Below are 57,671 nucleotides of genomic sequence, written 5' to 3' on the forward strand. Positions count from 1 at the left end.
CTTTCTTGGTCATACCGATCATCCCCCCAGTTAGTTAAAATAATTTTAACAAGAAAAAAACTAAACTGCGAAGTAAAAGTCGTACGCTCTTTTACTTACACAGTTTAGTTTACAAGACCGGAAAATAAGCCACTTGGGGGTTGTGAAAAACCATTCGGACAACTTCCCCCTTGGTTCAGACATTTTATTACCTATTTTGGTGGGGGTTCGGACATTTACAGATGGTGTTCGGTCAAAGATTGGGGTCCTTTGGACATTTGAAAAATTCGTTCGGTCAAATCCCTCAAAACTTCGGTCAACTTTGGTAAATCTTTGGACAACTTCGCGAAATCTTCGGTCAACTTTCCCAAAACTTCGGACATTTGATCAAGCCCCCTATCAATTTAAAAAAAAGCTGCCCAAGGGAACTCTCCCCGGACAGCCAGACTTAAACCTACATAAACACACTCTTCTCAATCTCTTTCATCTCATAGAAATATCCCTTCATCTTCATCAACTCATCAAATGTACCTGCCTCCACGACACGGCCATTCTCCATGACAATAATCTGGTCCATCTTCTCAAGACCCGTCAAGCGGTGACTCACCAGCACGAATGTATCCTCAGAGGCCACCTCAAAAAGCCTCTCAAAAATCGCCGCTTCTGTTACGGCATCCACAGAAGAAGTCGGTTCATCCAAGAGCCACAAATTTTCGGCCTTCAACAATGCACGCGCTATAGCAAGCCGCTGCTTCTCCCCGCCGGAAAGGTTCTCCCCTTTTTCTAGCACCTCATCATCTAAGGAAAACCCGTCAAGTTTCACCGCGCCTAAAGCTTCCAACATCTTCTCATCACTCAATCCACCTTTGGCAAGCGCAAGATTCTCCCGAACAGTACCGTAGAAAAAGTGATTTTCCTGCAGGACGACATTCGTCTTACTCCATAAGTCCTCTTGTTCCACTGAAGCATAATCCCACTGATTCAACGAGACCGAACCATCCTCTGCCTCAAATATTTTCAACAGCAACTGCAACAACGTCGATTTTCCTGAACCACTTGGGCCAACAATGGCCGTCTTTGATCCAGCAGGCAAACTGATATTCACCTCATCCAGCGTCAAACGTGATTCTCCCGGATAGCGGAAGCGAACATCCTTCATATCAAAAGAAAACGCCTGCTGTTCAGGTAGCTCCACAATGGTCCCAGCAGACGCGGCACCTACAGCCGGCGCCACATCCACCACATCATCCAACCTAACTGCAGCCCTTCTACTCTCCTCATAATGATTCGGAAAAACAGCCATCGGCGCGGCATTTTCAAACACAGTCAAGGAAATCATCACAAGCATGGCCAGGAACAATCCTTCAAACTGGCCTTCCACGGTCAGGTATGCACCAAGTGCAAGCAATGTCCATGAAACAAGCAGTGTAATAAACGTGTTCACCGATTGATTGAACATCGCCTGTTTTCCTTCTCGCTCCTGCTCCGCCACATAAGAACCCGCAGCTTCGGCAAGCATCTTCTCTTTTACATCCAGTTGCTGATAGATCTTCAAGTCACGGAACCCGTAAAACAGCTCCGTCACCTCTGTTGAAAGCGCCCCTCTCTCTTCTCTGACACGACTTTGCAATCGACGTTGTCCCACTGCAAAAATAGCCGGTACGACAAAGCCTGTCAGAATCAATCCGACGAACATCACCAATGCCAGATAAATAGAGAAAAAGGAAATGAAAAATATTGTGCTTAAAAAGACGAGGACCAACACTACCGGTGGGTAGAACACACGTAGAAAGAAGTTCTGCAGGCTTTCCACATCCCCCACAATCCGTGCAAGCAAATCACCGCTTCGGTATTTTTGGAAAATTTGTGGCGCAAGCGGCTCAATTTTTTTATAAAAAGAAACACGCAGATTACTTAATATCGTAAATGTTGCCCTGTGCGAATATAATCGCTCGCCGTAACGGCTGAAGGCCCGCGCGAAACCGAAGAGCTTCAACACTGCAATCATTACCGTTAAGGTATAGATGGGCGGAGCCAGGGCCGCTTTGGAAATGAGATAACCACTAGAGGCAAACAGCCCAACCGCCGTAATCCCCGCTGAGAACCCGAGCAAAATGGATAGAAATATGTCTTTTTTCTCCAACATGACCAGCTTTACAACATGTGCTAATTCTCTCATCCCGAGCTCCCTCCTTGCTGGACAGACACCATTTCACGATAAGCCGGCACCTTTTCAACCAGCTCCTCATGCTTCCCTAGGGCGACCAATCTCCCAGATTCCAGCAGTAAAATGGTATCTGCCTGTTTAATCGTATGCAATCTGTGGGCAACCGTAATGACCGTCGACGTTTTGGCCAGCTCCTTCATAGAAGCCTGCAAAATCCGCTCCGTCTGTAGGTCCAGTCCTGTTGTCGGTTCGTCAAACAGGATTACCGAAGGCTTTTTCAAAAAGGCCCGCGCCAACGCCAATCGTTGCTTCTCGCCACCAGACAACCCTCTCCCCGCTTCACCAATTTTCGTTTTGAAACCTTCTGGTAACGATTCAATCAACGGTAGGATACCTGCTTTCTCAGCAGCATCTCTTATCTCTTCTTTTGTCGCTTCCGCCTTCCCGCCAATCGCAATGTTATCGGCAATCGTTCCTGAAAAAAGATACGGATTTTGCGAAATATAGCTGACGCGGTCAAACCACGTCTTTTCCTCGTATTCATATAATGGCTTTCCGTCCACCAACACTTCCCCTTCTGAAGCGCGAATCAACCCTGCCATCAGATTGAGCAGTGTCGATTTCCCGGCACCACTTCGCCCAATCAAAGCAAGCTGTGTATATGGTGGGATATCTACTGATATATTTTCTATGGCAAAGCCTTGGTCTCCATACCGGAATCCGAGGTTTTTCAATTGTATTGCAGGAGGATCCAGATCCTTTTGAAAAGAAGCGTCTCCCCATTCAATAGGTGTTTCCTCTTCTGCCAGCTCATCTGTCACTTTTTTCGCAGCTCCCATACTTCCGCGTCCTGTATGAAAGGCGCTTCCAAGCTCCTTTAAGTAAAGGTAGAACTCAGGCGCTAATACCAATACGAAAAAGGCAGTAAAGAACGTAACATTTTCAAAAACAACAAGCTGCAAACCTACTTCAAGCGCAATCAATCCAATGGCAAGCATTGAAATAAATTCCAGCATCAGCGAGGATAGAAATGCGATTCGCAACACTTCCATCGTTGCGTCCCGGAAACTTAAACTACTGTTTTCAATTGTTTCTTGCTGTTTGGCTGAGCGACCGAAAAGCTTTAATGTCGTGAGCCCTTGCAAAGTATCCAGAAACGTTCCAGAAAAAGCATTTAGTTTTTCTATCTGCTCTTCTGATTTTTTCTTTGTTTTCAAACCTACCACAATCATAAAAATAGGAATGAACGGAGCTGTAATCAATATGATCAAACCTGTGTTCACATGTTGGCTGAATGCCGCAATCAAGATCATGATTGGGATGATGCTCGATTGAATGACCTGTGGTACATACCGGCTGAAATACGGATCGATCTCATCCACCGCATCCATCATCACGCTCACCTTTTGACCGGACTGGCCCTTAAGAGAAGCTTGAATCGGACTGTTGGAATATTTCTGAAGCAATGCAATCCGGAAGTCGCGCTTTACTTTTGCAGCAAGCTTCACACCTGTTAGACCGCTCCAATAGGTCAAAGCCGCTCGTGCAGCCAATACTACTAAAAGTCCCCCTAGGAATGGCAAAATTTCTTGAAACGTGTGGTCCCTCAGGAACACGCGATCCACGATAGTCACGAAGAAATACGCCTGCCCGATAACCGTAGCCCCTGTCAGAATGGCGATCAGAATTAGTGTCATCCTTGTGCTTCTATGAGATTTTGCAATCGTTTTTAAATCAGTCATATAGATAAATCCCTCTTTTCTGTTAGTGAAAATCGGATTAAATTAGTAAGTTAGTGAAGAATTTCACATACTTTACAGTTAACATTATATAACATGCCCGGTGGAATTTCCTCTTTTGGGATTGACCATTTTATGACAAAAAATTCTTTTCACTCTTAACTTCTACCCCACTCCTTCACCGCATAAAATTAATTCATCCAGAAAAAAACATTGCATTTCACACTCACCTGTTGTAAATTAATAAAATAATTAAATTGTTCAGATAATTAAATAGTGAACTTTCTTATCCAGAGAGGTTGAGGGAATGGCCCGAAGACACCTCAGCAACCAGCAGCGTCCGTTAGAACGGACGTTGAAAAGGTGCTAATTCCAGCAAGCTGTGATGCTTGCAGAGATGAGAAGAATGAACTTTCGATAGAAAAGTCTTCTTCTTATAGAAGGCTTTTTCTTTTTATCCAATAAAGCATTAAAGCCTCATCTCTCTGGAAGAAACGTTTGTCACTTACCATATAGGAGGCCCTCCCATGTATAAAACGGAAACGAAGCTTGTGCAAATTGGAAATCGCTCAGAAACTGCCACTGGAACTGTCAATCCACCTGTTTATTTTTCCACTGCCTATCGACACGAAGGTATTGGGCAATCAACAGGATATGACTATACAAGAACCGGAAATCCAACGCGACATGTGTTGGAAAAAGCCATTGCGGATTTAGAGAGCGGCGACCAAGGGTATGCCTGCAGCTCCGGCATGGCGGCAATCCTGACCATCCTTTCCCTATTCAAGTCCGGTGACCACCTTATCGTCTGTAAGGACTTGTACGGCGGCACGTACCGCCTTTTTGAAGAAGGCTATAAAAAATGGGGACTGTGTTGTAGCTATGTGGACACAACCGATCTTTCAGAAATTGAAAAAGCCATTACCTCCCAAACACAGGCTATCTTTGTAGAGACTCCCACCAATCCCCTGATGGTAGAAACAGACTTAGAAGCAGTCTCGGAGCTCGCGAAAGCGCACGGACTCCTACTGATCTGTGACAATACGTTTTACACTCCTGTTCTATTAAATCCCATAAAATTAGGCGCAGACATTGTCATTCACAGCGCGACCAAATATCTTGGCGGCCATAATGATGTGCTGGCAGGGCTCGTTGTCGCAAAGGGCAAAGAGCTTTGTGAATCCCTTGCGCTTCACCATAACGCGGCAGGTGCGGTACTCAGTCCGTTTGACTCCTGGTTATTGATCCGAGGCATGAAAACCTTATCCCTTCGCATGGAACGGCATGAAAAGAATGCGCAGCGAATTGCGGATTACTTGAATCAACACGACGCGGTTACCGATGTATTGTATCCAGGAAGGGGCGGCATGCTCTCCTTCCGCATTCAAGACGAAGCATGGGTCAATCCTCTTCTCCAAAACTTGAACCTTATTACTTTTGCCGAAAGCCTTGGCGGCGTGGAAAGCTTCATCACCTATCCTGCCACCCAGACGCATGCGGACATTCCGGAAAAAATCCGCCTGGAAACCGGTGTTTGCAACAGGCTCTTGCGCTTTTCAGTCGGCATTGAAGACGCGGAAGATTTGATTCAAGACTTAGAAGCGGCGCTGAAAGCTGCTTCCATTCAAAAGGAGGTCCTGTCATGAGCCATTCTTTTCAAACAAAGCTGTTACACAACAGCCACAAGTTTGATAAAAGTAACGGAGCGGTGAGCGTGCCCATCCAACATGCCTCCACTTTTCATCAGCCTGATATCGATTCCTTTGGCAAATATGACTATGGACGCTCTGCCAATCCAACCCGGGAAGCACTCGAGGAGACAATCGCACACTTAGAAGAAGGAACGCGAGGCTTTGCTTTCTCATCCGGAATGGCTGCCATCTCCACTGCTTTCCTCCTTCTATCACAAGGAGATCATGTCCTAATTTCAGAAGATGTTTACGGCGGAACCTACCGAATGGTGTCTGAGGTGCTTACCCGCTACGGAGTGGAGCATACGTTTGTGGATATGACCGATTTAGAAAAAGTAAAAGCAGCCATTCAAGCCAACACCAAGCTGTTTTACGTAGAAACACCATCCAATCCGTTGTTAAAAGTAACGGACATCACGGCTGTGTCCACCCTTTCCAAATCAATAGGTGCATGGACATTCGTCGACAACACTTTCCTGACACCAGCCTTGCAAAAGCCGTTGGAGCTTGGCGCCGACCTCGTTCTGCACAGCGCAACGAAATTTCTGTCCGGACACAGCGATGTCGTGGCAGGCCTTGCGGTGGCGAAGGACCCAGTGCTTGCCGACCGTTTAGCCTTTTTGCAAAATTCCTTTGGCGCGGTGCTTGGTGTCCAAGATGCATGGTTGGTCTTAAGAGGGCTCAAAACATTGCATGTAAGGCTGGAGCAGTCCCAAAAATCAGCCTACAAAATTGCCAGTTACCTAGAAAAGCATCCTGCCGTTAAAAAGGTTTATTTTCCAGGATTGACGACACACCCTGGCTTCACCCTTCAACACAGACAGGCGCAGGGACCTGGAGCTGTTCTTTCTTTTGAACTGCACAGCGAGGAGGATTTGCGAAAATTTGTCGGCAAGGTAGAAATTCCGGTTTTTGCGGTGAGTTTAGGAGCGGTAGAGTCCATCCTTTCCTTCCCTGCGAAGATGTCTCACGCGGCAATGCCGGAAGCAGAACGATTAAAACGGGGCATCTCCAACTCTCTGCTCCGCCTGTCGGTAGGACTGGAAAGTGCGGAAGATTTAATAGAAGACTTTGAACAGGCAATTCAACATACCATTACAGAAGCAAGTGGAAACGAAGAACAACGGAGGGTATATCATGGGAATCTTAGATAGTTTACAACAAGACAAAATTTTAATTGCAGACGGTGCGATGGGCACCCTCCTCTATTCTTACGGTTCTGATTGTTGCTTTGAGGAATTGAATCTTTCGCAGCCAAATCAAATCTATAATATACACAAGGCCTATCTGAATGCCGGCGCCAATCTTATCCAGACCAACACGTATGCAGCCAACTACCACAAGCTGGAGCGCTATGGGTTGCAGGATCAAGTGAAGGAAATAAACAGTGCGGCTGTCAGGCTGGCGAAAAAGGCAGTGGCGGATCACCCACGAGCCCATGTGGTCGGTACAATCGGTGGTATCCGCGCCATCAAGCCTGAAGCGATTCCGCTTGAAGAAATCAAACGCACCTTCCGCGAGCAGCTCTACTGCCTGCTGCTTGAAGGGGTCGATGGCATTTTACTAGAAACCTTTTATGACCTGGAGGAATTAGAGACGGTCCTGCAGATTGCTAGAAAAGAAACGGACCTGCCGATAATCGCGCAAGTGTCTTTGCAAGAGGTTGGTTATTTGCAGAACCGCGTGCATATCACGGATGCCTTGAACCGCTTGGAATCGCTTGGTGCTGATATCGTCGGACTGAACTGCCGCCTTGGCCCATATCATATGATTTCTACACTAGAAGAGGTATCGATTCCAAGGACTGCTTATCTTTCGGCTTATCCGAACGCAAGTCTCCCCTCCTATGTGGACGGGAAGCTTGAATATGACAGTGACGCGGATTATTTTAAAGAAACCGCACTTGCCTTTCGCGACCAGGGCGTACGGTTACTCGGCGGTTGCTGCGGGACGACGCCTGCCCATATCCAGGCTTTCTCCCAAGCACTCCAAGACGTGGGTCCTGTTAAAGAAAAACAGGTGAAACGAAAAGAAAGAACCATCGTTATCCCTTCCAAAAAGAAGGAAGTGCCAACACCACTTTTTGAAAAAGCAAAAAAACAACAGTCCATTATCGTGGAGCTCGATCCTCCGCGCAAACTGAACACAGATAAATTCATGGCTGGTGCGAAAGCCTTGAAGGACGCAGGCATTGATGCCCTGACTTTGGCAGACAATTCCCTTGCTTCCCCACGGGTTTGCAACACCGCACTAGGATCGATCGTGAAATCAGATATCGGCTTGCGCCCGCTGATCCATATCACCTGCCGAGACCGAAATCTGATTGGTCTGCAATCACACTTGATGGGACTACACCAGCTCGGCATTCATGACGTATTGGCAGTAACCGGCGACCCAACAAAAGTTGGTGATTTTCCGGGAGCCTCGTCTGTCTATGATGTCACGTCGTTTGGTCTCATCAATATGATCAAACAGTTTAACCAAGGTGTCTCCCTTACCGGAAAAGAACTTGGCGAGCGCACCAGTTTCTCTGTCGGAGCTGCCTTTAATCCGAATGTCCGCGTCATTGATAAGGCAGTTGAACGGTTGGAGAAAAAAATAGAAGCCGGTGCGGATTATTTCATCAGTCAGCCTGTCTTTTCAGAAGAAAAATTACTTGAAGTCCATCAGGCTACCAAACATATTGATGCCCCTATCTATATTGGGATCATGCCGCTCACAAGCAGCCGTAACGCCAACTTCCTTCATCATGAGGTGCCAGGGATCAAGCTGACTCCACAGGTACTTGAGGTGATGAATCGTCATCAAGATGATCCGCAACAGGCAAGTCTTGAGGGGTTGAACATTGCGAAAGGGCTGCTGGATGCCGCACTTGAATTATTTAAGGGCATCTATCTGATTACGCCGTTTATGCGCTATGAACTAACAGTCGAGCTTGCCAACTATGCCAAAAAATACGGTCCGTTCCATTCATCCAGGAGGGTTCAAAATGTCTAAATCTATCACACTGCTAGAACAACAGCTGCAAAAGAAAATACTGATCATGGACGGCGCGATGGGAACGATGCTGCAGCAGGCAAACCTTACGCCAGATGACTTTGGAGGCGAAGAGTATGACGGCTGTAACGAGAACCTGAACATTACCGCACCAGATGTCATTGAACGCATCCATGTAGAATATTTGAACGCCGGTGCCGACATCGTGGAAACGAATACGTTCGGCGGAACAGACCTTGTGCTTGATGAGTACGGGCTTGGCTTTAAGGCCTACGAGATTAATAAACTTGGCGCGGAGATTGCCAAGCGTGCAACCGCTCAAGTTTCCACCCCGGAGTGGCCGCGCTTTGTCGCTGGCTCCATCGGGCCGACCACAAAAACACTTAGTGTTACGGGTGGAACCACTTTTGATGCCCTGACAGATTCCTATGAGGAGCAAGCACGTGGGTTGTTGGACGGAGGTTCCGACTGTCTTTTAGTAGAGACGAGCCAAGACTTATTGAACGTAAAATGCGCCTTCCTTGGGATCCAGCGCGCTTTTGAAAAGACAGGCATTACGGTCCCTGTCATCATTTCCGGAACCATCGAACCGATGGGCACCACCCTTGCCGGTCAGGCAATCGATGCATTTTACGTTTCGGTAGAACACATGAAACCTCTTGCAGTCGGATTGAACTGTGCGACCGGCCCGGAATTCATGCAGGACCATATCCGGACCCTTTCCAACTTGTCCAAAAGTGCGGTCAGCTGCTATCCAAATGCAGGCTTGCCGGATGAGGAAGGACATTACCATGAAACCCCACAGTCCCTTGCGACCAAGCTTGGCGGATTTGCAGAACAAGGCTGGCTGAACATCGTCGGAGGCTGTTGCGGTACAACGCCAGATCATATTCGTGCGATTGCGGAAGTTATGAAGGATTATAAGCCTCGCGCTTCTGCTTCTGTCCCAGACCACCACAGCGTCTCGGGGATTGAGTCATTCATCTATGACGACCCTTCCCTTCGTCCAATCATGGTCGGGGAGCGCACCAATGTCATCGGCTCCCGCAAGTTTAAGAGACTAATTGCAGAGAAAAAATTTGAAGAGGCTGCAGAAGTGGCGCGTGCCCAGGTCAAAGGCGGCGCCCATGTTATCGACATCTGCCTTGCCGACCCGGACCGCGATGAGCTCGAAGACATGAAAGCTTTCGTACAAGAAGTCGTGAAAAAAGTGAAGGTCCCGCTTGTCATCGACTCCACCGACGAACAGGTCATTGAGGCCGCGTTGAAATATTCACAAGGAAAAGCGATCATCAACTCCATCAACCTTGAGGACGGCGAGGAACGCTTTGAGGCAATCATTCCGTTGGTTCATAAATACGGGGCGGCGCTTGTCGTAGGCACCATTGACGAAGAAGGAATGGGCGTCAGCGCTGAACGGAAGCTTGAGATTGCACAGAGGTCCTATGATCTTTTGGTAAACAAGTACAAGATATCCCCCACTGACATCATCTTCGACCCGCTTGTCTTCCCTGTCGGTACAGGTGACGAGCAGTATATTGGTTCGGCGAATGCAACGGTGGAGGGAATTCGGTTGATAAAAGAACACTTCCCTTCCTGCCTGACGATACTTGGCGTCAGCAACGTTTCTTTCGGGCTTCCACCTGTAGGACGCGAAGTGCTTAATGCCGTATACCTCTATCACTGCACACAAGCTGGCCTGGACTATGCAATCGTTAATACAGAAAAACTGGAGCGTTTTGCATCCATCCCACCCGAAGAGGTCGAGATGGCGGAAAAATTGCTGTTTGAAACAACTGATGAATCGTTGGCTGTGTTTACGGATTTTTACCGAGGCAAAAAGAAAGAGGCAAAGTCCAATATTCCTGATATGCCGCTTGATGAGCGACTTGCCTACTATGTGGTGGAAGGGACCAAAGAAGGACTTCTACCAGACCTCGAGCTTGCTCTGACCGCCTACCCTACACCACTCGAAATCATCAACGGCCCATTAATGAACGGGATGAAAGAAGTTGGCCGTTTGTTCAATGACAACCAGCTGATCGTTGCGGAAGTCCTCCAAAGCGCAGAGGTCATGAAAGCCTCCGTCGCATTTTTGGAACCGCATATGGAAGCAAATGATACCTCCTCTTCTAAGGGTAAGGTACTGCTCGCAACCGTAAAAGGCGATGTGCATGACATCGGAAAAAACCTGGTCGACATCATTTTGAGCAACAACGGATATGACGTGGTCGATCTCGGAATCAAAGTGACTTCCACCGACTTGATTCAAGCTATTAAAAAAGAAAAGCCGGATATCGTTGGATTATCCGGACTGCTAGTAAAGTCCGCTCAACAGATGGTGTTGACGGCGCAGGATATGAAGCAGTCCGACATCTCGATTCCTATTTTAGTAGGAGGGGCTGCGTTGTCTCGGAAGTTCACAGACAACAAGATTTCCAAAGAATACGAAGGGCTTGTCTTGTACGCGAAGGATGCGATGAACGGGTTGTCTCTTGCCAACCAGCTGCGTTCACCTGAAGAGTTTGAAGTGTTGGTTCATGAGCAGGCTGAGAAACAGAAGCGGTTGCGTGAGGCAGCGGCGGCTGCAGCGAGCGCGGCTGTTGCTGCTGAGGACAGCAGTGCGGTGGCGACGGCCGTTAAGGTTCGTTCCAATGTTTCAAGGGATGTTCGCGTGTTTACACCAAGTGATACGAAGCGTCATCTGCTGCGTAACATTTCCGTCTCCCATGTGGAACCGTATATTAACATGCAGATGCTGATAGGCCACCACCTTGGAGTAAAAGGGAAGATTGAGAGATTAATTGCTGAGAAGGATGAGCGCACCTTGCAAGTGAAGGGTGTGGTAAATCAGTTGCTGTCAGAAGTTAAGCTGAATAAACTCATCACCCCAGCTGCGGTATATCAATACTTCCCGGCTCAGTCAGAAGGCGACACTCTGTTCATTTATGACCCGGAAGACACCTCTAGAGTGATTGAGCAATTCGATTTTCCAAGACAGGCAAAAGCACCGCACCTCTGCTTGGCCGATTATGTGAAGCCCCGTGATAGTGGCGTCATGGATTATGTGGGACTGTTTGCCGTAACCGCCGGCCGGGGAATTCGCGAACTTGGTGCGGCTTATAAAAAGGAAGGCCGTTTCTTGGAAAGCCATGCATTGCAGGCTTTGGCACTTGAGACTGCGGAAGGTTTGGCCGAACTCGTCCACCAGCAAATGCGCGACCGCTGGGGCTTCCCTGACCCTGTTAGCTTTACGATGAAGGAGCGTTTCTCTGCCAAGTACCAAGGTCAGCGATTCTCGTTTGGATATCCGGCGTGTCCGAACCTGGAGGATCAGCAAAAGCTGTTTAAGTTGATTCAGCCGGAGGATATTGGCGTGGAGCTGACGGACGGCTGCATGATGGAGCCGGAAGCATCGGTGTCAGCGATTGTGTTTGCGCATCCGGAGGCTAGGTATTTTAATGTGTTGTAGGTTGGAATCCCCGCGTGGTGTGGTTTAATTGCGCGGGGGTTTTTTTATTGAACAAACGTTTGATTAAGGCATGACTGAGGTGGTATCACTTTTTATTCTAATTTAAACAAACATTTGATTAAGTGCCGTTTTGACAGGCATACCAACGGATTGCGGATTTAAACAAACGTTTGATGGGTGATTGGGATTCTTTTGGTAGCGGGGATGATTTTTTGAACAAACGTTTGACTAAAGAATTCGGTTCTTTCCCTTGTCAAAAAAGATAAGGACCACCAAAAGTGATCCTTCCCTCCCAAATACTAATATCCAAACTCCTCATTAGCAAACACAAGATCTACTAAAACAGGACTCATTCCCTTTTTATATATAATAGACAATTCAGCTCCTGAGATAATGTCATAATTAGGTGCCGTCCCGTAAGCAACCCTCAGGACAACCGGCTCCTTCTCTCCTTCTATCAGAAACTCCACGGAATTCTTATCTACTACTCCAGTTATGACAGCATTGGCTTTAAACATTCCGTCTGTTTGAATTTTCAATTCCTGCCCTATCAGGACATATTCCGATGACATGTGGTTATCTTTCTTAATTTTATGTGCGGACATATTGAACTTCTTGGCGATACCCCACAGCGTTTCCCCTGCTGCTACGGTGTAAAATGCCTTTGATACTTTTTCCTGAGACTCTACAACACCATGATTAGAAGCAGGGATGATTAACTGCTGCCCTATGCGAATTGTATCTGTTGTGAGGTTATTCTCCTTTTGGATGGAACCAACTGTTACATTGAATTTTTTACTAATGGAGATAAGCGTATCCCCCGCAATTACTTTATATGAAGTGGCTTTCGTACCAACCTTCAGCACCTGTCCCACTTTGATCAAGTCCGTTTTCAGGTTATTTATTTGTTTAAGTTCCGTGACGGAAAGACCATACTTCTTCGCTATTGAAAATAATGTATCTCCAGATGACACTTCATGAATTGATTTCTTGTTTTCCACCACTTCTTTAGAACCAGATCCACTTAACTGCAAAACTTGCCCCACTTTTATGATGTCAGACTTTAGACCATTCAACTCTTTTAACTCTTTGATGGACACCCCATACTTTTGAGCTAGTGAAAATAACGTATCTCCAGGTTTCACTTGGTGTACCGCTTCATTCGCTAGCACCTCACCTCTAGCATTAACTGTGATAAACGCACTAACCGCAAGTGTTCCAGCTAGGACATAACTAACAATTTTCTTATCTCTTTTCCCCTTGTTAATCCTTTTTTGCGTCTCAATTCTCTCTTTACGAGACCTAATATTCTGACTTTCCACCATAATCCCCCTCGTTTTCTACCAATATATTCTTTCGTTTGAAGTATTTTGTCGAAATCAAAGAGACATTTCGTAAAGTAGTCTTTGATTATTAGGGTGGGGAGAAAAGTAGGTATAAAAGTAATGTTCATTGTATTTTAGTGGGTTTTTGATGAGTAAATTTACTCAAACGATTGTAGTTTGTATTGTTATTTGATTGCGGCTTTGGTCATGAAGGGAATTTTGCGGGGATATCCATCGAAACGGACCATTTATCCATTGTAAAATGAATATATCCACCGTAAATACGATATATCCATTGTTAAATTGTTTTATCCATTGTAAAACGGATATATCCATTGAAGAAAAAAAGCGGCTGCTTAAGTGCACACATTCCAAGATAGTTGGGGGAAAGTGGGGTATTTAAAGAGCAAAGTGGCATGAGTAGCGCATTAGATAATACCATTGCCTTCATTGTCCGATCGATATCAATAAATCTCAAAATATATCAAGAAAAAATGAATTATATCAAGAAAATCTATCCACTTATCAAAAAAAATCAAGATATATCAAGAAATCTAGCATTATATCGAGAAAACCCTACCAGCGGCCGGCCAGTCAACACGCCACACTCCCTAACTCCCAAGCCTACCATTCCCACCCATACAAAAAACCCCCGGCCATCCACTCTCGCACCCGGCCGGGGTCTCCACAATAACACCTATAATTTAAACTTCTTAATCAACTCACTCAGATCCTCACTCATTGCAAGCAACTCTTCCGCTGAATAAGCGATACTACTGATTGCTTTCACCTGCTCGTCAGTGGAGGCCGCAATTTCTTCTGTACCTGCAGCAGACTGCTCCGCGATGGCGGAGATGCTTTGAACAGAAGCAAGCACTTCCTCCTTCGAATCATTCATGGCGTTCATATTGGCCATAATGTCCTCAATGAATCCAATGATGGTACGGATGTTGGTCGCGATTTCTCCGAATGACTCGCCAGTGTCCGTTACAGCAAGGCTTTGCTCGCTTGAGATCTTATTTGTTCTCTCCATCTCCTCCAAAATCACATTGGACTCTTCTTGAATGCTCGATATAGTCTCTTTAATGTGGTGGGTCGAGTCGGCGGTTTGTTCGGCTAGCTTTCTCACTTCCGTTGCCACTACCGCAAATCCACGGCCGTGTTCGCCGGCACGAGCGGCTTCGATACTTGCATTCAGTGCCAACAAGTTAGTCTGATTAGAAATTTCATTGATAGTATGCGTAATTTCCTCAATACTTTTAATCTTCTCCGTGAACTGTGTCATCAGCCCATTTAGGCTCATCACAATTTCCGTTGATTCATTTGTATGTCCCTGTAACACACCAAGCTTCCCCAAACCTGTTTCATTTGCAGAAATAATCTGCCCAGACAGCACCCGAAGTTCCTCTTGCTTGGATAACACATCTTCAATATTATCCGCCAGGTTTTGCGTACGAGAACTTGTTCCCTCTAAATCGGTTGCCTGTTGAACGGCACCTTTTGACAATTCCTCAATCGCACGGTTCATTTCTTCACTTGTTGCAGAAACCTCTTCTGTGACTGCACTCATGTCTTCTACAGATGCTTTCACTTTTTGAGAAGAATCGGCCACTGTTCCAATCATCTCGCGCATGTTCACAAGCATTGTTTTAAAGGACGCTGCCAACACACCGATTTCATCTTTGGAACTAACCTCAATATCCCCAGTTAAATCTCCATCGGCAACTTTGGTAACCTCAGAATTCAACCTCAATATTGGCCTAGTAATATAACGCGCTAATAGAATGGTTGAGATACTTGCCACCGCAATAGCGACCAACCCTACTATTACAATTGTTCTCAGAATGCCATTGGCCAATTGAAGCATATCTTTTTCCAAGAATACTCCGCCTATTTTCCAACCGGTTTCATTGATGGTGTTAAATGCCATCACTCTTTTTTCCCCGTCATATGTATACCTTTGGACACCTTCCGCTTCCTCTTTGTACATGTTATCTACAAACGGCAGGTCCTGATCCAATAGATTTTCCCCATTCAAAGTAGGATGCACCAATGCCACACCATAATTGTCCAAAAGGATGCTATATCCGCCATATCCTAATTCTTTTTGTGCAACTAGCTCTTCTAACGCAGTAATGTTAATGTCTGTTGCAAGGACTCCCTGCACCACTCCATTTCCTGTTACTGCTTTTGCCAAAGTGATGACTGCTTCCCCTGTACTAGAATCTGTATAAACATCCGTATAGATTACTTCACCAGGGCTTTGCATAGCCTGCACATACCATGTGCGCGAAGTCGGATCGAAATCTGATGGGAGTTCCATGTCCGGAGACGAATAAAATCCTTTTTCCTTGGTTGCCAAGTAAAGTACCTGCATGTCAGGATAATTCCCTAATACTTTACTGAACCCAGCTAACATTCTCGCCTCATTTGCTTCGGACCCATCTACGAGAAAATCATCAACTAATGAGGTGCTTCCATAGGAACTAAGTATTTTAGAATAGTTATCTAAGTAAATATGAATAGTTTCTTCAAGGTCTACCATTGCAGCTTCCGCGTTTGCAACGACTTCATGCTCTATTTTGTCCTTTGCTTGACTATATGTAATAGCCCCTACACTGGCAATGATAATAAATATAAGTAATAAAAATAAAAATACCAGTTTGCCTCGTAATGATGTAAACATATATATGACTCCTTTGTTTTTAACAGATAAATACTTTATCGACATAGGATGTTAATTGTTAAGAAACAAAGGAGAAGTCAGTATTTTCAAAAAAATATCAATAAAGCCGCGCCGTCACAAGCGCTCCCATTCCAACTACGATAAATAAAATGCTTAGGTACACAGCTAGCATACCTACTTCCACCGTTTTCACGCCAAGGAACCCAAGTGTCACGACAATTGCTGCGCTTCCTATGAACACCACATACAGGGCTCCCAAAAAATAGCGTTTCATCAATAACATACTACGCTCATCAAATTCCGGTAATTTCGGCTTTCTTTTTTTGCGGTAAAATATGAACAATAAAACAATGACAAGACCTCCCAATGTACCTTGAAACATGGATAGTAGGAGGCTATAATCAAAAACCCCTTCTTCCCTGCCAATTATATAAATCCCCAAAGCTCCGCCAATCTGCATGCAAATCAAAATCACTACAAATGCCAACCAAAACCACTTCTTATTAGTCTTCATTTTCCTACTCCCCCTTTTTCTCCTCTTCTAGATAAAACATTTCCTCAATCGGCACATCAAAATAGGCAATTAGTTTGAGGGCCAATTCTAAGCTTGGGTTGTATTTATTTTTCTCAATGGCATTAACCGTTTGCCTGGTGATTTGCAGATCTTCGGCCATCTTGATTTGGGTGATTCCACGTTTTTGCCGAATTTCTTTAATGTGATTGATTACTGCCACGGGCGTCCCCTCCATAAAAGGTAAAGATATCTTTACATACAATATAAACAAAAAAAGGAAATATGTAAAGATACCTTTACACACTTCCTTGAAAAAATTTACACCGTTGCTTTCCGCTCCATCAGGTTCAATCCAATCCCCATAAAGAGGACACCCATGCAAAATAATACCGAAGCAGGTAATAAAAATTGCGACAAGGACCAATCCAGTAAGGTTGCTCCCTTCAACATTTCCATCCCGTATGTCATCGGAATCAGTTTGGACAAGGTAAGCAATGCCTCGGACTGAACGATTTCCAGTGGCCAGTAGGCGCCGCCAATCATGGCCATACTCACGGATATCAACGGGATGACAGCATCTAATTGCCTTGGATTGGTGGCAATCGCGCTAATCAGTATTCCTAGGGACACAATCGCAAACAAGAATGGAATGACCACTAAGAGAATCATTGGATATCCACCTTTTAGATCCACTCCCAATACGAAGTGAAAAAAGGAGAAAACTAAAGCCAGCTGTGCGTATCCAAGTAAAAAACTGAAGCTAACATGCCCCAAATACAGCTGGACTTTTGTTAACGGAGACAAGATCATTCTGTTCCACATTCCATTTCTCTTTTGCTCCAAAACTGTACTAACTGTATAGGTAACAGTGAAGATAACAAAGAAAAGTGAGAATCCGAACAAAGCCTGCAGAGAGGCATCATAGACAAATTCACTCTCTTTAAAAGATTTTTCCGAAACGGCATATAATCCGCTACTTTCTTCTACTTTTTCTCTTAATTCCTCTGGTGTTGCATGGAGTTTCTCAGCTGCGTCGGAAAGTGTTCGCTCTGACTGCACCACGTTCGCTACATGCGCCTCAATCAGGGTGGTGTTGGGAGTTGTGGCACTAAGATAAAGTTTGTAGCTATCCCTTTCTAATTGTAACCCCATGTCAATGGTACCCTTTTCGAGTTTTTCTTTTACCGCGGATTCTTTTTCGGAAACAAAAACGGTATTCTCCGTCTCATTGTTCAGAGCCCTAATCATTCCTGTTTGTTCCGCATCTGTAAGATTTGTAGAAAATACAGGGACCTCAACCGGTTCCGCTTGATTTACCTGCCCGAGTGCGAGTGCGAATACAAACGTGAGGATAATCATTCCGATCACCGCATAGGGCTGTCTTCTAAAATATTGTAAATGGTTGATTAAGATGGCCCTCATTTAAATCAACCTCCTTTTTGGGAAAATAGGAATGGCGATCAGGAGGAGGGCGATACTTACCAATGCTAAGCGGAATAGGTTACCTGTGACCGCTGAGAGCTCCCCGCCACTTAATATTTTCAGATACCCCTGCAAGGCGGCACCATTGGGTGTAAAGGATGCAATCGTAAACATTGTGTCGGATACCTCATTCCAAGGGACAAAGCTTCCACCCAAGAAAGCAAAAACACTGACAAGGAATCCCGAAAACATCGTGGATACCCGCTGTGTTTCAAAGCGGTAATTCAAGGCGGTGATCAACACGGCCATGGAGCCGACCACAAAACTGAAGAAAAGTGTAATCGACAGGAAGGCAAGGAGATCCGGCCATATCACCTGATAAATCAAAGCGGCCAAACCGTACAAAGCACACAATTGAAGGAAGCAAATAAGCACTGCTGAAAACCACTTACTGGAAGCGTACATCCAAGGATTTGTATTGGTAAGCAGGATTCGGTCATACACAAAAGTGGCTTTTTCATAATAAGCATAGCCAGCTACAAAGGACACGACATATAAAGCAAACATCGTACTCATCCCCACAGCAAAATAACCAAAGGAATCCACTGGCACCTTTCCGTCCACTGTTACTGTTTCACCTGTCACCTCAGCTACTGCCTCAAATTCAGGTGGAGCCTGGTTGATTTGTTGGGCCTCTTGCGTTAACACCGTTTGCAAACGCATCTGGTCAGTAAAATTCTCTACAACATCTGAGAGCATATTTGCTTCCAAACCCTTACCTTCGTTCAAATAAAGCTCCAATTCTTTTGTTGTTTCCTGGTTGAAAAATTGACTTTTCCAAGTCTCCAAGCGAAGGCCCTCTGAAAATTGCAGAACCCCAGCGTATTCGTCATTAGCCAAAGCCGTGTCTAGGTCTGTTTCTTCTTTTACTTTTAGCAAATCTTGAAGTTCCTCTTTCATTACCGTATCCACGAGCAATTCTGGCAGGGAGGTCTGTTCGGCAGCTTCAAGGATTGGCGTTCTGGCTTGGTCAGGAATATTTTCCGCTACCATCCATTCGTCAAATTTTGCTAACTCAGCAGGGAGGTCGCCTTTGTCAATGACTGCAACCTGCGCATTGAGAGTAATATCTTCATCAGAGTGCCCCCCTAATGCAAACCCAAGAATCGTTATTAACACAAACGGCATCGCAAGCAAAATCAGGACTTCTTTTTTGTCGCGGAGCAAGTGAAGGAGATCTTTTTTAATAAATGCACTTAACACGTCGGCGCCCCCCTAATCCCGAAGCTTGCGACCGGTCAGATGCAAAAAGACATCCTCAAGTGTCGGAGCTTTTATTTGAATGCCTTTAAGCGGACTTTCTGTTTGCTTTGCCGCATCAAAAACATCTTCAAGTAAGTTAATCTTCTTTGGAGCAAGCAAGATAATTTTTTTATCAAGCGTAGTGATGGAAGAAATAGCTGGGATGCTCTCCAACTTCTCAATAAATGCCGGGTTGACCTTTTCCACTTCCACCTCGATGGTATGCTCAGAGGAAAGGATATTCTTTACTTCATCCTTTGTCCCGGAGGCGATCACTTCGCCGCGATCCATGATGTAGAGGCGCTGACAAAGAAACTCCACTTCCTCCATGTAATGACTGGTGTAGAGAACCGTGATCCCCTTTTCTTCGTTCAGTTTTTTCACCGTTTCCAAGATGTAATTTCTCGATTGCGGATCGATTCCAACAGTCGGTTCATCCATGATTAAGATTTCCGGTCTGTGAAGTAGTGCCACTGCAATGTTGAGTCTACGCTTCATCCCCCCGGAAAATTGCTTTACCGGTTCTTTTTGACGCTGTTCAAGACCGACCAACGTCAGGACTTCTTCTATTCTCTGTTTCAATTCGCTTTTTGGCAGTTTGTAAATCTTCCCGAAGAAGCTCATATTTTCATAGGCAGTGAGTTCCGGAAAAACGGCGATCTCTTGCGGAACGACACCTAGGATTTCTCTAAGGTGCTGCGGTTGTTCTTTGACGCTTTCCCCTTTAAGTAACACATCCCCGCTTGTCGGTTTAACGAGAGAAGAAAGCATGGAGATGGTGGTGGATTTGCCGGCTCCGTTTGGCCCAAGCAGTCCTACTGTCTCCCCTTTTTCTAAGTATAAGTTGACGCCTTTAACGGCTTGCGTGTTTTTAAACGTTTTGGTTAGTTGAATGGCTTCTAGCATTTTGATGGCCCCCTTTGTTACTTCTACTATACTATCGGTACGGGGGAAGTTAACCTGAAGAAGGTCATTAGTTTGTGGGGGGCGGGGTGACTTTAGTCACTATTGTGGGTGGGGGCGTATAGACGCAAAAAAAAGCCCGAATGGATTTTCGAGCTTTACGCATGCTTCATTAAATTCTCTTGGTGCTTTAAACCTTTCCGCATCCTCACCATCTTCACTCCAGCCCCGGCATTCTCTAAAACAAAGCCTTCCGTGGAAACCGGCAAATTCCACTTCTCCATCACCGCTTGCTCTGCACATGCAATGACATATGGATGCCTTAGTGCATGCTGGTGTAGGATTTGTCCGAACGTCATGGAAGGAATCATCACGTTCTCCACCTTGATTCGAGCTAAAAGCATCATTCCTGCATACAGTTGTTGCTTGGCTTCCCCTGCATTCATCACGATATACGAAGGGTTCCCGAGTTTCTTAATATTCACCAGAATGGAATAGGAGATATTGTGCTTAGTAGCATAGTGTAGAAGAAACGCGATGCCCCGCATTTTTTCCTCAAAGTTGCTGGTACTGATATCAATGACAAACAGCCATGATAGTTGGGTTGTCCGTTCGTACACTTTGGACTGGAGGCTGTTCATTCTAGCCGTTGCCTTCCAATGAATCTGTCCGAAGGGATCGCCAGGCACATAATCCCGTGTGCCAAGCACTCTGCTTTTCTCTTCAAACAGGGAACTTCTACTCGGCTGCTCTCCCTGCTTCTTAGGAGAGATTTTTTCAAGCCCCGCTACCTTCTCGTTTCTCGGATAGACGATGACCTCAAACTGCATTTTGTCTCTCGTCTGAAGGTATACTTTTCCCCATCCAAAGAAAGAATTGATTTCCATATCGAACAGGTGGAGCTGGGCCACGCCTCTTTTCACAGCTGTGAAAGGAAGTACGACCTCCCATTGACTCCGCCCTACCTGTTGGAACTTAAAATATAGCTGGTTCATATGTATTTGTTCTTCCCCATGTTGAAACAATATGTTTTTGTCCGTTCCCACTCTAAGCTTTCCGAAAAATATCGGAAGTAAACTGTTGTGGGTGATCCGAAGTCTCAGCATCCCCTCATCTTCAGTGAACAGCTTCAATTTTTCTTCCAGTATGTGGATCTCAAGCTTTTTGGCCACATGGGTGAGGTAGTAAAAGTTCCCCCACATATAAGCTAATATAGCGAAAAAGAGGAAAATTAACGGAGTAGATCCTAAAAAGATGGATGTGGACAGCAGGAGAAAAAGAAAAGCATTCATAAACCGAAGCCCTCTTTCGTTCTCTATTTGTTGCACCCAGCCACTCCATTCATCATTTGAATAGGTTCCGGACTTTTTACCCCTGACTCGTTGTTTTATCCGTTGAAACCGCGTTTCCATATGCAAATCATATTGGTTTAGATCCATTTATCTTCCTCCTTTTATTGGCTCGGGGTGACTTTAGGTGTCTGGGGGAGGACGTGCCTTCAGATCGGGCTAAATGGAGCGCTCTATAAGACGGAACGTGCTGTGTTACTTCCGCTGCGGGCGTATAGACCCCTTCTATTTGACCGAACACCCTGTTTCTCTTCCGCTTCGGGCGTATAGAGCCCTTCTATTAGACTAAACGCTCCGATTTATGGGAACATAGTTTCACACCAGCCTACACAACCCCATTCCGAATCGCAAAAATTGCAAGCTGCGTGCGGTCTCTCAGCCCAAGCTTCTGCAAAATGACCGTCACATGATTTTTCACCGTTCCAATAGACAGATGCAAGGCTTCCGCAATTTCTTGGTTATTTTTCCCCTCACCGACTAGCTGTAAAATGGACCGCTCCCGGCTGGTCAACTCGACCATCTCCACACTGGAGGATTCCAAGGGGCGGTTAATCAACCTCGGCACCACCTTCCCAGCTACAGCGGCATCGATGGAAATCCCGCCATTCAAACAGCTTTCGATGGAGGACAAAAGACTCGCCGCATCCGCATCCTTTAAAAGATAGCCCAATGCCCCAAGCTTTAACGCTTCCATTGCATACTCGTCATCTGCAAAAGTCGTCAGAATAAGCACTTTCGCTTTCGGGTCACGCTGCCTGATGACCTTTGTCGCTTCAATCCCCGTCATAACAGGCATCCGTACATCCATCAGCACCAAGTCCACCAGATGTTTCTCATAAGCATCCACTGCTTCCTTTCCATTTGCGACCTCAGCCACAACACGAAACGAAGGATGCTGTTCAATCATCATTTTTATTCCTTGCCGAACCAACGCCTGGTCCTCCGCTAGCAATATATTAATCACTTAATATGTAACTCCCTTCAAAGGAAAAATTCCCTTCACTGTAAAATATCCCTCTGTAACTTCCCGCTCCATCCGTCCGTTCAGACCCTCCATTCGCTTTCGCATATTTTGCAGTCCAAATCCTTCTTCCACAGGCCTTGAAACCTCCATTTTATTCTCCACCTTCACCTGAAAGCTGTGCTCTCCGATGATCTCAAGTGTAATGGAGATTTCCTTCGAATTCCCGTGCCTCATCGCATTGGTGAGTCCTTCTTGCACAAATCGGTATAAAACAATATTCTGATCATTGGTCAGTGGCTGTGAAAGCACACCCCTTTTAGTCGTCAACTGTACCCTCATCTGACTTTCCGCTTCTAATTTTCTAATCAAATGAATTACCGATGAGATTCCTTGCTCCTCTTCCCCTTGCAAAGCCTTTACTGCTTTTCGCATCCCATCCAAGCTTTCACGGGCCAATTGTTTGGATTGCTTCACAATGGCTGCAACCTTCTCTTCCCCCGCTGCCTGCTCCGCCACTGCCAGCTGCATCATGAGTGCTGTCAGCTGATGGCCCACAGAATCATGAATATCTCTAGCAATTCGGTTCCGCTCCTCGACCCTGGCAACCTCTTCATTCTCAAGCACCTGTCTTTTCAGAACACGATACTCCACCAACAAGCTTTTCCACTCTCTATCAAACTTCTCATTATCACGGTAGTACCGATGGATAAACGCCCCCACTCCAATTAACATGATGAAAAGAAATAAGTGATAGTAAAATAGCTCAGAAACTGCTAGAACGCTAAGGGTGAACATAACTGGCAAGAGAACAGCCATTGTCGTGAGAACTGCCTGTTTGGTAGTGGAAGATTGCATTCCTTCCAGCAAAATAAAGTAGACTAACAGCCAAGGCAACACATCAAACGGCTTCATAATAAAGTGTTGCATCAATACTACGGCCCCAGTTGCCAAAAAATATGCCACCCATTTCGCATTCCAAATAGGCATGGAAAAATAAAGCCCCAAATACAGTCCAGCAGCTAAAAGATAGGCAGCCAACAGTGTGCCTGCTAGAGAATAGTAGATTGGTATGATTAAAAGAATTGCGCATACAAAACACAGTTTTACCCAAATTAAACTAATTCTGCTACCCATAAAACATTCCCGCCTTTATTTTATGTGAATTCTTGTTGTTCGATGAATTCTCCTTTTGAACAAACGTTTGTCTAAAAAATCTTCTTTAACTTCTTCATTGCCGCTTCTGACGTAAAGCTTTCAAAATGGTTCATCAGTTTTTCGGCTGCCTCTTCCCTCTTCAATTCCGACGCTTCAATTAAGTTTCTGTCACACCAATGCTGCATCGTTTCATAGGAAGTACTGCTCCACCCATTCTTTTCGCCATTTTCGTCCTGCTTTTCTTTCGTCCCCGATACCACAATATCTAAGTTGCCTTGCAGCTCCAATAATGCCTGGTCGAAAGCTTTCTTCTTTTCTTTTTCCTTCATTCCAGCTTTTGCTCGCAGTACTCTCGTATCAATTCCCTGGTTTTCTGAAATGAGGCTGAAAAGGGTTAAAGCTTCACGGGACACTTCTCCTTTTTCAAATCGCTTCTCCATGGTTTCTTGGCTTGCAAGTGCAGCAAGCATCAGCGGAAGTAGGTACTTAGAAATGAACACCGCTTTTTTCTTAATGAATTTTCCATAAGCCGCCACCCCATCTGCGGCAAATTGCGTCCTCCAAATCCACGGATCTTGCTCCGTGTCAGAATGCCACGCCTCTTTTGGGGTCATGCTTCCGAGCGATGGGTAATCATCAAATAACGGCGCAAGCGGAAGTAAGCCCACTTCCTTAATCACGGCAACGGCCTCTTCATATGTATGAATGGTAGTAGTTTGTGTAGTCATTGTAATCCTCTCCTTATATTTTAGAAATTCTACAAACACCGCAAAGAGTCCTTTAAAAATTTTCCAAATATACCTTGCATTACAAGATAGCTACGCATATAATGAGAGTATCATGTAATACAAGATAGCCGCAGCACTTTGTCACAGTACCTTGTTATACAAGATACCGAAGCAAAATTACCCTTTACCACAACCAAAGTAGGTGAACACATGGCAGCAAGAAGCCAGCTATTAAAAGGAATCCTCGATGCCTGTGTGATGGCGATTGTTGAGGAGAAAGCAGTCTACGGGTATGAACTGTCCCAGCAACTGCAAAAAGTCGGATTACCGGACATCAGTGAAGGCACCATCTATCCGGTGCTGCTCCGACTCCAAAAGAACGGATTCATCATAGGGGAAATGCGTCCTTCCGCTTCCGGACCGAACCGTAAGTACTATTTTCTAACGGACTCCGGAAAAGAAGAACTGGAACGAATCTCAAGCGAATGGATGCTGATTGCAGGTCCTGTAAGTCAATTATTGCAAAGAGGGGAAAACGAATGAGAGATACAAAAAGATTGATTGAAGAGAACAATGAAAAACGGAAGCTGTTGAGTGATGATAACTTGGGGTTATATGAGGATTTTCTTGTCTATATTCGCACCGACCTGCGAGTGGCGGAGCGTGAAGGCGAAGAACTATTGATGGAACTACTTGATCATATGCTAGAAGCACAACATGAAGGGCGACCTGCAAAAGATTTGTTCGGGGAAGATCCTAAAGTATATGCAGATGAAATAATTGAAAGCTTGCCAAGCGAAAAGAAACGCGAAGCCATTCCATTTATAACGACGATCCTTTGCAACCTGTTAGGCTGGGGAGCAATCAATGTCGGCCTTGTTTATTTAGTCCTTTCCCAATTCGTTGATGTGAAGGATTCTGTCTCGCTTAGCAGCTTGCTGACCATATTTCTTCCCATCCTTTTTTCCACCATTCTTGGTATTAAAGTAATCTTTAGTTTGGTAAGATCTACTTTATTCCAAGAAAAGAAAAGCTCTAAAAAAGCATACTGGAAAGCAGGATTATATGGAGGCGGGTCTTTCGCTGTTATTTTACTGATTGCATGGTTAATTCCTGACTTCGGTCCGAAAGTGCAAATTGTATGGTGGATCGCTATAATTGTAGGCCTTGTCTTAATTCTTTCAGGAAAGTTCGTTCAACGCCAATTTAACACCCATTAAAAGAAAGGAGCAAACAAGAAATGAACCAATTACCTTTATCTAAGAAAAGCCAAACATTCATAGAAAATCTACGGATCTACCTATTTTCCTGCGGCAAAAAAACAAATGAAATTGACGAGATTACCGATGAGTTAGAAGTGCATCTATACGAGGCGGAAAAAGAGAACAAGAGTGTCGAGCATATCATCGGAAACTCCCCAAAAGAATACATGGAGCAAATCTCGGGCGAAATGTCTTTTGATATACGGGGCTGGGCTAAGTATGTTCCAATTATCATACTTGGGGCTTTTTCCGGCATCGTCCTTAAGGACATTGTCTTTGGCGGGTTTCAATACTCGTTGGTCGAGCTGATTGGTTATCCGTTAGTATGCATTGTTCTGTTACTTGCCTATATGTGGACATTCAGGCATATTTCCAGCCATACTTTCTCCAAATCAAAGGAGTATTTTTTCTTTGGTTTAGCAAGCTTTCTATCGACGGCAATGTTTGTAGGATTAATGTTCCTGCCAAATTATATCGATTCACCGATTATCATGCTTGGCTATTACGGCAACCTCATTGTCGCAAGTATGGCCATCTCGTTTTTGATTGGGATATCGATTTGGAGTAAAACGGTTGTTTCCATTGTGCTTCCCATCTTCTACATTGTTCCGGAATATTTGGTGGGCTTTGCCGACTTATCGGTAGAAAACCAACTTTGGATCAGCAGTCTGATAATGTACGCATTAATCGGCGCATATTTATACTTCGAGCTTAAGAGGACATCCACCTCTGCAAAATAAAAACTGGGAGCTGCGCGTGTTAAATTGCGCCAGCTCCCTCTCTATTTCATCGATTCCGCTTCCACCCGGTCCATATACTCCTGAACAACTTTGTTGTTGCTCTTCTCGCTGCCAAGCTTCAGCATTGCACGCCCCACGAAATTGACTCCTTTGTTATGCCCAGCATAAATGAACCGTGTATGTGCCTCATCCACCTTCTCCAGTGTAAAAGACAAGTTGATTTCAAATGCCTTTCCAAGTACAAAAGCTATTTGTTTATGTTTCCTCTCAGGCTTGTCCTCATAAGCAAGCGTCTCCACAATATACGTTTCCAACCTCTTGCCCTCGCGATATGTTTGCTGGTGTTTCGCCCCAACCTCTGTTTCTGTTTTTTCTATCAGCGTGTGCTCCTCCACTTTCGGCATCGTTCTTTTAATATTTTTGTCGTAGAACAATTCCCATACTTTTTCAATAGGGACAGGTATCACTCGTTCTTCTTTCCATTGAATCATTTGTTTTTCAGCTCCTTTCCTGACGCCAAGAAGGCATCGATTTCTTCTGTTTTTTGTTGCAGCTCCACCATTTGGAGTCGTATGGTTTCTTTCTTTTGAATTAGTAAGTCTTCTAGATGCGCAAACGATTCATCTTCCATCACAGAAATCATCTCCTGGATGGTGAACCCGAAGCTCCTCAGTTTCACTAAAAGTAAGGCCAGAAAATAACTGCCATCGTCGTAATATCGGTAGTTATTTTTCGGATCGATATAGGCGGGCTCGATCAGCTTCACTTCCGCATAGTAGCGCAGAGTCTCCTTGCTAAGCCCGGTCATCTCGGAAAATTCACTGACTTTGTACATTTCTTGCCCTCCTTTGTTTAGTTTAAACTGTGTGGTGCACCACATGGTCAAGGGAGAATTTAATTTTGGAGTGTTTTGAGTTAGTTTTAAGCTAAATACAGTCAAAATAACACGTTTTGATGCATCTTCAAAAGCGTTCGGTCATTTTGTTCCGTGGTTCGGACACTTTTACCCCTTTTTTATGACAGGTTCAGTCAATTGAAGGTATACGTTCGGTCAACTTTCTCAGGCCATTGGACAATCCAAAATTTCGTTCGGTCAAAATCGCAAAATCTTCGGTCAACTTTGGAAAATCTTTGATCAAAAACCGAAAATCTTCGGACATTTGGTCCCCAGACCTCAAAACCATAAAGATAAAACCTAGTTACCGAAACCCACTTTTTAAAAAAACACCTAAGTGCAGCAACTAGCGCCCCCTTAGGTGTTCAACATCACTCTTGGCCTTTCAATTCCACCAAAGTATACTCCTCAGTATCCAAGTCATATTCAAAAGAAATGGTATACTCTTTTCCTTCCTCAAACTGGCCACAGAACGCTTTAGCATCCTCTTCGCTCGTCGCTTCATAATGATAAGTCAACCCATTATAATCAGTTTCGGTAACCGAACAGCGATAAGCACCGTTCTCAGCTTCCGTCACTGCCACACTCTCTACTGTAATTTGCTCCTCACCAGAAGCAGAAGGAATATACGTGTACATTACAAACGTTGTAATGAGCAGCACCGTCCCGACCACAAGCGAAATGCGTCCTTTTTTCTTTTCCGATCTTACAAGCGTCGTAAACACACCAAATCCGATTAGGCCAAAGCTAATCGCAAATAAAACTAAACCTAATATATACATCTCTGAACCCCCGTTTCTATTCTCTACTTCCCATTATATATCAGACAACCCGTATCATTCATACTTTTTCACGGAATCGATTAGTTCCTCAATTTGAGATTCAGTAAGTGGATCATGCATGTTCATCACTTGAAAAGTTGCACCATCTTGCGTCCAAATTATCACCTGAAGGTCCGACCTTGACTGTTTAACGGAGTAATCAATTCTATCACCGTTTGAGGTTTCAAAACTTTTCCGATAATGGATTGGACCGAAATCAAACCCATCAGGCATGTCAAAATAGATATTAATGGAAATCAGCTCATTTTCTGCTTCCTTTCCAACATATTTTAGTTCCACACTTCTACTAAAACTCAACGGTACTTCTGTAGCAAAAACCTTTTCAGGCTCAAAAGGCAAGACGGTCAAGTAATAGGCTGGCTCTCCCACTTCATGGAAAACATTAAGTGTTTCTCTCATCTCGGCAGATAAGCCATCCTCTTTACCACCGGGAAGGAAATTTTTTACCCCCACAATCAATACCAACGCAATAATCACAGAAACAACTACAGAAGGTATCCACAATCTCCCTCTTTTCTTCTCTCTCTTCATTCCTCTCAATTCCAGCTCCAACCGCTCGCGCGTCTCTTCATCCATCAACAAATCAGGTCGATTCTTCAAGGGTTCCAACCATTCTGTATTATTTTTCATAGAAGATCACCCCTTCCGTATCATGACCGATGGATTGTTTCATTTTTTGGAGTGCCCGGTGGTATGTCACTCTTACCTTAGATTCTGTCCACCCGAGTATCTCTGCGGTTTCCCTTACAGAAAAATTCTTTAAAGCACGTAATATGACGACCTGTCTATAATCCTTTTTTAAGTTACTTAAAGCTTGCTGTAATACTTGCCAATCTGCCCCTTTATCAGCTACGTCCGCAGGGGATATTCCGCCACCTGACTGCTCCCTGCGCCACTTTTCAGGCAACAACCGCTGAAACTTTCTCTTCCTATAAAAATCAATCGTCGTGTTTCTGGCAATTGAAATAATCCACGTTCTCGTAGTGGACTTCCCCTGAAAACTACCTATGCTATGTAACGCCCTCATAAACGTTTCCTGTGTGAGGTCCTTCGCCTCTTCTATGTTATTGGTAAAATAAAGGCAATATTGGTACACATCCTGGTGATATGGCTGATACACATCACGGACAAATGCCTCCCTGCTCTCCCCCAAATGGACTCCCCCTCTGCACATCTTTATCTAATAGTCGATTGAGTTATTGTTTTGTTACAAATTAATTTTTCATTTTTTAAACTAAAAAGAACGACCGGCCCATTTGTATCCAATAAACTTTCTCTAATTGGTTTATTGCTTTTGTTAATCCTCATGTGAATGTGATCATCTTGTTGATTGAAGTGGAAGGCGTGTAGACGCCCGCGGGAGGAAGGGACAGGTGAGACCCCGCAACGGAGTGAGGAGGCTCACGGACCGCCCGCAGGCAAGCGAAGCGCCTGGAACGGAAATCAACCGTATTATATGCTTTAACTTAAAAAAACCCCTACCACTCCAAGCAGTAAGGGATCGAAATCCTATCATTCAAAAAAATACTTCCTAGTCCGCAACTGCACATTCAACACAATCCCGACCGCGATCATATAAGTCAGAAGCGAACTCCCACCATAACTGAAAAACGGCAATGGAATACCTGTAATCGGGAGCAGTCCAATTGTCATGCCAATATTCTGAAATACTTGGAAAGTCAGCATGCCGATGACTCCCGCGCATAAGTAAGTACCATACGTATCATGGCATTCCATGGCGATGAAGGTAATTTTATAGATCAAGAAAAAGAAAAGAGAAATAACCACCGTTGCGCCCATAAATCCGAACTGACTGGCGATGGCGGCAAAGATAAAGTCCGTGTGTGCTTCCGGCAGGTAGACATTCATCTGGCCGTAACCTGAACCTGTGTATTCCCCTGACCCGATGGCAAGCAAGGATCTTACCAACTGAAAGCCTTGTACGTCTTGATATTCATAGGGATTCAACCATCCGTAAAAACGGTCGAGTTGATATTCAGGGATTAGGTACGTATGGAAAAACGTTGGGTGTGCAATGAAAATATATATGAATAATGCCATGAACCCTAACGCTGCTCCAACAAGCGAAAGGATGATACTCCATTTGATACCCGAGACCAGAATCATGGCTGCGATAATCGCACAGTATACCATGGTTGTCCCCATATCCGGCTGTTTCGCTACAAGAAATAACGGAATACTGGAGGCTGCGATTATTTTCCCAAGTAGCAAATAACTGTCACGCAATGTGGCTACTTCATACTGCGCACGGTGGTCGGCAATAACTTTACTCAAGACTAATATAATGGATATTTTCATCAATTCGGATGGTTGGATATTACCAAGGCCAGGCAGTGTGTACCAACTTGTTGCCCCTTTAATGGTGCTGACAAGGGAGGATGGGACGTTGAACTCCAGGCCGAGTAACAGCACTACTCCCATGCCATATGTAATCCAAGCCAGGTTTCGTAAGTAGTCAAAATGTATCAGCAGAGATATCCCGATACCTATGGCTCCGACGACGAACCACATTAACTGCTTTTGCATAAAGTTTATGTTCTGCAACACTGGAGGCAGTGTAGGTTCTACGCTCTTCAAAGCAAAAAGGCTGGCTACTACCATAATCCCCATAAGAAAAATCAACGTGGTATCCAACTGAGGTTTATAGTCTTTTTCCACTGTTTTCTCTCCATTCTCTGTTTAAACTTTTTCTTTTTTGATTGTTTATATTATTATTTAAATTATTGATATGTTTAATAATAGAATAACCTATAAAGCATATTAGAGAAAAACATAAAGGTCAATCCATAAAATTATGGATAATGCATGTGAAAGTGGAAAAAGGGGAAATTAGAACTAACTTATTTTAGGAGGACTACATACTTTGTTTATTGCGTTAGCTTTTTTCTTATTTATGTCTTTTTTCTTGTCCGGAAGCGAGACAGCACTGACAGCTGTTAACAGGATGAAAATCCAAATTAGAGCGGAAAACGGGGATGTTGCTGCCCAGAAACTATTGAAACTGATTGAACGCCCTGATCAGTTTATTACAGCAATTCTTATTGGAAATAACATCGCCAATATTATGTTACCGACACTTGTTACACTTGTTGCCATTAGTTATGACTGGAATGTAGGAATTGCTACCGCTGTATTGACTGTCGTTCTAATTATTTGTGCAGAGGTCGTGCCAAAATCCATTGCAGCTACTTTTGCTAATAAAGTTGCTTTCATTGTTGCACCTGTTATTTCTATTCTTCTTTTCGTTTTAAAGCCCCTTATCTTTCTACTTTCTATTTTGACTAACTTCATCATCCGCATTCTTTCGAGGGGAATGGTCCAAGAGGCGACTCTTTCCAAAGAAGAACTGAAAACGATGGTAGATATCGGAAGAACGGAAGGTACATTTTACGAAGAAGAATCGCAGCATATTATCGGTGCCATCGACTTTTACACAAAGGATGTCCGAGATGCGTTAAAGACACCTCGGATAGAAATCCATGGGTTGCCGTGTGATATTTCTTTTGAAGACGCGAGAAGCTTTGTTATGGATAGCAGTTATACACGTTATCCTGTCTATAAAGATAATATGGATAACATTATCGGTGTGTTTCATGCTAAATTTTTATTGAATTGGTCACTAAGACCGGAATTAGAAATCAAGGACTTTATGGACACTAGTCCGCTGTTTGTCGCAGAATCCACCTCTATCGAAAAAGTATTCAAAATGATGCTCAAAGAGAAAAAGCACATGGCGATTGTTATTGATGAGTACGGTGGGACGACAGGTATAATCAGTCATGAGGATATTATTGAAGCCATGATCGGACAGGAAATAGAGGATGAAACGGATGAATCCGGGGAAATTCTCATTGAAGAATTAACGGACACTCAAATTATCTGTCATGGAAAAATCGCCATCAGACGATTTAATGAAGTGTTTAAAACAAAGGTACCCGAAGAAGAGGACACGGTTGCCGGGTTTCTTTTCAAAGAGCTTGGCCATATTCCAACAGAGGGTGAATCCCTTGAATATCATCACCTTCACTTTGACATTTTGAAGATGGAGGACAATGTCATCAAGCAAGTGAAGGTAAAGAAAAAAGCTAATTAAACGTAAAGAGGGTGTCGCTCTTCTTCATGGAAGAGCGACACCCTCTTATTTATTATGACTGTTAATGCTGATTTGAACGTGCATGTAACTGAAGGCCGACTTGCTTTACCTGATGATTTTCCATTTCAAGTACTGTCCAAATGTTCTCACCATGTTTAATATGTTGCTCTTCATCGTCTTCAAGATCTTGCAGCATTACCTGCATCCAACCGCCAATTGTATCTATATCATCCTTCTCATCAAATATTACCCCGAATTGGTGTTCAATATCTGTCAACAAAACAAGGCCATTTATATGATAAAGATCTGTTTCGATTTCTTGAATATCCGGTACTTCATCTGCATCAAATTCATCGCGAATTTCCCCGACGATTTCTTCGAGGATATCTTCCATCGTGATGATACCGGCCGTACCACCGTACTCATCAATAACTAGAGCGATATGAACCTGCTCTTCCTGCATTTTTAATAAGGCATCTTGCAGGGAGGTCACCTCATGAATTAGTGGAAGCTCGTGAAGGAAGTCTTTCATTTCCCCTGCTCTACCCGCAGCGAAGTTTGTCAGCATTTCCTTTACGTTCACAAATCCTAGAATATTATCTTTGTCCCCATCTTCTGTAACAGGATAACGGGTGTATTGGTGTTCATCCAATACGCTGATAATTTCATCTTTAGACATGCTATTTGATAAAGTGACGATTTGCACACGCGGAATCATGATGTCCCTTGCAACCCTCTCGTCAAAAGTGAATATATTTTCCATGTAGGATAGTTCTGTTTGATTAATTTCTCCACTTTCAAAACTTTGCGTCATAATGATTTTAAGCTCTTCTTCTGAATGGGCCTGCTCATGACTTGCAGGCTGTACGCCGAACATGCGAAGTAACACACGCGCTGAACCGTTCAGCGTCCAGATTAACGGGTACATCAGCTTACCGAACCAATATAAAGGTCTCGCAATAAGCAATGTCATTTTTTCCGCAAACTGAATCGCAAGTGTTTTCGGTGCAAGCTCCCCGACTACTACGTGCAAGAACGTTACAAGCGAGAAAGCGACCGCAAACGAAACAACTGTAGAAACGGACGCAGGTACTCCCAAGCTATCGAATAATGGATACAGAAGTCTTTCCACCGTCGGTTTACCTAACCAACCGAGGCCTAAAGCCGTAACCGTAATACCGAGCTGACACGCGGACAAATAGTAATCCAAATCCGCAATAAGCTTTTTAGCTACAACCGCTGTCTTATTTCCTTCTGCAATCAATTGATCCACTCGGGACATACGCACTTTTACCACCGCAAACTCCGATCCAACGAAGAACGCTGTTAAACCTATTAACAAAGCCACTAAAAGTAAGTTCATAATTAATATACTGTCAATATCCAATTGTTTCCCTCAAAAAAAGGGATTCACCTCCGAAAATTTCCACTTTTATTTTTTCTACCTTTACCTCTAACTATTCCACCTAATTTTAGATTAGAACTCTCCCCCAATCTGAATATAAAAAAGCCTCCACCAAAAACTGGTAGAGGTTTTATTTGTAAAGTTATTTAACCTGTACCTAAGTGGCAAAGGTCTCGCAAACAACATATTAAATGTTGCCAGTTAAGCCGGTGACTTTAATTGTCACGGATTGACGACATAACTGTCAGCTACTCCCCTTTGGAGTATTATAAGCTCTTTAAAGCAGAGCGATAGCTTAAACTCATAAACTATCAAGAAAAATTCTATTATAGTTTCTAGGTAAAGTCAATATTTGTAGATTAGTAGAAAAAATCCCTACTCCCTTGAAAGGAGTAAGGACTTGGTATATGTTACTGTTTTTGCATTCCCGTATAGATATAGATGGCATCCCTCAGAAACTCAGCAGTACCGGGCTGTTCTTTATCATAAAAAGCAGTAAATCTCTCATCATCCACATACATCTGAGCAAGCCCTGCATGTGCTTCCTTGGAATAGGAATCCCAGTAAAACCCTAACCACTGACGGTGCAGGTCTGCCGCTCTTTGTGCAAGTTCTCCAGCAGGATCGCCGGTTTTGAATGCTTCGTTTAAGACTTTCAGCACCTCTTCCCCAAGCTTTTCACCCTGCTCATACTGATTTTTTGACATACCTTTCAGCTTGGCATTCGATTTATCCATTGTCTCGTTGCCATATTTACCGCGTACCTCCTTGCCGTATTTCGCTTCGTTTTCATCTATCCTATTCTGCTTGAATGCTTCAAACTTCTCTTTATCACTCATGTTAATACTCCCTTCTTTCGCAGCCAGGGTCCGGTCTACACTTTCAATAAGGCCCTCCAGCCGCTTTTGCTTTGTCAGAAGCTTGTCACGGTGTTCTTTAAGTGCTTTGACTTCATTAAAAGATGGAGCGTTAATGATTGTTTGAATGCTTTCAAGGTCCAATTCGAGCTCCCGATAAAAAAGGATTTGCTGCAGCTTATCCACTTCCGCCTGCCCGTAGATTCGATACCCAGAAGCACTGACTCTCGCCGGCTTGAGAATCCCAATTTCATCATAATAACGCAGCGTCCTGCCTGTCACTCCAGCCAATCTTGCTAATTTCTGTACGGTGTATTCCATCAATGATCACCTCCTGACAAATTCAGTGTACACCTTGACGTAGCGTGAAAGTAAATACGTTTTTCAAAAAAATAGGCCAAATTTATTACAAAGTAAGTTAGAATATTCTGCATTTTAATTCTTTCGTCTTATATCTCATATTTGTCATTACTTTTATAATTAAAACAGAAATAATATTTCAACTTTTCAATTATTTTTTGAAATATTACTTCAACATTTATGTAAGCGTTTACCAAAAAACAAAAAAAGAAAGCGAGGGGCTACAAATGAAATTAGGACAAGCATGTAAGTACATAATGATTACGGTATTATTATTTTCTTTCACTCTCCCTCTTTTTACAGGGAAAGGGAGTGCTGAAATGATGCAGCAACCAAAGCATGAGATGCGAGCTGCCTGGATTGCCACAGTCCAAAACATTGATGTGAAAGCAGGGTTGAGCGAAGCAGATTATACAGCATGGGTACAGCAAACACTTGATTTTCTAAAAGGTAAAAATTTTAATACGATTATTTATCAAGTAAAACCTACCGCAGATGCTTTTTATCCATCTGAAATTGATCCTTGGTCTAAATATGTGACAGGAGGGGCACAAGGAACAGACCCTGGCTATGACCCGCTCCAAATTATGATTGATGAATCACATGCTCGAGGTATTGAAGTGCATGCATGGGTAAACCCGTATCGTGTGACAATGCCTTTTGAAACATTAGAAAGCTTATCAGAGGAAAATGTCGCAAAAGAACATCCTGATTGGGTAGTGAAATACGGTTTTCAATACTACTTGAATCCTGGCATTCAGGGAGTGCAGGACTACCTGCTTTCTACCGTTGAGGAGCTTGTAGCGAACTATGACATAGAAGCGGTTCATATGGATGACTACTTCTATCCATACCGCAGAGCTGGTGAGGAATTCCCGGATCAAGCGCAATTTGAAGCAGACCCGCGCGGTTTTGATAATATCGGGGACTGGAGACGCAACAACGTAAACACACTAGTATCTGCCATCAATGACACAATCAAAGAAACAAAGAGCTGGGTGCAATTTGGAATCTCCCCATTTGGTGTGTGGAGAAATATTGATATGGACCCGACAGGAAGTAAAACACAAGCTGGCCAAACAAACTATGATGATCTTTACGCTGATACAAGACAATGGATCAAAGATGGCAGCATCGACTATATTACGCCGCAAATCTACTGGTCCCGAGGTCTAGCAGTAGCTGACTACTCCATTTTACTTGACTGGTGGAGCAACGAGGTCGAAGAATATGCCAATAATCATCCAGTAAACCTGTATATTGGAACAGCGGACTACAAGGTTGGGGACAACTTCGACCAAAACTGGTATGACCCATACGAACTACCTGGACAAATTCTAGACAACCGTCAAGATGAAAATGCGCTGGGACAAATGCACTTCTCCCTTAGACAAATTATCAGAAATAAACTTGGCTATGCAGATATCCTCACCAATGAAATCTACACAGAACCTGCACTTGTACCTGCAACAGCTTGGAACGGCGGCATGCTTCCACAAAAGCCAAACACGGTGAAAGCAGACAAAACAGATGGTAGTATCACTTTAACAATCGATGATAAAAAGCATTCCGATGCGAGAAAATATGTTATCTATCGCTTTGACGGTCTTCAAGAAGGAGATTATAGCAACCCTGCGAATATCGTGGATGTTGTGTATTCTACGGAGGGTGTGACTACATATGTGGACAACACTGTAGAAGAAGGAACACAATATACGTATGGCGTTACTTCTGTTTCTAATACTGGAGTGGAAAGTAAGGATGCGAAGATTGTGAAGGTTGTAAAATAAAGAGATCTTGAAGAAAGCGCTTGGTGGGCTATGCTATGTAGCTCGCCAAGCGCTTTTATTTATTCCACCGTTACCGCAGTTCCATATGCGATAATCTCGGATGCATTCGTCATCACGCTTGAGGTTTCGAGCCGAACACAAATAACGGCGTTCGCCCCTTTGCTTTTCGCATCCTCCACCATCCGGCCAATTGCCTTTTGACGAGCCTCCTGCATCATTTCGGAATACTCTTTGATTTCACCACCGACAATCGTTTTTAAACCTGCCAACAAATCTTTTCCGATATGCTTTGACTGCACGGTACTTCCTTTCACAAACCCTTTCAGATCCACGATATTTTTCCCCGGCACCGACTCAGTAGTCACTATAATCATTTTTGTCATCCTCCTCTTTTTCTTTTGCACGCTCCACTATCAGCACAATGAATAGTGAAATGAGTGCAATTACATAAAATATGTAAAATAAAACTCCTAACCAAATATTAATGACAAGCAGGGCCAATCCCACCACTTGCCCAAGTAACGCTACAAGCAACAGTACCTTCTTTAGGGTTTCAATCATTTTCATCCCTCCACCACTACTATTCACCACCCAAAGAGAAATTCCTTGTACCATTGACATTATATTTTTACGCATCACTTTTCATACATGAATGGGACATATTTGCTCATTATAAGACAGAATGCCACTTTAAGGAGAGATAAAAACATGCAAAATCAACCTACCCAGCAAGGATCAAATATGAATCAAAATCAAATGCCGCCAAACATGAATATGAACATGGCTGGCACACAAACCCCTTCTACCAACCACGGGGGGCATGAGTTGTACGACGCACATGAAGTGATTGCCGGCATCATCAGTATGCTCGACCAATACCAGATGTATGAACAGCACATCCAAGATCCTGTACTGAAAGATATCCTGACACGACAAACAGCTTTTGTTACCCAAGTGTATAATACAGTAGTGGAAAGCTTCCGCACCGGTCAAAAGCCCACCGTTTCCACTCAAGTGTATAAAATGACCCAAACACATGACGTGGTGTATGGCATCCAACCAACTCAACCGAAAAAGCCAAACCAATCGGTGAGCGACCTTGCAGACAATGGCCTTTCCGCCTATATGCTAGGTCAAACAAAGGGCCTTGCGACGCTACTTGCCATGACGGCCCTTGAAATGACCAATCCCGTCCTGCGCCGAGTTATTGCCGACAGCGTTCCAAACTTCATTGAAATGAGCTATGAAATTTTTCTATATCAAAATAAACATCAATACTACCAAGTACCACAGCTTGCTATGCAAGATATGAATACGATGCTGCAAAGTTATGTAACGATTTCGAATCAGGGGAATATGCCTCATTAAGAACAATATCGCTAATGCGACCTAAAACCACGTCCCAAGACTTTAATCTCTTGGGACGTTTTCTTGTTTTGAAATATTGGCCTTGGCAAAATCTCTTCTTTACACTACCTTTGACTATTTCAGTAAAATCCCTTGTCACCAAGTGCTTCATAACACTGATGAGGACCTCTCTCCTCCTGATTTCTCGCCACTGAAGTCTTCATAACGGCAATGAGGACCTTTCTCTTCCTGATTTCTCGTCACTGATGTCTTCATAACGCCGATGAGGACCTCTCTCCTCCTGATTTCTCGTCACTGATGTCTTCATAACAGCAATGAGGACCTTTCTCCTCCAAATTTTCCATCACCGAGGTCTTCGTCTTGACGAACATGAGTTGCTCTGAAGCTTTCCACAATTCGATTTCTTAAACAACAAGAAAAACCGATGCAAGCCACAAGCTTGAACCGGTTTTTTCCTATTTTAAATTCTTCCCAATGTATTTCACAATTTTACGCAGCTCTGATACAGACGGTCTTCCAAAAGGACTTGTCTGCCTTTGTTGATATAGAAGCTTGCCTTTTTCGTCTACTAGAAAATATGCTGGTTCCCCGTGTACCCCATGGTCTTCATATGGCGCATCTTCTCCATGATAATAGACCCCATATGCCTCTAGTGCTTCAAGTTTTGGATCTGATAAAACAGGCATAGTCAAATCATATTCCGACACCATTTCCTTTAGTTTTCCCACTTCTTCTGTGGCAATGGCCAAGACATGTACTTTTTTATCCTCAAAATACCCTTTGCTTTCCTCTAGTTCCTTCAATTCATTCTGACAGACAGGACACCATGATCCGCGGAAAAAAACAATCAAATGCCATGCCTCATGCTCCTTTTGGTGAGCATCAAACGAGAAAGTCTCCCCTGTTGTTTGAGCTAGTTTAAATTCAGGTGCTTTGTCCTTTAATTTAAGATATCCCATATTCGTTTCCTCCTTTTATTTCAAATTTAAAATGCCATCTAGTGAATCAAATGTGTAATCTGGTGCTAATCCCAATTCTTCTTGCGGCAAATGATTTCTGTTAATCCAAGCAGTATGGAAACCAAAGTTTTTTGCCCCGCTAATATCCCATCCGTTGGAAGACATAAACAGAACCTCTTCCCTCTTCACCCCTATCACTTTCAGGACTCCCGTATAGGAAGCGGGTGTAGGTTTATACTGCTTAGTGTCATCTACACTGATAATATGGTGGAAAAACTCATTCATGCCTGCTTGTTCTACCAAAGGCTCCAGCATATCCCGTGACCCGTTCGAGAAAACTGCAAGAACCTTCCCATTCTCTTTAAGCGTACTTAATACATTCTGTACTTCATCATAGGCACGCAAAGAAGTATATTGCTCAAAAAGTGACTCCACTTCTTTGTTAGAAAACGGAATGGACAATTGCTTTAATGCATACTTCAAAGAATCTTTCGTTACGTCGGAAAATGTTTCATAGTTCCCCATCAGTTGGCGGAGAAACGAATACTCTAACTGTTTTCTCCTCCATATTTCACTGATTTCTGTTCCTTTTCCATCAAATAATTCATCCGCTTTTTCTTTTACAGAATGAACATCAAATAACGTTCCATACACATCAAATACGTAAGTTGTAATAGTTGGGGGCAACTCTAACACTTCCTTTAAGGTATTCTCTTTTTAAAATTCCCTCTTAAATAGAATATAAACTGTTTTATGTGCTCTAAAAAACACACCACCGGCATATAGGTGGTGTGTTTTCTCATCCCGATTATGTTTAATTCCTCAACGTAGGCTTGGTCAGCTTACAAGCAGGATAGCTGATTGACGGAGCATAATAGGATAACTTTCTCATAAAATAGCAGGACTCCGGGAAGTGGTGTTCGAGGAATCGCAGTGTACTTTGATTAATGAGTTCGTCGTCCAAGTAAAGCTCCAGTACTTCGGCCACCAGATTATTAAACTTCACCACTTCGATCGACACTTCCTTCGCGAACCGCATCTGCGCAGGAAAGCCAGGCTCTGCGAAATGAAGGTAGCCTTCCATCATGTCATTTTTTACGATGAACTGCGAAAACTTCCCTCTCACTTGATTAGCCCGTTCGACCAGTGCAAATTCCACACCATCCAGCATCCTCAAAAGTAAAGAAGCGTGCCCTAACTGATCATCCAACCACATACTTAACAATTCGAGGAGAGTCAATGCAGGATAGTCTTTGCCCTCGATGTAGCTTTCTAGTATCCTCAAGTACTCCCTGTTTTCCATAAGCGTTCCGTTCAGATAGGTTGGCGTCAGATTCAAATTCACCTTATTGAAAAGTCTTAGGTTTAATAGATTTCCCTCAAACAAGTAGTACTTGTAAGCCACCTCATTTGCCATTTCCGATAGCCTAATCATCGGACCAGAATCTACAGGTGCATCTTTAGGAACCTTCCTCAGCTCCTGTTCCACTTTTCCAAAAGTCTCTATAAATGTTTCCGCCTGCTTGACCCATTTCTTTTCTTCCGAAGATAGGTAATCCCTTATAAAATAGGCATGGTCCTTTAAAATTCCCAGCCAGAATTCATGCTCTTCCCACGGGGTAATCGGTTCATAGCTCATTCTGTCCCCCTCCTCTTTATACAACTTATTTAATAGGAGCGGTTTTCATGATAAGGAAAAGCGCAGCCTACTCGAAAATAAGCTGCGCCATAACTTGATATTATTTTTTGCTTCGTCTATAAAGATCCATCGATTTATGGCCTTCATCAATGATTGCTACCATCTCATGAAGCCTTTTCTCCTGCGTTTCTGCCCTTTTGGCACTGTAAACATATCGCGCCCAATCCTTTTGATAGCCATATGTCAGTTCGTTATATTTCGCCAATACCGCCTCATTATTTTTCAGGAAGCTCTTTATATCATCTATATGAGCAATGTAATCATCGACACACTGGCTCTTTGCACTCGTCTTCTTGGTCGCTTTCTTAGGGGAGGATTTGAATCCAACCACCGTGAAAACCTCATTTAGGCTAACCATTCTCGAAAATTTAAGCGTGCTGTTTGGCAGATACTTTTCTTCATCTAAGTTTAGCTCCGCATAAAAGCTGTCCCGCTCAATGTATTCCGGGTAAACTGAATTCCCTTTTTTAGGATAGGCAACATACATGTAGCCGTTATCTTGCATCAGTTGCTTTTCATTAACGATTGTGGCGTACTTGTTAAAGTCATCCATGGAGAACATGAACAAGAAGATCAAATCATACTTGTCCTTTTTAATAGAAGTATCGTAGTCCAGTCCTTCAAACTCCCCAGTATTTTCAGGTAACTGCAAAAATAACCGGTTCTCATATTTTTGCAGATTCAGTTTATCAACAATGGTTTTTTCAGCATTCATCTCTCTTACATCCCCCTTTGCTTCCTTACATTTCTTTCTACTATTATAACAAAATCGTGGATGGTTAAACCCTGTTTTCCAGTTTGCTCACTTGTTAACAGAGGTATGACTTTAATCATACTTTTAAATCTCCCCCTCCCCCCTCTTATAAGCTTTTGCGCTTGCCATTTCTTGTGTTACAATATTGACTATCATAAATGTGGGGAAAACAGCTGAAACAGCCCGCTCCCCCGGCATTCTTATATAAGGAAGGTTGAAAAACTTGGAACATAACCCAGCAAACTCGAATTTTATTCGAAATATTATAAAAGAGGACCTGGAATCCGGCAAGCGCAACCATGTCATCACCCGCTTCCCTCCAGAGCCAAACGGTTACTTACATATCGGACACGCAAAGTCCATCGTCATCAACTTTGACCTTGCTGACGAGTTTAACGGAAAAACGAACCTGCGCTTTGACGACACCAACCCTTTAAAAGAAGACGTGGAGTATGTTAACTCCATTAAAGAAGACGTAAAATGGCTTGGCTACGATTGGGACGGACTATTCTTTGCATCTGATTATTTTGAAGAGATGTACAATCGTGCCGTTCTTCTAATTAAAAAAGGCAAAGCGTATGTGGACGACCTGTCTGCTGATGAAATTCGCGCTTACCGCGGGACTCTGAAAGAGCCAGGAAAAGACAGTCCTTATCGCGACCGTTCTGTGGAAGAGAACCTTGATCTATTCGAGCGCATGCGCAAAGGCGAATTCGGCAACGGAGAAAAAGTTCTTCGTGCAAAAATTGACATGAAGTCACCGAACATCAACCTGCGCGACCCTGTCATCTACCGCATTTCTCATACAACCCACCATAACACAGGTGACAAATGGTGCATCTACCCGATGTATGCTTTCGCACACCCAATCGAGGATGCGATGGAAGATGTGACTCATTCTATCTGTACGGTGGAGTTTGAAGACCAACGCCCACTATACAACTGGGTCGTAGCGGAAACGGAAATGGCTGGAACACCTCAGCAAATCGAGTTTGGCCGTTTGAACATCACAAATGCCGTAATGAGTAAGCGAAAGCTGCGAAAGCTTGTGGAAGAAGGCATTGTTGATGGATGGGACGACCCTCGTATGCCGACAATTTCCGGACTGCGCCGTAAAGGATACACACCTGAAGCAATCCGAGCATTCGTTCGTGAAACAGGTGTTTCTAAAGGCTCCGGTTTCGTTGACTCGCAAATGCTGGATCACTTTGTTCGGGAAGATTTGAAATTGAAGTCCCCTCGTACGATGGGTGTTGTACGTCCATTGAAAGTGGTCATCACAAACTATCCAGAAGGACAAGTGGAAATGCTGGATGCGGAAATCAATCCGGAAAATCCGGAAATGGGAACAAGACAGATTCCATTCTCCCGCGAGATTTATATCGAGCAAGAGGATTTCATGGAAGATCCGCCAAAGAAATACTTCCGCCTATTCCCTGGCAATGAGGTTCGTTTGAAACATGCTTACTTCATTAAGTGTGAGGACTTTATTAAGGATGCGGACGGAAATGTGGTGGAGATCCATTGTACGTATGATCCGGAAACGAAGAGCGGCTCTGGTTTCACTGGCCGTAAAGTAAAGGGTACCTTGCACTGGGTGGAAGCGTCGCAAGCGGTCCCTGCTGAGTTCCGTTTGTTCGAGCCTCTGCTATTAGATGAGGAACCTGAAAAGGAAGTTGAATCTGAAGTGGCAGATGTTGCTGGCACGGAAGAAGAGTCTTCTGTTGTGGAAAAGTCCTTCCTTGACCATGTAAATCCGAACTCCATGAAGGTATTGAATGGCTTTGTGGAGGAGAACATGAAGGGTGTGGCGCCACAAGAGAAATTCCAATTCTTCCGTCATGGCTACTTTAATGTGGATCCGAAACATACGACAACCGATAAGCTTGTGTTTAATGAGATTGTGTCGTTGAAGAGTTCGTTTAAGTTATAGAGTTGAGTGATTGATCGATTGATTGATTGCCCCCGTTTTGAGAACGGGGGCTTTTTGGGTTTTTTTTACCACTTATTCTACGCAAAATTTGCCGAGGTGTGTCGAATGGCGGTTATATACTCTAAAGTGGTTGATAAAGTAAAAAGTTGGTTGATATAGTGAAAAGTCGATTGAAAAAAACGTAACTTGGTTGATAAATCATATACTTTCGGGCTTCAGGCAGGAATTCATGAATTCTGAGGCGAAATAGAGAGGGAATATCTATGAAAAGGAGCCTACAATGATAAAAAAAGACAGAGAAAAGCCACTCAGGTTGCTCGCGCATGAAGCGGCAATGCGAAGAATCCCCAAAACCCATCCAAAACACCCTCAAATAGAAAAAGAATTCTACCGGTTACACTATGGGTACAAAGGCGAACAAGCAATGGACTACTTTTCATCCTTCTTACCACATGAAAATTATAAAGTTTTGCATGGACTCCGGATTCCAGACACAAAAGGCCGCCACTTCCAGATGGACTCACTCCTTATCTCACCTACTCATTGCCTCATATTAGATTCTAAATATGTTTCAGGAAAAATGGAGTTTGATGAAGATACCGGTAGTCTGATCCGTCATAATGAAACAGGACAAGAAAGACTTGGAGACCCTTTTGCACAGCTAGCCCGTCACAAAATTCAACTCTCCTCTATCATCCAAGACCTTAAATTACCCCGATTACCTATCTATACTCAAATCGTCATAACACATAAAAACGCTACCCTATTTAAAAAATCTCCCATCATCTTAAAAAACGTAGTCTTTCACACAAATCTCCCAACCAGAATAAAAGAAATTGATAACATCCAAACCCATACTTACTTTTCAAATAAGGACACTAACAAACTCGTCAAAACACTAATAAAAATTCATCAAGATGAGGATTTCAACTTGATGAATCACTATGGACTTTTGCCTACTGAGTTTATTAGAGGAGTGATTTGCCCTAATTGCTCCCATGCACCTATGCATAAAACCTATCAAAGATGGGTGTGCTTAAATTGTAAGCACATAGATAGAGACCTAATAAAGCAGACCATAAAGGATTACCCTTTGCTTGGGTTTGGGAATACGGTAACAAACAGGAAGTTCAAAGAATTTATATGTCTGCATTCATCAAGTATCTCTTACAAAGAGCTCCAATCGTTAAACCTCCCCCAAAAAGGCAGCAAAAAAGCCAGAATATACTTTATTGAATAAAAACACAAAAGATCCCCGCGAAGATAACCTCTCCCCGGGGGTCCCTCAACATGGCATATTACACAAACCATCTCAAATAAACAATAAACCCAACGATAATAACTACAAACAGCGCGATATAAATGTAAGTGAGTCGTCTTACATTCCCCTCTGATTTCTTCTGATAATCGTGATCTCCATTTCCCGCTACCTGAAGTGTTGCAAACAGTCCGCCAACCAAAACTAACACTCCTAAAACGCCTAATGCCAACATCATATGCTCTCTCTCCATTCAAAAACTTCTCTACACTTTGAACGGTATCCTAAAACTGAAGGCTTTTCAATTAAACTACCTTATTGCTCCCTCCATAGTCCAAACCTCCCATACAGCATGCCACCCCTTACGTTATACTGATAAAATACATAATTTGTATAAATCACTAGGATACGGTTTGAACAATTCCAAATTAAGGTATTAAATGTAAGTAAGTTTCCGTAGAAAGGATAGGGGCAACATTATGGAACGTTTTCTTAGTACCATTCAAACCTTTTTCTTCATGATTCTATTTTTAGCAATAACTATCATTACAGGAATTTCGTCATTTGATTTTTTCAAGGACGGTAGCATTCTTTATGGGCTTGCGCTAGGCGTGCTATGCCTATTCTCCGTAGGTTTTGTGTGGTTATCCATTAGTAGTTTACTATCTAAAAAGGATTAGAAAGGAGACATATATATGGGGTTTGTCGCTGTTATGGCTTTAATCTTCACCGTCCCTTTCATCTGGCTCGCATGGTCGGCCATAGATGTAGGGAATGGAAAAAGAGAAAAGATAGATTGGAAAAAACCTAGTATTCTGCTATTCATCATAATAGCTCTCGTAGGTGCGATGAATTATTACTTTTATCACACCTATCAACTGCCCTTTTGGCCAAACTTTTTTGAAGGCATAGTAGGGCTTACCGTTACTGGGGCTATTGTACTCATCATAGCGATCGTCAATATTATTGTCAGCATCACGCATAAAGGAGCGCCAAAATCTGTTCATAATCCCAAAGCGGTGTGGGCCTTTGCTGGTATATTAGGAGTTGCCTTCTTATTATTATTTTCGTGGGTCTACCCTACCGCTCAAAAAGCTGCCTATGTTCACAAAATCGAAACAGCCATGCATGCACTAGCAGAATCTGAAACAGATAAAGAAATTACCGTTCTTTTCATGAACTCGGAGAAAAATTGCGTCAGGCGCAGGACGCAGAGTTGTTCAGATGAAGGATACCAAAACTACTTCTTTGTAAAAAATAACTTAGAGGAAGAAAAAGAGGTTCAGGTCCGGATCCGTGCACTGAACGCCGAGCAGGAAGAGCTAAAAGTCGTAGATTCCAACATCATGACCCTTGGCGCAGGCGAACTGAGACTAGTGGAAACCGAAGAAACAAACGATAAAACAAGTATCTGGAGCAAGTCTACCTTCGAAACAGATTACCAAACTTATTATTACGAATATATGTATCGATTCCGAGACATTTCGGAGTAATAAATTTAAGCCAATCGCCTAACAATGACGATTGGCTTTTTTATCTCCTTAAAGGTATTAAATTCCAATTAAAAGGCATCTTAATTATTGGCGACGAACCCAAATAATATTAATTTCAGAATATTATTGAAAATTAGGTGCATATTTCTTTTTATTCTGCTGATTATTTATTATAATTACAATGTAAGAATTGATGTTGTCTCATTTTGTAGTTTCGTACGTTGTAAGGCAAGATAGTGTGCTATTTACTCTTCTCAAAACAGAAAGGGGAAAAGATGTATGGACAATGAGAACGTTGGAAAGTGCCCGTTTACGGGAGAAAGTAGTTCCGAAAAGCCGATCAGAGGCACAAAAAACAAAGACTGGTGGCCGAATCAACTAGATTTGCATGTGCTTCACCAGCATGACACGAAGACAAACCCACTAGGGGAAGATTTTAATTATGCAGAGGAATTTCAAAAGATCGATTATGCAAGCCTGAAAGAGGACTTACATAATCTTATGACAGACAGCCAAGACTGGTGGCCGGCAGACTATGGTCATTATGGGCCGTTCTTTATCCGTATGAGCTGGCATGCTGCAGGTACATATCGTCAAGCAGATGGACGCGGAGGCGGCGGAAGTGGCTCTCAGCGTTTTGCGCCGTTAAACAGCTGGCCGGATAACGGAAACCTGGACAAGGCACGCCGTTTGCTTTGGCCGATTAAAAAGAAATACGGCAACAAGCTCTCTTGGGCAGACTTGCTCGTTTTTGCGGGAAATGTTGCGATTGAATCCATGGGTGGAAAAACAATCGGATTCGGTGGCGGCCGTGAAGATATTTGGCAGCCTGAGGAAGATGTAAACTGGGGGCCTGAGAAGGAATGGCTTGGCGACAACCGTTATTCCGGCGAGCGTGATTTGGAAAATCCACTTGCTGCCGTGCAAATGGGATTGATCTACGTTAATCCAGAAGGACCAAACGGCGAACCAGATCCGAAGAAAAGTGCCTTTGATATTAGAGATACATTTAAACGCATGGGTATGAACGATGAGGAAACCGTAGCATTAACGGCCGGCGGACATACATTCGGGAAAGCCCATGGTGCTGGTGACCCATCACATGTGACAGAAGAGCCAGAAGGAGCAGGCCTTGAACACCAAGGTTTTGGTTGGAAGAGCAGCCATGAAACCGGCCACGGCGCTTTCACGATCACAAGTGGAATTGAGGGTGCATGGACACCAACCCCGACTCAATGGGATATGAGCTATTTTGATCTATTGTTTGGTTACGAGTGGGAATTGACAAAGAGTCCGGCTGGCGCCTACCAATGGGCTCCGATTGATCCGGATGAAGAGCATTTAGCTCCAGACGCTCACGATCCATCTAAAAAAGTAAAAACAATGATGACGACAGCGGACATGGCGATGCGCATGGATCCAGAATACGAAAAAATTTCCCGTCGCTTCCATCAAAATCCGGATGAGTTTGCCGATGCTTTTGCACGCGCATGGTTTAAGCTGCTTCACCGTGACATGGGGCCTCGCGACAGATATTTAGGACCTGAAGTGCCAGAGGAAGAATTCATTTGGCAAGATCCGGTTCCAAAAGTGGACTACACATTAACAGATGTAGAGATTGAGGACCTTAAAGCTAAACTTTTAAATTGCGGTCTCTCTGTCAGTGAGCTTGTAAAAACAGCTTGGGCTTCTGCCAGCACTTACCGTCATTCGGACAGACGTGGTGGCGCTAACGGTGCCCGCGTTCGCCTCTCCCCTCAAAAGGACTGGGAAGCAAACGAGCCAGAGCAGCTAGCAAAAGCCATTCAAGTATTAGAAGACCTCCAAGGCAGCCTAGACAAAAATGTCAGCCTTGCCGACCTTATCGTACTTGGCGGAAGTGCAGCCGTTGAAAAAGCTGCCAAGGATGCCGGCTTTGATGTAAAAGTTCCATTTACACCAGGTCGTGGTGATGCTACACAGGACCAAACAGACGAAGAGAACTTTGAAGTGTTGGAGCCTGTATCTGATGCATTCCGTAACTACCATAAGAAAGACTACTCCTTGAAACCGGAAGAGTTTATGGTGGACAAGGCTCAGCTTATGGACCTTTCTGCAAAAGAATTGACTGTTCTTCTCGGAGGATTGCGTGTTCTTGGTGCCAACCATGGCGATACTAAGCACGGAGTCTTCACGGATCGAGTAGGTACGCTCACAAACGACTTCTTTGTGACCCTGCTTGATATGGGTGTAGAATGGAAGCCAGTAGAAAGAGAAGGCTACTATGAAGCGCGTGATCGTCAAACTGGCGAACTCGTCCGTACTGGAACAAGGGTAGACCTTGTCTTTGGTTCCCACTCCGTCCTTCGTGCGCTTGTTGAAGTGTACGCACAAGACGACAGCCAAGAAAAGTTTGTAAATGACTTTGTGGCTGCATGGGTAAAAGTGATGGATGCGGATCGTTATGATGTAAAAGTAAATAAATGATACAAAAAAGCCAGATGGAGATTAAACCCTTCATCTGGCTTTTCTTTTATTCAGCGGTCTTTTTTTCATATAGCTTAATCGAGCTGCCGCCTGGTCCATATGCGATTCCGCTATTTTTCCAGCCGTATCTCTCATAATAGTCATCTAAATCTGTTGTTAGGTATAGGTTCTCATACCCTTTTTCAGCCGCCACGGTTAATCCATGCTCCAAAAGCTTGGCACCTATCCCCTTCCCTCTATGCTCCTCTGCGACATAAAGGCAAGCCAACCATGGACACAAGTCCTGACGGCTATTTATATCATTTCTTAAGATCGCATACGTACCAATGATTTCATCACCTTCAACTGCCACATAAAACCGTGGTATATCAGAAGAGGTTGTAGCAGAATGGAGGATTGCATCTTCATAGAACTTAAAATTCTCCTCGCTCCCCCATTGCTGCCAAAAAACTTGGATGGCCTTCTCCAATAGTTGATTCTTGTTTCTTAGTTCGATAATTTGCATTGTTATGCTCCGTTGGAAAGTATAGTATTGCTATTCCACGCTATCTTTTTGCTCCGCATAGAACTCATCAATCGCACGAAGCCAGTTTGTGCGAGCTATTTTAGCAGCCGTTTCTGCATCTCGATTCTCAAATGCTTTTAGCATGGACTCGTGTTCTTCTATTGAAGCACCTGTCAGTATAATGGACTGATGAAAATAGAGACGCAGAACATGTGCCTGGAGATTTGATACTGAGTTAGCCAGATAAGGGTTCTGTGCACTCTCTACAATAATGTTATGGAATTGCTCATCCTGCTTTAAAGCAGAATAAAAGTCTCCTTTTTTTATGGCATGAGCGAACGCAGTATTAATCTCTCGTAATGTATCGATGGCATCTTCGGTAATTAAGGGGGTTGCAAGTTCCGCCGCTAACGCCTCTAAAGCCCCTAATGGAGGCAAAATTTTCGTTATGTCTTCTTTATTTACAGAGGTGACTTGCGTGCCTACCCCTGGAAACATTTCCACTAACCCTTGAACATTCAAAAGTTGCAGGGCTTCTCGTATAGGCGTTCTGCTAACACCTAAAGCTTGTGCAAGTTCCGCATCATTCAGCTTTTCTTTCGGTTGAAGCGTTCCGTCGATGATCCACTCCTGGATTTGAGAAAAGGCGCGCTTTTTTGCAGATACACGAGTGGGTGATGAATAGTTGGAAGGTATGGGCATTATGATCAACCACCTTTATAAATTTCACAACAAAACATTGAGTCAATTAAAAGTTATCTATTAAAAGTGTATAGTAATCTGCTTTTAAATACAATATATTGCATTTAACTAGTCGACGTAATATATTGCATAAATATTTTGCATGTGTTATCTTGTGGTATGCAATATATTACCTTACTAAAATAATTTTCTATATATTTATGTGAGAGCAGCCAGATCATGAAACCATCAGGAGGACTTAAGATGACAAACAAAATGCCTTTTTCATTTGTACTAGCCATTGGTTTTATGCTTTTTGCATTATTCTTCGGTGCGGGAAATCTAATATTCCCAGCCATGCTAGGTCAATCCGCAGGGACGAATATTTGGTCTGCTAATGCGGGCTTTATCGTAACTGGTGTTGGCTTACCTTTGCTTGGTGTACTGGCTTTAGGCTATTCAGGGAAAAGCGATCTTCAGTCCTTAGCGAGCAGGGTACACCCTGTTTTCGGACTTGTCTTTACCGTGATTTTGTATCTAGCCATTGGACCTCTTTTTGCCATCCCGAGAACGGGAACTGCTTCCTTTGAAATGGGAATCAGACCGTTCTTATCAGAAGAAAGCAGTAGCCTTGGGTTATTAATTTTCACCATTCTATTTTTTGGCATTACCGTATTCTTTTCTTTGAAATCTACTAAAATAGTGGACATTGTAGGAAAAGTTTTAACACCCCTATTACTTATTTTCATAGGGATTTTAATTGCCACGGCATTTATTTTCCCAATTGGAAGCTTCCAGGCTCCTACAGAAAATTACGTTGATGGTTCCTTCTTCAAAGGATTCCAAGAAGGCTATCTGACAATGGATGCCCTTGCTGCCTTTGTATTCGGTATCGTTGTCATCAATGCTGTTAAAGCAAAAGGTGCGACAACAAAGAAGGAAATCATGATCGCTGTCACGAAAGCAGGCAGTATTGCGGCAGGACTTCTTGCCATCATCTATACTTCCCTATCCTATATTGGAGCTTCAAGTGTGGAAGCACTAGGATTATTAGAAAATGGAGGCGCGGTTCTATCTGGTGCATCCAATCACTTCTTTGGCGCTTACGGTGGATTATTGCTTAGCTTAATCGTTATTGGCGCTTGTTTAACAACAAGTATCGGTCTTATCATATCTTGTTCTTCCTATTTTAATAAACTGTTGCCAAACGTTTCTTACAAAACTTTTGTCATTGTCTTATCTACAATCAGTGCCATTTTTGCAAACGTAGGCTTAACTCAATTGATTGCCGTATCCGTACCGGTGTTAGTTGCAATCTACCCATTTGTTGTCTGCTTGATGGCCTTAACATTCTTACATTCATTCTTTAACGGAAGAAAAGAAGTGTATCAAGGAAGCATGATTTTTACTTCCATTGTGGCATTCTCTGATGCGTTGAAGGCAGCAGGTATGAGCATTGTAACGGTTGAAGATCTTTTTGCTACGATCCTTCCTTTATATGAAGTAGGGTTAGGTTGGATTTTCCCGGCGATTATCGGTGGATTGTTAGGGTTTATTTGGGGGAAGGTTAAAAAAGAACACCCACAACGTGTACAGCTTGAGAGGGAAGCAAGTTAATTTTTAATACAGAAAAGACTCAACCATAATCGGTTGTTCAAGTGCATTAAAGTTGGTAACTAGAAAACCCGTTAAAATCAAGGAATAACGGGTTTTTGGCACTATATATAAGTTACATTAGTGTTGGTAACTAATTTTAGATTAATAATCGGACTTAACATTAATGTTGGTAACTAATTTTAGTGGTGGTAACAGCACTTTTAGGAATCGCCATTGACACATCTCTTACTTGTGAAACCGCCCTTAACTATTGTAAAGAAAATAAATATAAACACATTTATCTGTGGACAATCAGGATATTAAATACGGATCTCATTTATTTACCAACCACTCAAAATGTTAATAAGATAAGTAAAAAAGACCTTCTTTGTTGCTCTCTAATATCAAACATTAATCTTCCCACTCTAGGCAATAAAGATAGTTTCTTTCATGTTTCTGATAATGTGATGTATTCTTTTAGTTATCCAGCCTAGATGCCGGATAACCCATCCTTTAGAAGCAGCCTTATTATCATGGACTTGAATAAACGGTTTATAATTTTACTAGTTCCTTGTCCCGCCATCTGTTACGGGGTAATAATTAAAGTAGTACAAAATAGAGAGAAACGATTGGATTAGGAATAATTTCTGATTGAAAATGAGGGTGGACTGATATTTGAAATACGATTTTATTTTAATTGTAGGAATTGGTCCTAACTTCATCAAAAAAGACAAGTAATATATTTCACTTGTCTTAAGTAACTATTTTAATTTTTCATCAAGTTTAGTGTCCATAGCATCTAAGTAAAGTAGCATTTCGTAAAGGTCATTGAATATGTTATCCACCTTATACTGTTCATCGTTCTTAATAGAGTTTAATATGAGAAGGACTTTTTGTTTTAACTCAATTACAGACAATTTATCAAGTATGTCCAAAAGTTTATCACCTCTTTAATTTCCACACTATAATTTATATGATGCGATTATCTCGCTAGTAATAAACTGTTTATGTTTATTGGCATATTTAGGTTTTAATCCTGCCTTTCGTATAACCTCCCACTCTTTAACAACGCTTTCGCTTAGCGTTAGTTTTTTTACAGCTTCTTTAATCCTTCTCATTTGGAATTGCTCTATGCTTTCTAAACTATTTTCCAGAAGCAACTTAGTTTTCGGTAACTTATGCATATATTTGTATAATAAATTTATTCTCCCCATTCTTCTCCCTATCTCATTTTTTGTAACACGTTGTATTTTTAGTTCATTTAAAATATCTTTAACTATGGACTTTGCTAGTTCGGCTAACTGTATATCACGCTGCTCCCAGTCAATTATGGATTCTTTATTTTTTCTCCTAATCTTTTGGGGAGAATGTTCTTTAAGCCATTCTTTATCATTCCTATATAACCACATGTAGAGATTTGATTTATTTTTTCTTAGTTCTGAAATTGAAAGACCCGCATTAATTAATTTCAGCCATTGTTGCTTATATTCTTGCTTTTTATCACATGATAAAAACTCAGCATGATTATTTATCTGAGTATCTTTTTGCCATTGATTTATTACAGTTTTCGGGTCTACACCCAACAACTCTGCTTTTTTTCTTAAAGATAAATCACTCTGGTTGATTTCCTTTAGTTTTTCCCTCCATACATCACCAAATTCTTTTATTCTTCCAATACGATGTCGGTCTTCTGGAACAATATCAGGTCCTTTCCTCGAATAAGAAAAACCACATGAACATCTGAAAGTTCCTACTGGTTGAGAGGATTTGCTATCCCTTGTAATTTTAACAGTCGTAATTTTATCCTCCTTATAATGTTCCGCTCCTTTGTTTAGACATGGCCATGGACCCACACCAAAAGGATTATAATCGCCGATGTTCATTTTTGTTAATAGGGATTCTACTGTTTCTCCTAAAAAGCTAATAAGTAATATATGTCTCAGGGGGTGGCAAGATCCTCTAGGTTTTCTTAGTACTTTATGTAGCCAGGTATCCTCTGCTCCGATACTAATATTACTTTTCCATTCCTTCAAAACATTATCACCATAGTAAATAGTGAAAGAAGGTATTAATTTATCCCATCTAATATTTCCAGATAAAGTTAAAAGCTCCATTTCTCTAAGTTTGCTTACATAAAACACCCTTAATTTTTCCGGAGTTAATGCAGTAAATCTAGGTTCTAGGAGAGCATAGCTTTGTTCTGCCACAGTTAGAAGATGATTAAAATCATCTCCACTATAGGCAGTCCTATTTGAGTCATTAATTTCGATGCTATTATCTAATGTAAATAAGCTATGCTTATTAGTTCTTTTTCTTAAATCAACCGTTGACTTTATTAAGAATTTTTTGTGAATATGACATACTAAGACCCCATCTAATTGATGTGTTCTGTGCCAATATGCTTCCCCATACATTTTCGTTTCAAATTTAACACAGTCTTCACAATAATAAAGACTTTGTTTACTTTTAATACTACTTGCAGTTCTTCCTAACAGCATATACAAATCTGATCCTTTTCCATTTACCATTTTATTAATTAGAGTTGTATATCTGTTTATTGGAATCCAAGGCTTGTAATAAGGTAATATTGTATGGTTATTAATAATATCATTAGATGTAAAGGAATGGTGAGGAAGGTTATTTAATAAGTTTGAAATACTAGATGGAAAAAATAAAGTGGAACAAATTGTACTTGATCCAAAACTCTCATTTAATGAATGTTTGAAATTTTCGTTTCCTGAATATTGGTGATATCTTGCTATCACACTATAAAGTAATTCATCTTCATATAACTTAGGAAAGAAGAGCATAATTTACTCCTTAAATTAGAATATGCTCATTGTTCCCACAACATATCGTTTTGAATCTCCTCATAAAACTTACTTTGAGGTTTTTATACGTTTCTCTCAAACAGGACATTAATTTCATCTTGAAATGTTTCATATATTTTCGTGCAATCCTCCATTTTTAACCCTTTAGGCATATAGAATTCAAACTATCTATCATATCCATCTTTCCATGCCCATCGAGAACTTTCTCCTACTAGAAGTTGTATCTTTGTGATATACATATTTACTTCCTGTTTTAAAATTTGCCTTTTCTAGTACTAATAGAGGTTTGTATAACTCAGGAAAACTTATTGACATTTAACCATTTCATTAAGAATAAAAAAAATCCCGCTTAATAAGTAAACAGGATTTTAATCAGTTTTCATTTCAATTATTAATATTTTTAAAAAAATATTAGGCTTTATTTTAGGCTGTTTTCGCATATTTTGTTACTTTTTCGAAATTTTAAAATTTCCGTACTAAACGTCACTGTCGTGCTCCTTTCCTGCATTAAAAGGAACTACCTTCTATTTCCAGAGCAAAAAGACGCTAAAAAGTCCAAATACCGACTTTTTACTAGTATAAAGCCACAATCTTTACGAAAAGAGCCTTAATTTAAAAGTGTCGACGGTGTACATTATAAGTCTTAAATAACTAGCTCTATACTTAGCCTACTATCTTTGCCTTTTACCCAATTATAACTATCTATTTCTCCTAGCACATAGTTCAAAAAAACAGATAGCTCTACATTTTCTGAAATCAAAACAATTTCCTTCAATAAATCCCTGAATAGATTCACTGATTTTCTTTCTCTATGATGTTCATACTGCGAGTCCATAAAATAAGATTTCAAGGTTGTTTTTATATCTTCTATTTTTAAAGACTTACTAATATTATTTATGAACTCTGGATAGATTTTTATAATTTGCAATAATAAGTTAGGTGTATCCTCCCATTCTATTGGATGCATTAATATTAAATTCTTCATAATCGATTCTTCATTTTGTTTTATTATTTCCTTACAATTATATAAGTTCTTTTTAGAATACTTGTTTAAAAAATATGCAGCTTTATTCGCAGAATTTCCATCTCTATTGAACAAAACTATTTTTTTAGATTTCTCATGAACTTTATCCATTATTGGTAGTGCAGCAATTGCTATATGTGGTTTAAGATAATCCATTTCATCTAAATGATTTTCAATAATAAGATATAAATCTTTTCTATATGCACTTAGCATTGCAACAAGCATTAATAAGTCTCTAGGTTGAGAAGTCCATAACCCAATGGTAATTTTATCAATTTTATTTAAATCAACTTTAATTATAGCATTCTTTATTTTATTTTCATCTACGGAAATAATGCTACAAATTAAATCATAGATATAACTCCATTCTCTTCCAATCCCATTCGTAATACTTTCTGTTAAATCTTTTTCAGCTATTCTATCTGAAAATGCTTTTAAACGTTCTTTCTGCTCTTTACTTCTTCTTGGTGCAGTAAAAATTTGATCTCCCCAGAATATATATTTAAAGGTATAATCAAGTGAATTTATTGATTCGGTGAAATTGCTTTTAAAGTTTTTCTCAAAACTATCTAAAGCAGAATCATACTCTGATATCGCATACTCTTCATCATAATAATACAGAGCTACTAACAGGCTCGTTGTCGAATATACGTTATCCAATGGACAGTTCTTTAATGCAAAAGTGATTTCAGTTTTTGGTAGGTGTGTTTTTAAATTTTCTGCCCATTTTTTAGTTTGACCAATTCTTAATCTATCTAAGAACTTAGCCCAGACATACAAACTCGATGCATTCGGTTCAATATCAGATAAATTTTTAATAAAAGATTCTATGTTTAATGCGTTAACAAATTTCTTTTTCAAATCCTTATCTTCATTATAAAAAGCATTTAACAAGTTGCTGTTTGCATATGCTGTTATATGATTAGTGTTTTCTATAATTCTTTCGAATTCTAAACGGTTATTCTCGTAAATATACTTAAAGTTGTATTTATTATTTCTACCTAATATACTTTCCATAATAAAACTACCATATCTAATACTTTCGCTATCTGTTTCACCAAACCATCGATTTAGTAAATAAGCGATTATCTCTTTAGTAAATATTTTCTTATGGAATTCATAAGTGATATTAAATGCCCTTGTTAAATTTATAAATAGATTGATCCCTTGAAAACTAATTTGCTCATCTAATATCTTATTTTGTATAAATTTAATAAATTTTTCTTTATCTTGAGAATCTGATTCTGAATAAAATTTGATTACTAATCTACATGCCATTTGCAAATGTAATGTTCTATAACCAGTTTCTCGTATAATCATTTTTTGCTTTTCTAAGAAACTCAAATTACGCTCAACCTCTTGGTGAGATTTTCCCCACCTATTGCTAATTTCAACTAAATTTTCAATCGATATTTCTTTATCAATACATAGCAGCTGATACACCGCTATTAATACTAATGTAATATCGCTTCTTCCTTGTTTCTTTATTATAAAAAAATTGTCACTTATGCTATTCCAACCGCCTCTTAGATAAAAATTAAATAACCAAGGAGTAGCCTCTTTTTTCGCTTCTTCTAATAGGTAATCATACGGTGTTTCCATGTGTAAATTACCTATAGTAATATCCTCCCGTATATTATTTAAAATTGTCACAATAGCCTTTTCATTTACTTTATAGTGAATGTATAAATCTTCTATGGCTGACTCCCTAGAAATTATTATGTTTTCGAGTTCTAAATCAACATCACTAGAAACTGTCATAGTTATAATTAATTTTTTATATTCGTTCACTTGATCTATTAATCTTTCGAGTAATAATTTATCTATTTGATGCGCATCATCTATAATATAAACCGTTTTATAATTCGATTCGGGCAAGTTTAATTCAAAATCGACAGACTCATTTATTAACTTTTTAACTTCCCAACCTAATTTTCTAAAATCATTTGCTAATTGATAACTCATTATTGACTTCCCAAAGCCCGGTTCACTTTTAATAATTGCATAGCCTATTGTTTCTAGTCTTTTACTAGCTAGATTAATTTGAGGAAACCTTGCACAAGCATCTACATCCGTTGGCCTCAATCTATAACCTAATATAGCATTTTCGATGCCTTTCTTATTATTAAAATCTACTTGCTCCCACATACATTTTGAATTATTTGGTATTTTATTCACTAAATAATTTACCGCTTTAGATGCAGGGAGAGCTATAGAACCTGTTGAAAAGGGAGAGATTCTAAAAACTTTACTATCTTTATAATTAGGCTTTAAAGCTTTCTCTACGAAAACGCTATCACTTTCAGAATATCCCAATATAACTATATCTAGAAAATAATCTTTTTTTATAGATTTTATTATTCTTATTTCGTCCTCTGTAATATTACCATCTTCATTTGGTAACAACCAACGAGCTTCTAAATCCCCTACATCTCCATGAGGTTTA

Annotated in this window: 50 protein-coding genes and 1 riboswitch (1 of these 51 running past the window's edge); of the genes, 16 read left to right on the forward strand and 34 right to left on the reverse strand. The window is 42.0% G+C overall.

The annotated features are described in order from the left end of the window. Positions 1-215 precede the first annotated feature (215 nt). From LC091_RS17945 to cydD, 3 genes are all read right to left on the reverse strand, one after another. The gene (locus LC091_RS17945; protein WP_226683402.1) at positions 216-362 is read right to left on the reverse strand and encodes a hypothetical protein; all 147 of its coding nucleotides are present in this window, start codon (positions 360-362) and stop codon (positions 216-218) included. Between the two features lie 71 nt (positions 363-433). Continuing rightward, a complete protein-coding gene (cydC, locus tag LC091_RS17950) occupies positions 434-2,158 on the reverse strand; it encodes a thiol reductant ABC exporter subunit CydC (protein WP_226683403.1) in 1,725 nt (574 codons plus the stop codon). Continuing rightward, complete coding sequence (gene cydD / locus LC091_RS17955; protein WP_226683404.1) at positions 2,155-3,888, reverse strand: thiol reductant ABC exporter subunit CydD; 1,734 nt, start codon at positions 3,886-3,888, stop codon at positions 2,155-2,157. Before cydD ends, cydC begins: the two co-directional genes overlap by 4 nt. Before the next feature lie 280 nt (positions 3,889-4,168). Continuing rightward, positions 4,169-4,289: riboswitch (SAM riboswitch) on the forward strand. Between the two features lie 123 nt (positions 4,290-4,412). On the opposite strand from cydD, the gene LC091_RS17960 reads away from it, so the two are divergent. From LC091_RS17960 to metH, 4 genes are read left to right on the forward strand one after another with little or no spacing between them, the layout of a single operon-like run. Beyond that, complete coding sequence (locus tag LC091_RS17960; RefSeq protein ID WP_226683405.1) at positions 4,413-5,531, forward strand: methionine biosynthesis PLP-dependent protein; 1,119 nt, start codon at positions 4,413-4,415, stop codon at positions 5,529-5,531. After that, positions 5,528-6,730: a cystathionine beta-lyase gene (metC, locus tag LC091_RS17965; RefSeq protein ID WP_226683406.1), complete on the forward strand. Its 1,203-nt coding sequence runs from the start codon at positions 5,528-5,530 to the stop codon at positions 6,728-6,730. The genes LC091_RS17960 and metC overlap by 4 nt, the downstream gene beginning before the upstream one ends. Beyond that, complete coding sequence (locus tag LC091_RS17970) at positions 6,714-8,573, forward strand: bifunctional homocysteine S-methyltransferase/methylenetetrahydrofolate reductase (RefSeq protein WP_226683407.1); 1,860 nt, start codon at positions 6,714-6,716, stop codon at positions 8,571-8,573. The genes metC and LC091_RS17970 overlap by 17 nt, the downstream gene beginning before the upstream one ends. Next, positions 8,566-12,045: a methionine synthase gene (gene metH / locus LC091_RS17975; RefSeq protein ID WP_226683475.1), complete on the forward strand. Its 3,480-nt coding sequence runs from the start codon at positions 8,566-8,568 to the stop codon at positions 12,043-12,045. Before LC091_RS17970 ends, metH begins: the two co-directional genes overlap by 8 nt. Before the next feature lie 299 nt (positions 12,046-12,344). Here metH and LC091_RS17980 read toward each other — a convergent pair whose 3' ends face one another. The 11 genes from LC091_RS17980 to LC091_RS18030 form a co-directional block, all read right to left on the reverse strand. Then, the gene (locus LC091_RS17980; RefSeq protein ID WP_226683408.1) at positions 12,345-13,370 is read right to left on the reverse strand and encodes a LysM peptidoglycan-binding domain-containing protein; all 1,026 of its coding nucleotides are present in this window, start codon (positions 13,368-13,370) and stop codon (positions 12,345-12,347) included. A 697-nt stretch (positions 13,371-14,067) separates the two neighbouring features. Next, entirely contained in the window at positions 14,068-16,056 is a 1,989-nt protein-coding gene (locus tag LC091_RS17985) for a methyl-accepting chemotaxis protein (RefSeq protein WP_226683409.1), read from the reverse strand. A 97-nt stretch (positions 16,057-16,153) separates the two neighbouring features. Next, the gene (locus LC091_RS17990; protein WP_226683410.1) at positions 16,154-16,570 is read right to left on the reverse strand and encodes a hypothetical protein; all 417 of its coding nucleotides are present in this window, start codon (positions 16,568-16,570) and stop codon (positions 16,154-16,156) included. 4 nt (positions 16,571-16,574) lie between these two features. After that, positions 16,575-16,790: a helix-turn-helix transcriptional regulator gene (locus LC091_RS17995; RefSeq protein WP_226683411.1), complete on the reverse strand. Its 216-nt coding sequence runs from the start codon at positions 16,788-16,790 to the stop codon at positions 16,575-16,577. A 98-nt stretch (positions 16,791-16,888) separates the two neighbouring features. Continuing rightward, complete coding sequence (locus tag LC091_RS18000; RefSeq protein WP_226683412.1) at positions 16,889-17,992, reverse strand: ABC transporter permease; 1,104 nt, start codon at positions 17,990-17,992, stop codon at positions 16,889-16,891. Then, positions 17,993-19,255 (reverse strand): ABC transporter permease, encoded by a 1,263-nt coding sequence (locus LC091_RS18005; RefSeq protein WP_226683413.1) that lies wholly within the window; start codon positions 19,253-19,255, stop codon positions 17,993-17,995. Positions 19,256-19,267: 12 nt separating this feature from the next. Further along, positions 19,268-20,200 (reverse strand): ABC transporter ATP-binding protein, encoded by a 933-nt coding sequence (locus tag LC091_RS18010; protein ID WP_226683414.1) that lies wholly within the window; start codon positions 20,198-20,200, stop codon positions 19,268-19,270. Positions 20,201-20,355: 155 nt separating this feature from the next. Beyond that, complete coding sequence (locus LC091_RS18015) at positions 20,356-21,636, reverse strand: DUF58 domain-containing protein (RefSeq protein ID WP_226683415.1); 1,281 nt, start codon at positions 21,634-21,636, stop codon at positions 20,356-20,358. A gap of 235 nt (positions 21,637-21,871) precedes the next feature. Beyond that, complete coding sequence (locus LC091_RS18020; RefSeq protein ID WP_226683416.1) at positions 21,872-22,510, reverse strand: response regulator; 639 nt, start codon at positions 22,508-22,510, stop codon at positions 21,872-21,874. Then, entirely contained in the window at positions 22,511-23,644 is a 1,134-nt protein-coding gene (locus tag LC091_RS18025; protein WP_226683417.1) for a sensor histidine kinase, read from the reverse strand. Positions 23,645-23,715: 71 nt separating this feature from the next. Further along, positions 23,716-24,393 (reverse strand): AlkZ-related protein, encoded by a 678-nt coding sequence (locus tag LC091_RS18030; RefSeq protein WP_226683418.1) that lies wholly within the window; start codon positions 24,391-24,393, stop codon positions 23,716-23,718. Between the two features lie 210 nt (positions 24,394-24,603). On the opposite strand from LC091_RS18030, the gene LC091_RS18035 reads away from it, so the two are divergent. Genes LC091_RS18035 through LC091_RS18045 form a run of 3 tightly spaced genes read left to right on the forward strand, consistent with a single transcriptional unit; the run spans position 24,604 to position 26,395 of the window. Continuing rightward, positions 24,604-24,936, forward strand: coding sequence for a PadR family transcriptional regulator (locus tag LC091_RS18035; RefSeq protein ID WP_226683419.1), 333 nt, complete (start codon positions 24,604-24,606; stop codon positions 24,934-24,936). After that, a complete protein-coding gene (locus LC091_RS18040; RefSeq protein ID WP_226683420.1) occupies positions 24,933-25,613 on the forward strand; it encodes a DUF1129 family protein in 681 nt (226 codons plus the stop codon). The genes LC091_RS18035 and LC091_RS18040 overlap by 4 nt, the downstream gene beginning before the upstream one ends. A 20-nt stretch (positions 25,614-25,633) precedes the next feature. Beyond that, positions 25,634-26,395: an HAAS domain-containing protein gene (locus LC091_RS18045; RefSeq protein WP_226683421.1), complete on the forward strand. Its 762-nt coding sequence runs from the start codon at positions 25,634-25,636 to the stop codon at positions 26,393-26,395. Positions 26,396-26,436: 41 nt separating this feature from the next. Here LC091_RS18045 and LC091_RS18050 read toward each other — a convergent pair whose 3' ends face one another. From LC091_RS18050 to LC091_RS18075, 6 genes are all read right to left on the reverse strand, one after another. Further along, positions 26,437-26,886 carry an SRPBCC family protein gene (locus LC091_RS18050; protein WP_226683422.1) on the reverse strand — a complete coding sequence of 150 codons (450 nt, stop codon included), beginning with the start codon at positions 26,884-26,886 and terminating at the stop codon, positions 26,437-26,439. Then, the gene (locus tag LC091_RS18055; RefSeq protein WP_226683423.1) at positions 26,883-27,230 is read right to left on the reverse strand and encodes a MerR family transcriptional regulator; all 348 of its coding nucleotides are present in this window, start codon (positions 27,228-27,230) and stop codon (positions 26,883-26,885) included. The genes LC091_RS18050 and LC091_RS18055 overlap by 4 nt, the downstream gene beginning before the upstream one ends. Before the next feature lie 431 nt (positions 27,231-27,661). Beyond that, entirely contained in the window at positions 27,662-28,072 is a 411-nt protein-coding gene (locus LC091_RS18060; protein WP_226683424.1) for a hypothetical protein, read from the reverse strand. 54 nt (positions 28,073-28,126) lie between these two features. Next, on the reverse strand, positions 28,127-28,762 hold the full coding sequence (locus tag LC091_RS18065; RefSeq protein WP_226683425.1) for a hypothetical protein: 636 nt from the start codon (positions 28,760-28,762) through the stop codon (positions 28,127-28,129). Beyond that, on the reverse strand, positions 28,752-29,285 hold the full coding sequence (locus tag LC091_RS18070; RefSeq protein WP_226683426.1) for an RNA polymerase sigma factor: 534 nt from the start codon (positions 29,283-29,285) through the stop codon (positions 28,752-28,754). The genes LC091_RS18065 and LC091_RS18070 overlap by 11 nt, the downstream gene beginning before the upstream one ends. A 359-nt stretch (positions 29,286-29,644) precedes the next feature. Further along, the gene (locus tag LC091_RS18075; RefSeq protein ID WP_226683427.1) at positions 29,645-30,811 is read right to left on the reverse strand and encodes an FtsW/RodA/SpoVE family cell cycle protein; all 1,167 of its coding nucleotides are present in this window, start codon (positions 30,809-30,811) and stop codon (positions 29,645-29,647) included. A 205-nt stretch (positions 30,812-31,016) separates the two neighbouring features. Between LC091_RS18075 and LC091_RS18080 the strand changes: the two genes are divergently transcribed. Continuing rightward, positions 31,017-32,246, forward strand: a complete 1,230-nt coding sequence (locus tag LC091_RS18080; protein ID WP_226683428.1) for a hemolysin family protein — start codon at positions 31,017-31,019, stop codon at positions 32,244-32,246. A 61-nt stretch (positions 32,247-32,307) separates the two neighbouring features. On the opposite strand, the gene LC091_RS18085 is transcribed toward LC091_RS18080, so the two are convergent. Next, positions 32,308-33,627, reverse strand: a complete 1,320-nt coding sequence (locus LC091_RS18085; protein ID WP_226683476.1) for a hemolysin family protein — start codon at positions 33,625-33,627, stop codon at positions 32,308-32,310. Positions 33,628-34,061: 434 nt separating this feature from the next. Then, positions 34,062-34,829 (reverse strand): MerR family transcriptional regulator, encoded by a 768-nt coding sequence (locus LC091_RS18090; RefSeq protein WP_226683429.1) that lies wholly within the window; start codon positions 34,827-34,829, stop codon positions 34,062-34,064. Positions 34,830-35,095: 266 nt separating this feature from the next. Between LC091_RS18090 and LC091_RS18095 the strand changes: the two genes are divergently transcribed. Then, a complete protein-coding gene (locus LC091_RS18095; RefSeq protein WP_226683430.1) occupies positions 35,096-36,658 on the forward strand; it encodes a glycoside hydrolase family 10 protein in 1,563 nt (520 codons plus the stop codon). Positions 36,659-36,717: 59 nt separating this feature from the next. Here the strand turns inward: LC091_RS18095 and LC091_RS18100 are convergent, their stop codons facing one another. After that, entirely contained in the window at positions 36,718-37,032 is a 315-nt protein-coding gene (locus LC091_RS18100) for a YbjQ family protein (RefSeq protein ID WP_226683431.1), read from the reverse strand. Further along, positions 37,013-37,273 (reverse strand): hypothetical protein, encoded by a 261-nt coding sequence (locus LC091_RS18105; RefSeq protein ID WP_226683432.1) that lies wholly within the window; start codon positions 37,271-37,273, stop codon positions 37,013-37,015. Before LC091_RS18105 ends, LC091_RS18100 begins: the two co-directional genes overlap by 20 nt. A 93-nt stretch (positions 37,274-37,366) precedes the next feature. Here LC091_RS18105 and LC091_RS18110 point away from each other — a divergent pair, with 93 nt between their 5' ends. Next, entirely contained in the window at positions 37,367-38,026 is a 660-nt protein-coding gene (locus LC091_RS18110) for a spore coat protein (protein WP_404819701.1), read from the forward strand. A 455-nt stretch (positions 38,027-38,481) separates the two neighbouring features. Here LC091_RS18110 and LC091_RS18115 read toward each other — a convergent pair whose 3' ends face one another. The 4 genes from LC091_RS18115 to LC091_RS18130 all read right to left on the reverse strand — a co-directional run bounded on the left by LC091_RS18115 (position 38,482) and on the right by LC091_RS18130 (position 41,399). Further along, positions 38,482-38,985, reverse strand: coding sequence for a peroxiredoxin family protein (locus LC091_RS18115; protein WP_226683433.1), 504 nt, complete (start codon positions 38,983-38,985; stop codon positions 38,482-38,484). A 15-nt stretch (positions 38,986-39,000) separates the two neighbouring features. Beyond that, positions 39,001-39,672 (reverse strand): haloacid dehalogenase type II, encoded by a 672-nt coding sequence (locus LC091_RS18120; protein ID WP_226683478.1) that lies wholly within the window; start codon positions 39,670-39,672, stop codon positions 39,001-39,003. 127 nt (positions 39,673-39,799) lie between these two features. Then, positions 39,800-40,624, reverse strand: a complete 825-nt coding sequence (locus LC091_RS18125; protein WP_226683434.1) for a DUF2935 domain-containing protein — start codon at positions 40,622-40,624, stop codon at positions 39,800-39,802. A gap of 100 nt (positions 40,625-40,724) precedes the next feature. After that, entirely contained in the window at positions 40,725-41,399 is a 675-nt protein-coding gene (locus tag LC091_RS18130; protein WP_226683435.1) for a YdeI/OmpD-associated family protein, read from the reverse strand. Between the two features lie 262 nt (positions 41,400-41,661). Between LC091_RS18130 and LC091_RS18135 the strand changes: the two genes are divergently transcribed. Continuing rightward, positions 41,662-43,371 carry a glutamine--tRNA ligase/YqeY domain fusion protein gene (locus LC091_RS18135; protein WP_226683436.1) on the forward strand — a complete coding sequence of 570 codons (1,710 nt, stop codon included), beginning with the start codon at positions 41,662-41,664 and terminating at the stop codon, positions 43,369-43,371. A 280-nt stretch (positions 43,372-43,651) separates the two neighbouring features. Beyond that, on the forward strand, positions 43,652-44,611 hold the full coding sequence (locus LC091_RS18140) for a nuclease-related domain-containing protein (protein ID WP_226683437.1): 960 nt from the start codon (positions 43,652-43,654) through the stop codon (positions 44,609-44,611). 58 nt (positions 44,612-44,669) lie between these two features. Here the strand turns inward: LC091_RS18140 and LC091_RS18145 are convergent, their stop codons facing one another. Next, positions 44,670-44,867 carry a hypothetical protein gene (locus LC091_RS18145; protein WP_226683438.1) on the reverse strand — a complete coding sequence of 66 codons (198 nt, stop codon included), beginning with the start codon at positions 44,865-44,867 and terminating at the stop codon, positions 44,670-44,672. Positions 44,868-45,108: 241 nt separating this feature from the next. On the opposite strand from LC091_RS18145, the gene LC091_RS18150 reads away from it, so the two are divergent. From LC091_RS18150 to katG, 3 genes are all read left to right on the forward strand, one after another. Further along, a complete protein-coding gene (locus LC091_RS18150; RefSeq protein WP_226683439.1) occupies positions 45,109-45,309 on the forward strand; it encodes a hypothetical protein in 201 nt (66 codons plus the stop codon). Between the two features lie 15 nt (positions 45,310-45,324). After that, positions 45,325-46,122, forward strand: a complete 798-nt coding sequence (locus LC091_RS18155; RefSeq protein ID WP_226683440.1) for a hypothetical protein — start codon at positions 45,325-45,327, stop codon at positions 46,120-46,122. Positions 46,123-46,401: 279 nt separating this feature from the next. After that, the gene (katG, locus tag LC091_RS18160; protein WP_226683441.1) at positions 46,402-48,588 is read left to right on the forward strand and encodes a catalase/peroxidase HPI; all 2,187 of its coding nucleotides are present in this window, start codon (positions 46,402-46,404) and stop codon (positions 48,586-48,588) included. A gap of 46 nt (positions 48,589-48,634) precedes the next feature. On the opposite strand, the gene LC091_RS18165 is transcribed toward katG, so the two are convergent. Further along, entirely contained in the window at positions 48,635-49,093 is a 459-nt protein-coding gene (locus LC091_RS18165; protein ID WP_226683442.1) for a GNAT family N-acetyltransferase, read from the reverse strand. A gap of 30 nt (positions 49,094-49,123) precedes the next feature. Beyond that, the gene (locus tag LC091_RS18170; protein WP_226683443.1) at positions 49,124-49,795 is read right to left on the reverse strand and encodes a GntR family transcriptional regulator; all 672 of its coding nucleotides are present in this window, start codon (positions 49,793-49,795) and stop codon (positions 49,124-49,126) included. Between the two features lie 243 nt (positions 49,796-50,038). Here LC091_RS18170 and brnQ point away from each other — a divergent pair, with 243 nt between their 5' ends. Further along, on the forward strand, positions 50,039-51,391 hold the full coding sequence (brnQ, locus tag LC091_RS18175) for a branched-chain amino acid transport system II carrier protein (protein WP_226683444.1): 1,353 nt from the start codon (positions 50,039-50,041) through the stop codon (positions 51,389-51,391). Between the two features lie 740 nt (positions 51,392-52,131). Here brnQ and LC091_RS18180 read toward each other — a convergent pair. The 3 genes from LC091_RS18180 to LC091_RS18190 form a co-directional block, all read right to left on the reverse strand. After that, positions 52,132-52,305: a hypothetical protein gene (locus LC091_RS18180; RefSeq protein WP_226683445.1), complete on the reverse strand. Its 174-nt coding sequence runs from the start codon at positions 52,303-52,305 to the stop codon at positions 52,132-52,134. A 27-nt stretch (positions 52,306-52,332) separates the two neighbouring features. Next, positions 52,333-54,180, reverse strand: a complete 1,848-nt coding sequence (locus LC091_RS18185; RefSeq protein ID WP_226683446.1) for a TnsD family transposase — start codon at positions 54,178-54,180, stop codon at positions 52,333-52,335. A 664-nt stretch (positions 54,181-54,844) separates the two neighbouring features. Then, positions 54,845-57,671, reverse strand: partial view of an nSTAND3 domain-containing NTPase gene (locus LC091_RS18190; protein WP_226683447.1) — the 3' portion only. The gene runs 467 nt beyond the window's last position; the window shows 2,827 of its 3,294 coding nt (coding positions 468-3,294); its start codon lies off the right edge, out of view — the gene reads right to left on this strand; the stop codon is at positions 54,845-54,847.

The organism is Sutcliffiella horikoshii (assembly GCF_020524325.1).
Classification (GTDB): Bacteria; Bacillota; Bacilli; order Bacillales; family Bacillaceae_I; genus Sutcliffiella_A; species Sutcliffiella_A horikoshii_D.

Excerpts from the sequence above, each read along its gene's own strand:
- LC091_RS18140 (WP_226683437.1), top strand. The coding sequence starts at position 43,652 with ATGATAAAAAAAGACAGAGAAAAGCCACTCAGGTTGCTCGCGCATGAA.
- LC091_RS18185 (WP_226683446.1), bottom strand. The coding sequence starts at position 54,180 with ATGCTCTTCTTTCCTAAGTTATATGAAGATGAATTACTTTATAGTGTG.
- cydC (WP_226683403.1), bottom strand. The coding sequence starts at position 2,158 with ATGAGAGAATTAGCACATGTTGTAAAGCTGGTCATGTTGGAGAAAAAA.
- LC091_RS18025 (WP_226683417.1), bottom strand. The coding sequence starts at position 23,644 with ATGGGTAGCAGAATTAGTTTAATTTGGGTAAAACTGTGTTTTGTATGC.
- LC091_RS18010 (WP_226683414.1), bottom strand. The coding sequence starts at position 20,200 with ATGCTAGAAGCCATTCAACTAACCAAAACGTTTAAAAACACGCAAGCC.
- LC091_RS18015 (WP_226683415.1), bottom strand. The coding sequence starts at position 21,636 with ATGGATCTAAACCAATATGATTTGCATATGGAAACGCGGTTTCAACGG.
- LC091_RS18100 (WP_226683431.1), bottom strand. The coding sequence starts at position 37,032 with ATGATTATAGTGACTACTGAGTCGGTGCCGGGGAAAAATATCGTGGAT.
- LC091_RS18045 (WP_226683421.1), top strand. The coding sequence starts at position 25,634 with ATGAACCAATTACCTTTATCTAAGAAAAGCCAAACATTCATAGAAAAT.
- LC091_RS17945 (WP_226683402.1), bottom strand. The coding sequence starts at position 362 with ATGTCCGAAGTTTTGGGAAAGTTGACCGAAGATTTCGCGAAGTTGTCC.
- LC091_RS18040 (WP_226683420.1), top strand. The coding sequence starts at position 24,933 with ATGAGAGATACAAAAAGATTGATTGAAGAGAACAATGAAAAACGGAAG.
- katG (WP_226683441.1), top strand. The coding sequence starts at position 46,402 with ATGGACAATGAGAACGTTGGAAAGTGCCCGTTTACGGGAGAAAGTAGT.
- LC091_RS17985 (WP_226683409.1), bottom strand. The coding sequence starts at position 16,056 with ATGTTTACATCATTACGAGGCAAACTGGTATTTTTATTTTTATTACTT.
- LC091_RS18095 (WP_226683430.1), top strand. The coding sequence starts at position 35,096 with ATGAAATTAGGACAAGCATGTAAGTACATAATGATTACGGTATTATTA.
- cydD (WP_226683404.1), bottom strand. The coding sequence starts at position 3,888 with ATGACTGATTTAAAAACGATTGCAAAATCTCATAGAAGCACAAGGATG.
- brnQ (WP_226683444.1), top strand. The coding sequence starts at position 50,039 with ATGACAAACAAAATGCCTTTTTCATTTGTACTAGCCATTGGTTTTATG.
- LC091_RS18125 (WP_226683434.1), bottom strand. The coding sequence starts at position 40,624 with ATGAGCTATGAACCGATTACCCCGTGGGAAGAGCATGAATTCTGGCTG.
- LC091_RS18105 (WP_226683432.1), bottom strand. The coding sequence starts at position 37,273 with ATGGTACAAGGAATTTCTCTTTGGGTGGTGAATAGTAGTGGTGGAGGG.
- LC091_RS18150 (WP_226683439.1), top strand. The coding sequence starts at position 45,109 with ATGGAACGTTTTCTTAGTACCATTCAAACCTTTTTCTTCATGATTCTA.
- metH (WP_226683475.1), top strand. The coding sequence starts at position 8,566 with ATGTCTAAATCTATCACACTGCTAGAACAACAGCTGCAAAAGAAAATA.
- LC091_RS18050 (WP_226683422.1), bottom strand. The coding sequence starts at position 26,886 with ATGATTCAATGGAAAGAAGAACGAGTGATACCTGTCCCTATTGAAAAA.
- LC091_RS18165 (WP_226683442.1), bottom strand. The coding sequence starts at position 49,093 with ATGCAAATTATCGAACTAAGAAACAAGAATCAACTATTGGAGAAGGCC.
- metC (WP_226683406.1), top strand. The coding sequence starts at position 5,528 with ATGAGCCATTCTTTTCAAACAAAGCTGTTACACAACAGCCACAAGTTT.
- LC091_RS17960 (WP_226683405.1), top strand. The coding sequence starts at position 4,413 with ATGTATAAAACGGAAACGAAGCTTGTGCAAATTGGAAATCGCTCAGAA.
- LC091_RS18060 (WP_226683424.1), bottom strand. The coding sequence starts at position 28,072 with ATGTATATATTAGGTTTAGTTTTATTTGCGATTAGCTTTGGCCTAATC.
- LC091_RS18130 (WP_226683435.1), bottom strand. The coding sequence starts at position 41,399 with ATGAATGCTGAAAAAACCATTGTTGATAAACTGAATCTGCAAAAATAT.
- LC091_RS17970 (WP_226683407.1), top strand. The coding sequence starts at position 6,714 with ATGGGAATCTTAGATAGTTTACAACAAGACAAAATTTTAATTGCAGAC.
- LC091_RS18055 (WP_226683423.1), bottom strand. The coding sequence starts at position 27,230 with ATGTACAAAGTCAGTGAATTTTCCGAGATGACCGGGCTTAGCAAGGAG.
- LC091_RS18110 (WP_404819701.1), top strand. The coding sequence starts at position 37,367 with ATGCAAAATCAACCTACCCAGCAAGGATCAAATATGAATCAAAATCAA.
- LC091_RS18030 (WP_226683418.1), bottom strand. The coding sequence starts at position 24,393 with ATGACTACACAAACTACTACCATTCATACATATGAAGAGGCCGTTGCC.
- LC091_RS18155 (WP_226683440.1), top strand. The coding sequence starts at position 45,325 with ATGGGGTTTGTCGCTGTTATGGCTTTAATCTTCACCGTCCCTTTCATC.
- LC091_RS18000 (WP_226683412.1), bottom strand. The coding sequence starts at position 17,992 with ATGAGGGCCATCTTAATCAACCATTTACAATATTTTAGAAGACAGCCC.
- LC091_RS17990 (WP_226683410.1), bottom strand. The coding sequence starts at position 16,570 with ATGAAGACTAATAAGAAGTGGTTTTGGTTGGCATTTGTAGTGATTTTG.
- LC091_RS18090 (WP_226683429.1), bottom strand. The coding sequence starts at position 34,829 with ATGGAATACACCGTACAGAAATTAGCAAGATTGGCTGGAGTGACAGGC.
- LC091_RS18115 (WP_226683433.1), bottom strand. The coding sequence starts at position 38,985 with ATGGGATATCTTAAATTAAAGGACAAAGCACCTGAATTTAAACTAGCT.
- LC091_RS18035 (WP_226683419.1), top strand. The coding sequence starts at position 24,604 with ATGGCAGCAAGAAGCCAGCTATTAAAAGGAATCCTCGATGCCTGTGTG.
- LC091_RS18065 (WP_226683425.1), bottom strand. The coding sequence starts at position 28,762 with ATGAAAAATAATACAGAATGGTTGGAACCCTTGAAGAATCGACCTGAT.
- LC091_RS18170 (WP_226683443.1), bottom strand. The coding sequence starts at position 49,795 with ATGCCCATACCTTCCAACTATTCATCACCCACTCGTGTATCTGCAAAA.
- LC091_RS17980 (WP_226683408.1), bottom strand. The coding sequence starts at position 13,370 with ATGGTGGAAAGTCAGAATATTAGGTCTCGTAAAGAGAGAATTGAGACG.
- LC091_RS18145 (WP_226683438.1), bottom strand. The coding sequence starts at position 44,867 with ATGATGTTGGCATTAGGCGTTTTAGGAGTGTTAGTTTTGGTTGGCGGA.